This window comes from Actinoallomurus soli (assembly GCF_024055715.1).
Classification (GTDB): domain Bacteria; phylum Actinomycetota; class Actinomycetes; order Streptosporangiales; family Streptosporangiaceae; genus Actinoallomurus; species Actinoallomurus soli.
The window spans coordinates 115,344-156,740 of the sequence record NZ_JAMXMV010000019.1 but is presented as its reverse complement, the minus strand read 5'-3'; the positions used below and the strand labels follow the sequence as shown (position 1 = coordinate 156,740).

The following is a 41,397-nucleotide window of genomic DNA, read 5'->3' as shown; positions in this document are numbered from 1 at the left end:
CGTCGCTGGCCGGCCCGGCGCTGGGGCCGTACCAGCTCCAGGCCGCCATCGCCGCCACGCACGCCGACGCGGCCACGGCCGAGGAGACCGACTGGCGGCAGGTGCACGCCCTCTACCTGATCCTGGAACGGATCGCGCCCAATCCGATGGTCACTCTCAACCGGGCGATCGCGCTCGCCGAGACCGAGGGCCCGTCGGCGGGGTTCGCCCTGCTGGCCACCCTGGACGGTGACGAGCGGATGACCGGTCACCACCGGCTGCTGTCCGTACGAGCGCACCTGCTGGAGAGGACCGGCGACACGGCCGGAGCGTACGAGCACTACCGGCGCGCCGCGAAGGCCACCGCCGGCCTCGCCGAACAGCGCTACCTCGAGTCCCGCGCCGGCCGCCTGCGCTCCTCGCGCCAAAGCGACGCCCCGACGACCCCGGCCACCGCACCATAGGCGGCCCGTCACGCGAGAGACGTTCTGGTGTGCTGCGCCTCTACTGGGCCTGGACCGGAGCGTCGCCCCCGATCCTGGCCGATCAGGCGCAGCACACCACCGGCACGCTACGCCTGACCGGCGTCACCGGCGTCACCGGCGTCACCGGCATCGCCGAAGGAATGCCCTGGGCATCGAACGGCTCACCCGTAGTACTTGAATGTCATTACATCGGGTAAAACGGATGAACGCGCCCATCACTATCGGCGTACACGATGCCCTGCCACTTCCCATTCAGGTACTCATTCCCCCAGCGAGGGAATTCGCTTGCGTCCATCCAGGTAAACCAGCACTCACCCTGGGACAAGTTGGGCGAGTTGATTCCCGGATATTCACCCACCGGCTCAAAAGCGTAGTTTACGGTGCCGCCAATCTCGTTGCACATAGTGACCTGCGTGCTCGCCTGCGCCGTCGCGGGGATCAGTATCGACGCGGCGACGCCCGCAACGGTAAGACCCAGCACGGCCTTCGTTCTTGCCTTGAAGCCCATCTTTCGCCTTTCGACGTGGCCGTCGACCGGAATCGGTCGCTGACTGCCACTGCATTATTGCATGCGGGCAAGGGTGCCGGTATGCCTAGATTCAGTATTTGTGATACGGCATCTATGCCTAGAATCATTGCATCGATATGTGTCGGCGACGTTCCTAGTACGGCAGTCTGATGTTGTGATCCGTTGCTTGTTGCCGGCCGCCACCGCGTCGACGCCCTGGCGGCCGGCCTGCCCGCTTCGGCCCGGCACCGGCGCGGCTGCGGCAACGGCGCCAAAGGCCACCGGCTCCATGACCGGGCACTGATCGCCACTGCGGAGGCGTCCCATCAGGAGCTGATCCGGCGTTCGGTCCACCGGCCGGATGAACTGGCGTTCTTCCTCTGCCACACGACCAGGCCACGAGCGACTCACGCGTCCGCTCATCGTCTTTGATCTCACATAATGAGAGAGCGGTCAGACTACACCGAATTTCACACGCGAGGCTGTCGTGGTGAGGCCGTACTGCCATTGCCCGTTGACCAGAACGTAGACTTCTACCTGTCGGGGGAGGCCGGACACCCAGGTCGTCCAGCATTCACCCGGGCCCGTGGAGGGCGAGTCGATGCCCGGATATTGATTCATCTGACCGACCATGCTAGGTCTCACCGTTGCGGGCGTCGCCGCGTCGGTGATGATCTTCGACGTGACCGTCAGTCAGAATCGGTTTCTGATGACCGTTACATCCTTACATGCGGGCAGCGTCATCGGTATGCCTAATTTTTTGTTTCAGACACGGTACCGATGCCTAGAATCTTCGTTTCTAGGCATCGGTATCTGTCGATGACATGCCTGATGCGGCGGTCCGAAGTCGTGATCAGCGCAGGTGGGCGGGGTCGTGAACGTGGCGCAGCCGCCCGTGACCGCGAGCACGTTCCCCCGCGTGAGTGGGAAGCAGCGTCTCATCGGTCACACGGGGCTACACCTCTGGCCGGCTGAGGTCCGAGCGATCTGGCCTCATGCGATTCGGGTGAACGTCGCGGTCCTTCCGAGCAGACGACAGGGTCCGCTTGCGTACCCGCCGGCCAGCGCGAACCCATGTTCAGCCGCAGCGTCCAAACCGATCTGGGTCAAGCGGCGGTGGAAGTCGTCCATCAAGCAGCACGGTGGAGGTCGGGGAACCGGCTCTCCCACATCCTGCGGACCCTGGGTGGAAGGACAAGGGCGGCCCATACCTGCCGCAGCAGGCGAACGTTCAGAAGCCGGCGCACATCGTCCACGGTGGGGCTTTCGCGGATGACGCGCATGTACAGGAGCCGGACGTCCGATGGTTCGTCGAGGTCGTAGGTACGGCGAGGGCCCCAGTCGAGATGGCCGGGCAGGGTGATCCGGCCGCTGACCGGGCCGGTCAGCTCCTCTAGCGACACTGGTGTCGCGTACGGGCGGGTGGCCCCGTACCCCAGATGTCCATACGTTGAGTCTCTCACTTTCGCCCAGGACCCGGTCGTCGCCGCCGATATTTCCTGCAGTGCAGGCGGGCTCGGCTAGGGGACCGGCGGTAGAAGGCTTGCGTCGATGACGTCGAAGGTGGCGCGGACGGTCTTGCCAGGTGGGGCCGGGTGGACGGTGACGCGGGCGAGTTCTTCGGCGATCCACAGGCCGAAGTGGCCGACCTCGCCGGGCAGGTCCTGCACGGGCAGGTCCGGTGAGGCGTCGGTGACGTCGATGACGATGGCCGGCTTGACCCCTTTCCGTACGGTGAGGGCGAAGGTGACGGGGGCGGCGCCGTGGGAGATGGCGTTGGTGACCAGTTCGCTGGTGACCAGGACGACGTCCTCGACCAGGTCGGCGTTCCAGCCGAGCAGGACGGCGGTGGCCAGGGAGCGGGCGGTCACCACGGCGTAGGGGGCGCCGTCCAGGCGGCAGGACCACTGCTGCTCGCGCGATGGGTCGGCGGTGCACTCGGGGGACATGCCGGGGGCCTCCAGAAGGTGTGGGTGACCGCGGCGGCCGGGCATCGGGAGAAGATCCCGGCCGCCGCGGTGGCTCGTTCAGGGTTCGGGGCGGCCGAGGACCTGGGCGATGCGGGCGGCGGCGATGTCGAGGTTGTCGACGTGGGCGATCCGGTCGCCGAACGACCAGCAGAACCACCACAGCCCCGCCTGGTCCCGCCGCAGCGAAAGGTCGTCGTTCAGCGGCGGCGCGAGCGGGTTCACCCGCAGTAAGGCCGCCTGCCCCTCGGAGACGATGACCCGCGCGTACCACCCCTCCTCCCGAAGCCGTTCCGCGAGGGCTTCGAGATGCGCGGCGATCGATTCCCTGATCTGGATCGTGTTGCCGGATTCGGACGTCGGGAGGCCGTCTTCGACCATTTCTCACCTATCCGTAACTGACTCGTGACAGCATGTGTTCGCCGTCACGGTAGACGACCGACTCAGAGATAACAAGGTGGTAGGTAAGAAAATGAGCGCTTCCCTTGTACTGCGGAGGAGGCTCGCCGGAGAACTGCGAGCCTTGCGGCTTAAGGCCGGAATGTCGCAGGAGGATGTCGCTACCCACCTGGAGGTCTCGAGCAACAAGATCGTCCGGATCGAGAACGCCCAAAGCTCGGTGAGCATCAGCGACCTGCGCCAACTGCTGGCACTTTTCCGGGTCGACGCCCAGACCGCTGAACAGCTACTCGACCTCGGCCGCAACGCGCGCAAACGAGGCGGTTGGTGGTCGTCCTACCGCGACCTGCTACCCGGCCCGTACATCCAACTGGAGGCCGAAGCGACACTGGTTCGCAACTACCAGCCGAGCAAGGTGCCGGGACTGCTCCAGACGCCGGACTATGCCCGCGCGGTGGTTCGCGCCTCCAGTCTGACCGTTCCGGCCGAAGAGGTCGAACGACGGATCGCCGTACGGCTCAAACGCCAAGAACGGCTACAAGGTGACAATCCGCTCGAACTGCATGCGCTCCTCGACGAGGCCGTGCTACATCGGCAAGCTGGAGGAGCGGAGGTCATGCGCAGTCAGTTGGAGAGATTGATCGAGGCGGCGGAACTGCCCAATGTCAGCCTGCGGGTCCTGCCGTACGACGCCGGTCTGTATCCAGCGGCCGGTAACCCGTTCGTGATTCTCACCTTCGCCGGATCGGTCGATCCCGATGTGGTCCTCTGTGAGAATCGCGTCGGCGAGCGTTACTTCCATGATGCCGATGAGGTCGCTGGGTTCCACGCCGACTTCCGACAAATGATCGAGGACTCCCTGGACGAGACAACCTCGGTTACGCTCATCAAAAAGGCGATCATGGAGATGAGCGGATGAACTCGGACGCATCTGCTGTGGACTGGCGAAAGAGCAGCAGGTCGGATACGGAAGGCAACCAGTGCGTCGAGGTCGCCGTGGTGGGCGGATAGCCGGTGCCGCGGAGGTGGTCATGATGGCCGGAGGGGCTCTGCGGGTGCGGCGTTCGACTCTCCCCTAGGGGGAGGGTCCACGATGATGCCGTGCAGGACGAACCTCCGGGAGAGCGCGGCATGGCCATGGTGATCGACCTCGATGCCCGAGGGACGCAGCACTGCGAGACGTCGGCTCTGGGGGTGCTGCTGAGGCACCAGGGGCTCGATCTGTCCGAGCCCATGCTCTTCGGCCTCGGCTCCGGTCTGTCCTTCGTCTACTGGGACGGTAAGAACATGGGCTTCCCGTTCCTCGGGGGACGGGTCAAGCCCTTCGAGCTCACCAGGAACCTGGCCGCCCGGCTCGGGCTGGAGCTTCTGGTCCGGGAGACCACGTCTCCCCGTAGGGCCTGGGAGCACGTGGTGACCCACATCGATGCGGGCCGCCCGGTCGGGCTGCAGCTCGACAGCTACCACCTGGACTACTTCACCTCGAAGGTGCACTTCGGCGGGCACGTCGTCGCCATGTACGGCTACGACGACCACGACGCCTACCTGGTGGACACCGACCAGCAGGGCGGAGCGGTGTCCACGAGCCTGACCGGCCTCGCCCGGGCCAGGGCCGCGCGCGGCCCGATGACGGCCAGGCACCGATCCTTCACCCTCACCGCCCCGAGCGACCCGCCGTCCCCGCAGGACCGGATCATTCCCGCCATCACCGCCTGCGCCGAGGCCTTCCTCAACCCTCCCATCGCCAACCTCGGCCACCGCGGCATCGAGAAGGCCGGCACGCTGGTGCGCACCTGGCTTCAGCGCACCGGCGACCCGCAGCGGGACCTACCGCAGGCCGGTCTCCTGATGGAGAAGGCCGGTACCGGCGGCGCCCTGTTCCGTAACCTCTACCGCGACTTCCTCGCCGAATGTGCCCTGCTGCTCGACAGCGGCCGGCTGCGTACGGGCCACAGGCTGTACACCGAGGCGGCGATCCTGTGGATGGAGGTCGCGGCACTGATCACGAAGGCCGGTGAATCGGGTGATGCGCGGTGCCTCGTCCAGGCGGGCACCATCCTCTGCGATCTTTCACGCATGGAGCGGGAGGCCATGCAGGCGCTGAGCGGCCTGGGGGACTGACCGAGCCGCCGGGGCGGCACCGCCGGAACGGCGCCGTCCTTCCCGCGCCGGCGGGAAGGACGGCGCCGACGAGAGATCAGTAGGTCGGCTGGACCCAGAGCTCGTACTGGCCGCCGCCGAGCGGGTCGCAGTGCCAGCCGACCCAGCGGCCCTGCGGGAAGCCCGCGTTGCCCGCGTCCGCGCACGCCTGGAGCGAGGGGTAGACCCCACCGGGTACGAAGGTCGCGGCGGAGGCCGAGCCGGTGGAGAAAAGGACACCGCCGGCAACGCCGGCGGCGAGGCCCAGCGGCAGCAAGACCTTGCGGATCATGCGTGAATCCCTTCTGACGATGACAAGCCGGTCGATGGCCCTCAAGCCCTCCAGCCCGGGATGGAGGGCTTGGAAGGTCATCTACTTCGGCATACGGCCCTGACAGAAGACCGGTTCATGTCGTCAGAAAAGAAGTCGATCTAGAGCCAGCCCTGGCGCTGGGCGGCGCGGACGGCCTCGATGCGGTTGCGGGCGCCGGTCTTGCGGATGGCCGCGGACAGGTAGTTGCGGACCGTCCCCTCCGACAGGTGCAGCTTGCGCGCCACGTCGCCGATGGTCGAGCCGTCGGCCGCCGCGGCGAGCGCCTCGCGTTCGCGGGGGGACAGCGGGTTCGGGCCGGCGCTCAGCGCGGCGGCGGCGAGGGCCGGGTCGATGACGCGTTCGCCGGCCAGCACGCGCCGGATCGCGGCCGCCAGTTCGCGTGCCGGGCTGTCCTTGACGAGGAAGGCCGACGCGCCCGCCTCCATGGCGCTGCGCAGGTACCCCGGACGGCCGAACGTCGTCAAGATGATCACTCGGCAGTCGGGCAGGGCCGTGCGGAGCGCGGCGGCCGTGTCGATGCCGTTCCGGCCGGGCATCTCGATGTCGAGCAGCGCGATGTCGGGGCGCGTCCGCTCGGCGACGACCAGGGCCTCGTCGCCGTCGGCGGCCTCGCCGACCACCTCGATGTCCTCTTCGAGGCCGAGCAGGGTGGCGAGCGCGCCGCGGACCATGCCCTGATCCTCGGCCAGAAGTACCCGAATCATCCGTGTTCCTCTTCGACGAACGATGAGCTGTTCACGCGGCCGGCGTCGGCGTGTCCAGCGGAGCGCGCACGATCAGCCGGAAACCGCCGTCCGGGCCCGGACCGGACTCGACCGACCCGCCGACCTGCGCGACCCGTTCCCCGAGCCCCGTCAGGCCGTTGCCGCCGACGCCCGGGGAGTTGCCGTTCGCCGCCGGACCCGCCCCGTCGTCGGTGATCTCGAGGACGGCGCCCGCGCCGAGGCGGCTGACCGAGATGCCGGCCGTACGGGCGCGGGAGTGCCGGACGATGTTGGTGACGCCCTCGCGGACGGCCCAGGCGAACAGGTCGTCGACCCCGTCCGGCAGGGGAGTTCCGGAGGTGCTGATCGACGGCTCGATGTCGGCGGCGACCAGCACCCCGCGGGCGTTGTCGAGCTCTTCGGAGAGGTCGCGCCGCCGGTAGCCGCTGACCGTCGCGCGGACGTCCGTCAGCGCCTGCCGGGCGACGGTCTCGATGTCCTTCATCTCGCCCAGGCTCTTGGCCGGGTCGCGGTCGGCGATGCGGACCGCGACCTCGCTCTTCAGGACGATCAGCGACAGTGTGTGGCCGAGCAGGTCGTGCAGGTCGCGCGCGATGCGCAGCCGCTCCTCGTTCGCCGCGAGCCGGGCGACCTCACTGCGCGCCTCCTGCAGTTGCGCGATCAGGATCCGGCTGCCGCGGAAGCTCAACATGATCAGGCTGATGGTGAAGGTCTGGAAGGTCAGCAGGAACACCGTGCCGCCGGAGACGTGGGCGATCTCGCACAGCGCGAAGGTCAGCGCCGTGGCGGCGAGGACTCCGCGCATCGCCCAGGCGGGCGGCAGCGTCATCGCGTACCCGACGCCCAGGTAGATCGGCATGCCCACCCACTCCTGACCGAACAGGAGCGGGTAGGCGACGGCCATGGCCGTGACGATCCCGAGGAGGACATAGGTGCGGCGCGTCGTGGTCCCGGACCAGATCCGGTTGCTGATGGCCAGCGTGAGGAAGGCCGCCACGAAGCTCAGGAGCGCGAGGACCGACAGCACGATGCGGGTCGTGGAGCGTTCGTGGCTCACGTCGGCCAGCGGCCAGATCAACAGGTAGACCATGCCGACCGAGATCCCGACGAGACGGCGCCAACGGGACGGATTCGTCCCGCCGGCGCCTTCGGGGAAGAAAGGGTTCATCGAGATCGAACGGTAGCGCGGCGGTAGGCCGCGATGGCCAGAATGCCGAGGACCAGCGCCCAGCCGGCGAGGACGAGGCCGTCGGAGGCGGCCGGGGTGTGCCCGCCGGCGGCGCTCCAGCCAAGCTGGGCGAACCGGTTGGACGGCAGCCAGTGGGAGACCTGGCGCAGGGCCTTGGGCAGCGAGTCGACCGGCATCCACAGGCCGCCGAGGATCGACAGGCCGAAGTAGCAGGCCAGCGTGACCGGGTGGGCGGCGTCGGCGCCGACCAGCGAGCCGATCAGGGTGCCGAGCGCGGCGAACGGCAGCGTGCCGAGCCACATCAGGCCGATCATCGCGGCCCACTCGCCGGGCGACAGGTGGACGTGCTGCGTCAGCGCGGCGGCGAGCCCGACCAGGACGATCGCGGGCAGGGCCAGGAACATCGACGCGAGCGTCTTGACGACGATGACCGCCCAGGGGCGCAGCGGGGTCACCTGGAGCTGCTGCAGCCAGCCGCTCTGCCGTTCGCCGGCGAGCCGGGCCCCCGTCGTGGTCAGCGCGGCCCCGACCGCACCGAAGGAGGCCATCGACACGAGCAGGTACGTCTTGGCGTCCAGGCCGGTGTGGCCGACCGTGCCGGGGCCCTTGCCGAAGGTGTTGGACCACAGGAGGTAGAACACGACGGGGATGGCCATGGTGAAGAAGACGAAGCGCCGGTCACGGAACATGCGCCGGATCTCCAGGCCCAGGTAGCGAAGCATCGTTTGCGTCCTTTCAGCCGAAGCCGGGAGTCAGCGGTCGTGGGTGAGGGAGAGGAAGGCGTCTTCCAGGTCGGCGCCCTTGACCTCCAGGTCGGTGACCCGCAGGCCCGTGGCGTACAGCGCCTGGACGGTCGCGTCCGGGTCGGTGGTGTGCAGCCGCGCGACCGGCCCCCGGACGTCGACCGCGCTGACGCCCGGAAGCGCGTCCAGGCCGGCCGTGGGCTGGTCGCCGATCGTGAACCGGACGGTCCCGGCCCCGGCCGTCGCCTTGATCTCCTGGGGCGTGCCGTCCGCGACGACCCGGCCCCGGGCGATGACGATGACCCGGTCGGCGTTCTCGTCCGCCTCCTCCAGGTAGTGGGTGGCGAACAGGATGGTCCGGCCGGCGGCGGCGTACTCCCGCATGCTCGCCCAGAACGACCGGCGGGACTCGACGTCCATCGCCGCGGTGGGCTCGTCCAGCACGAGGAGCCGGGGCGCCCCGGCGATGGCGATCGCGAACCGGACCCGCTGCGCCTGCCCGCCGGAGAGCCGGTCGACCCGGCGGCGGGCGAGGTCGGTCAGGTTCGCCAGCGCGAGGATCTCCTCCAGCGGCATCGGGTCGGGGTACAGGCCGCGGACGAAGGAGACGACCTCGCGGACGGTCAGCCCGGGGATGAGGTCGCCGTCCTGCAGCATCGCGCCGACCGCGCCGTGCTTGACCGCGGCGTCGGGGGTGTCGCCGAAGACGCTGATCTCGCCCGCCGAAGGCCGGACGAGACCGAGCAGCATGCCGATCGAGGTGGACTTGCCGGCTCCGTTCGGGCCGAGCAGCGCGACGGTGCTGCCGTCCTCGATGGTGAGGTCCAGCCCCTCGACGGCGCGGACGGCTCCGTAGCTCTTGGCGACCCCGGTGAAGGCGATGGCGTTCATGGAAAGAACGTTAGATTCGCGCCGGTCAGCGCCCTAGTGTGCCCGATCCTGGGTTCGCGATGACATTTGTCATCGCCGATCCAGGGCCGTTGATCAGGGCCGGGGCCGTACGAGCCCCTGGTCGTAGGCGAAGATCACCAGCTGCACCCGGTCGCGGGCGTGCAGCTTCGTCATGATCCGGTGGACGTAGGTCTTGGCGGTGGCGGGGCTGAGGTGCAGCTTGGCGGCGATCTCCTCGTTGGTGAGACCGTACGCGATCTGCAGCAGGACCTCGCGTTCCCGTTCGCTGAGCACCTCGAGGTCCTTGCCGCCGGGCTCCGGGTGCTCCGGCTGGGCGACGAGCTCCTTGATCACCCGGCGGGTCAGGCCGCGGCCCAGCAGGGCCTCTCCCGAGGCGACCACCCGGATCGCCTCGAGGAGGTCGTCCGGGTCGGTGTCCTTCAGCAGGAACCCGGCGGCTCCCGCCCGCAGCGCGCCGAAGATGTACTCGTCGTGCTCGAACGTCGTGAGGATCAGGACGTGCACGTCGGGCAGCGCCGGGTCGGAGGTGATCCGGCGGGTGGCCTCGATGCCGTCCATGCCCGGCATGCGGATGTCCATGAGGACGACGTCCGGCACGACGGCGCGGGCCATCTCGACGGCACGGACGCCGTTGCCCGCCTCGGCCACGACGTGCATGTCCTCGGTCGAGTCGATGAGCATACGGAACCCGGCCCGTACGGTCGTCTGGTCGTCTGCCAGCAGGACGCGGATCGTCATGCGGATGTCTCCTTCAGCGGCAGACGGGCGTGGACGCGGAAGCCGCCACCGGGAAGCGCCGTGGTGTCCAGGCGGCCGCCGATCGCGGTGACGCGCTCGCGCATTCCCTGGATGCCGATTCCGCCGCCCTCGCTGGGAGCGGCCGGAGCACCGTCGTTGACGACGGAGACGTCCAGGTGGTCGTTCGCGCAGGCGATCGCGACGACGATCTTGGTGACGTCCTTCGCGTGCCGGCAGACGTTCGTCAGGCTCTCCTGGACGATCCGGTACACCGTGAACCCGACGATCGCCGGGACCTTCTGGTCGTCGAGGTAGGACTTGAACGTCACCGGCAGGCCGCCGAGCCGAACCTGCTCGATCAGCGCGGGCAGGTCCTCGATCCCGCGTTCGGGGTTCTTGAGCGGTGCGGCACCCTCGCGGAGCAGGCTCAGCGTGCTGCGGATCTCCCGGAGGGCCGAGTTGCTGACCCCTTTGATCTGGCCCATCGCGTCCCGGCACGCCTCCGGATTGCGCTCGACGATCCGGGAGCTCACCGACGCCAGCACGTTGATCGACATCAGTGCGTGCCCGACGATGTCGTGCAGTTCCCGTGCGATGCGCACCCGCTCCTCCGCGACTCGGCGCAGCGCCTCCTCGTCACGTTCCCGCTCGGCGCGTTCGGCCCGCTCCTCGACGTCGCGGACGTAGACCGACTGGGTCTGCACCCAGGCGCCCGCGAGGACGGCGAAGACCACCCAGCCCAGGTCACGGACGTTGTGGAGGGTGTAGGAGGGGATGCGTTGGATCAGCTCGGAGACGGTGAAGCCGATGATCATCGTGCCGACCGCCGCGGCCAGTGCCGTGGCGCGGCTGCAATAGCGCCCGACCGCGTACAGGGCGACGAAGGTCGCCGGGGTCATCGGGTACGACCACCGCAGATGCACCGCGAGTATCGCGGTGCACAGCAGACAGCCGGCGAGTGTCACCAGGGGGAGGCGCTTCTTCGCCAGCAGCAGGGCCGCGCTGGCCCCGCTCAGCGGTATCTCGAGCCTCAGATCCTTCTTTCCGTAAATGAACAGAATGGACACGGCGAAGACCCCGGCCGACAGGATCATGTCGGCCGGAGTGACGGGCCTCCCGGCCCGCGCCGTGGATCCCCTCACAGCCACATTCCGATCATCGGTCGTTACCTGTCTCGCCAACCCCAAAACACGGCAAAGCCGCAGGTCAACCGGGGGTGTACGGAGAAGTGTCAACCAGGGGTGGACGGAATGCCCTGTGCGTCTCACATAGCGTAGCTAATGCAAGACCACGGACCACCTTGTACGGCCGGACCGTCGTGATGAATTGGGGGATTCAACGGGGGACACGACGAAACGGCCGGATCCGCAGGCCTTGGATCTGTACCCGTCCAGGCTGCGAAGGTGAACGCCCGCGAGCTGTGCTTCTTTGGGGGAAGGGGCCGGTCGCGGGCGTTCACATGTCCGGGGTCGGGCACACTCCCCGGCGGACCCGTCAGACGGCCGCCAGCACCTCGTACCGCACCGGGATCACCCCGGAGAGGACCCCGCCGATCGCCCGCATCGCCGCCGCGGACAGGTCCAGGCACCGGCCCGGGACGAACGGGCCGCGGTCGTTGATCCGGACGACGACGGAGCGGGCGTTGCTCAGGTTGATCACCCGGACCCGCGACCCCATCGGCAGCGTGCGGTGCGCCGCCGTGAGCGCCTCCGGGTCGTACGGCGCGCCGCTCGCGGTCGCCGGGCCGGCCGCGTAGAACGACGCCTCGCAGCTGCCGCCGCCCAGGATCCTCGTCTTCGGTGACCGGCGGGCCGGCCTCCGGGCCTCCCGCCGCCGCACGGGCCGGGTGCGGAGCGGGACGCGGCGGAGCGCACGAGCCGCCCGTCCGGGAAGGTGCGGCGGGACCGCGGGGACGACCGCCGCCCCGACGTCCGCCCGTGGCGCGGACCGCCCGGACCCGATCAGGGTCGCGACCGTCGCGGCGAGCGTCGCGGCGGCGAGCCCGGCGGCGGTCAGCAGACCGGTACGGAGACGTGCGGATCGGTGAACCTGGCGATGCCGGCCGGAACCACCCACGAAGCGTCCTTCGGTAGGGAACAGGACATCGGGCCCCCGGCCGGAACAACCCGGCCGACGGCCCGATCGGGCGCGGAACACCGAGGCTCCGCGCGCGAGTTCCCGACGATAGGCGGCTACCGACCGTGATCGTGGCTGACTCGCCGTTTTCGGTCGGGGTTACCCCGGAGCTACTCGGCCGCGCCCTCGAGAGCGACGGCACCCTCGTCCTCGGCGGCGCCCTCGGCGATCGCCGCGTGCACCTCCGCGCGGCGTTCGGCCAGCTCCTGTTCGTGCTTGGCCCGGTCGATGTCCTCGGCGATCTGCTCGTCCTGCTTCATGAGCTGGACGAGGTCGCCCTTGGCGGCGTCCAGCACGCCCATGTCCGCGTACGCCTTCTGCACCTTGTCGCCCCACAGGCCGATGTCGCGGACGCACGGGACGATCCGGCTGAACAGCAGCGACTGGTAGAGCTGGTAGACGGGGCCGTTGTCGACGTAGGCCATGCACTCCTTGACCGGCATGCCGAGCGTCTCGAAGATCTCCTTGCCCTTGAAGCGGTCGCGCATCAGGTAGCAGCCCTCGACGACGAACTCCTCGCGCTCGGCGCGCTCCTTCTCGGTGAGCTCGGCGTAGTAGTCCTTCAGCGCGAGCCGGCCGAACGCGACATGCCGCGCCTCGTCCTGCATGACGTACGCGAGGAGCTGCTTGACCAGCGGGTTGGTCGACATGTCGCGGTAGAGGCCGAAGGATGCCAGGGCCAGGCCCTCGATCAGCACCTGCATGCCGAGATAGGGCAGGTCCCAGCGGCCGTCGGTGAGCGACTCCTCCAGCAGCTTGGCCAGGTCCTGGTTGATCGGGTAGTACATGCCGAGCTTCTCGTCGAGGAACTTCTTGTACAGCTCGACGTGGCGGGCCTCGTCCATGACCTGGGTCGCGGCGTAGAACTTCGAGTCCAGGTCGGGCACGGACTCGACGATCCGCGCCGACACGGTGAGCGCGCCCTGTTCACCGTGCAGGAACTGGCTGAACAGCCACGCGCCCTGGTGCCGGCCGAACTCGTCGCGCGCCTCCTGGGGCATGCGGTCCCAGACGTCCGACCCGACCAGCGGGTTGAACTCCTCCGGGAACCCGGCGACGTTGTTGACGTCCACGGGCAGGTCCCAGTCAATGCGCTTCTGGGCGTCCCACTGCTTGTCCTTGCCCTTCTGGTAGAGGGCCAGGAGGCGGTCCCGGCCGTCCTCGTACTCCCAGGTGAACCGTGCCGCACCGGCGGCGGGCACGTCCCAGGTGCCGTCGGGAACGGGGCTCGTGTAGCGGTCGCGCATCGTCATCGGGGGAACCTCCGGAGGGACCCGAGGGATCGGCTTTACATTTGTTGGTAGCACGTAAAGCACGCCCCGTGAAGGTCGTACCCGATATTCACTCCGAATCGGACGCGCGGGCGGCGTAATAGACGGCGGCCATGTCCTCGTCGCCGTGGCCGAGCTCGACGGCCCGTCGCAACTGGTCGCGCACGGCCTCGGCGACCCGGGGCCGCGCACCCGCCGCCCGGCCGGCGGACGCGACCAGACCGGCGTCCTTGGCGGCGCCGACCGTCTTGAAGCTCGCCGGCAACTCCCCGGACAGGATCGCCTTGCCCTTCATCTGGGCGTACTGCGAGTCGAGCGACCCGCCCGCGATCGTCTCGAGGAACAGCCGCGGATCCAGCCCGAACGCCTCCGCCAGGGCGATCGCCTCGCCGGTGGCCGTGGTCAGCGCGAGCACCCAGCTGTTCAGGACGAGCTTCAGCCGGGACGCCTCGGTGCCCTCGCCCACCCGGACCGTACGGGAGCCGATCGCGTCGAAGACCCGATCCGCGCGCTCGTCCCGTGCGCCGGCGGCCAGGACGACGAGCGCCGCGTCCTCGGCGGGCTTGCGGGTGCCGAGCACCGGACAGTCGATGAAGCGGACGTCGCGCTTGCGGGCCAGGTCCGCGAGACGGTCGGCGGCCTCCGCCCCGACCGTGCTCATCTGCGCCCAGACCGCGTCCTCCTCCATCGCCGGGAGCACGCCGGCCATGACGTTCTCGACGGCCTCGCCGTCGTGCAGCATGGTGATGACGACCTCGGCGCCGTCGGCGGCCTCGGCGGGCTCGTCGCACACCCGTGCGCCGTCGGCCGCGAGCGGCTCCGCCTTCGCGCGAGTACGGTTCCACACGCGCACGGCGAATCCGGCGCGCAGCAGGTTGCGGGCGATCGGCTCGCCCATGATCCCGGTTCCGAGTACGGCGACGGTGAGCTCATCCATGGCGACTCCTCTACCCAGGCCGGGACACATGATCCGATATCGACCGGCGTTTCCGATTACAGCCTTTCACCCGGGCCGCGGCCAGCGCCCGGACGGGGTACGGACGGGGGCTCAGGCGGAAGGACGGGTGCTCAGGCTGAAGGACGGGGGCTCAGGCGGAGAGGCGCCGGGCGAGTTGCCCGGCGGCGCGGCGCATGATGGGCACGACGTCCTCGATCACCTCGTTGGTCAGCCGGCCGTGCGGCCCGGAGACCGAGATGGCGGCCAGAGTCGGCGTGTCCGTGATCGGGACGGCGACGCACCGCACCCCGATCTCCTGCTCCTGCTCGTCAAGGGCGTAACCGCGCTGCCGGATGCGCGCCAGCTCCTCCACCAGCGCCGCCGGATCGGTGATCGTGTGCGGCGTGTAGGCGGGCATGCCGGTACGGGCGATGATCTCCCGGACCACCGGCTCGGGCAGCTGCGCCAGCAGGGCCTTGCCCACCCCGGTGCAGTGCGGCAGGACCCGCCGTCCCACCTCGGTGAACATCCGCATCGAGTGCCGTGACGGGACCTGCGCGACGTAGACCGCCTCGTCGCCCTCCAGCAGCGCCATGTTCGCCGTCTCACCGACCTCGTCGACCAGCTGGGCGAGCGCCGGGCGTGCCCACGAGCCGAGCAGGCGCTCCGAGGTCTCCCCGAGCCGGATCAGCCGCGGACCGAGGGCGTACCGCTTGGACGGCCCCTGCCGGACGTACCCGCGGTTCACCAGCGTCCGCATCAGCCGGTAGATGGTCGGCATCGGCAGTCCGGACACCTCGGCGAGCTCGGTCAGGGCCAGTTGGCCCCCCGCGTCCGCCAGATGCTCGAGCAGCTCGAAGGCGCGCTCCAGTGAGCGCACGCCGGACGCGGATCGCTCCACCGGCGCCTCGGCGGGCCGTTCCCCGGCAGGCGGCTCGCCGGCGGGGAGTGCGGTCGGCGGGTGCGCGGACGGCATCCCCGGATCCTCGGTCGCCACGCGGACTCCTCTCGACACCTGACGGAAAGTGTAGAAACAACGTTCGGCTTCGCTGAAACGCTCACCGGCCGTGGTTACGCTCCGCGATCGTGCGGTAGTAGTGGGAACGATCGCCTCACGGGCTCCCGGCCCGTCCCCCCGGAGGCCGACAGCATTCGTGGGGGTACAGCTGTGAAGCCGGTGTCCAGGACGATGCTGGCCGCCGTCGGTACGGCCGCGGTGACCGTTCCGGCGATCGCATGGCGGATCCCGCTTCCGGAGCCGGCGCTGCCCGCGTCCGCGCTGCCCGCGTCCGCGCTGCCCGCGTCCGCGCTGGTCGCGCCCGCGCCGACCGGTGCGGCGGTCATCAGGTCGGCGGCACCGGTACGGGACGTCGGCGTCGACGCCTCGGTCGAGGTCGCCGCGGTGACGCCGGGAGTGGTGGAGTACGCGGTCCGGGTACGGCCGGTCGGCGGCACGGCGACCGGCGTACGGCTGGTGCTGACGACCGAGGGGCCGGCGGCCTGGGAGCCGCCCGCGACGCCCTGCGTGACGAGCGGGTCGACGACCGTTCTCCACTGCGACCTCGGCGACCTGGCCGCGGAGCGGACCCTCCGCGTGCGGATACGGACGAACGGATTCGTCCGCGGCGAGCCGCCCGTCACCGTGGAGGCGAGCGCGACCAACACCTCGCATCGGTCGGTGGCCCTGCTGCGGACCGTCCGGCCTTCGGCCGGCCTCACCCGGCCGGCCCCCGCACCGGCGACTTCCGCACCGGCGGTCCCGGCCGGTGCCGCGCCGGATCCGAGCCTGCACGCCGCCGCCTCACCGGCAGGAGGCGCCTCCGCCGCCACGGTGAATCCGAGGTCACCCGCGTCATCGGAGCCGTCGCCCCCGGCCCCGTCCTCGCGAGTCCCGTCCTCGCAGCTCCCGTCGTCGCAGCTCCCGTCGTCGCAGCTCAAGGCGGGCGACACCCGGTCCGTACGGGCGCCGGCCACGGCATCGCCGTCCACGTCACCACAGGCCGTGTCGTCCGGTTCCCCCTCTCCCGGCTCGGCGTCCGGCTCCGCGGCTCCAGCGGTCATCGGGTCGCCGACGGGACCGGGAGGCGCCGGAACGCTGAGCGGTGCGGCGGGCGGCAGGCCGGGGAGCATCGGGCCGTCGAGCGGTGCGGTGAGCAGCAGGCCGTCGAACGTGCCGGGGAGCGCCGGTCCGGCCGGTGGCCCGGGAACCCGGAGCGCCGCTCCGGCGACGGCGCCACGGCGGACGCCACGCCCGCCGGCCGCGAGCCTCCGAGCCCGACCCCCGGCCCCGGGTACCCGCCGCACGCAGGCTCCGGCGCCGGGTGCTGCCCGGCCTCAGGCTGCGGTCCCGGCTCCTGCCCGGCCTCAGGCGCCCGCCTCGGTGTCCGCCCGGCCTCAGACGTCGGCGCCGGGTGCCGCTCACCCTCAGGCGCCCGCCTCCGTTCCCGCCCGGCCTCGGGTTCCGGGCCGGCCTCAGGGTGGGCCGGCCGCGACCGGGGCGGCGCGGCCGTCTCCGAAGGGCGGTCCGGCCGCCAAGTCCCTCAAGCCCGCGCACGCGCGAACGCCGGCGCCGGCCGGGGCGACGGCTCCACCCGCACCGCTGGTTCCACCGGCCGACCTCGTCGGACCGGTCGGTGGGGCGGGTGCGGATGCGGGCGCCGGAGCCGTGCCCCAGCCCGGTCCGGCCGTTGCCGCCGCTCCCGTCATTCCGGGGACGGGCGCCTCCGGGCGGCCGTCGGCGGGTCCGACCACGCCGGTGCTGCCCAGCGTCGAACTCGGGCCGGCGGCCATGCCGCCCCGCCCCGACGGCACGTCCGAGTTGACCACCGTCACACCGACCGGTGCCCGGGAGGGGAGGAGATCCTGGACGGCCGCCCTCGGAGTCGCCGTGGCCGCCGAGACGCTTCTGCTGTGGCTGGCCAGTCTGGTGATCCTGAGACGGAACCGGGTCGCGGCGCCGTTTCGGCGGCGGATGCGGTCGATCAGGCCCAAAGTGCTGGGCCCCACCCGCTGAGATCTTCCGGAGCCATCATGATCAAATAAGCGGCGAGCCAAAAACGTTCCCTCTTACGGCGATCGTTATTAGTCTTACTGATCGCCGAATTCGTTCACAGGGGAGCCGCAATGGCTGCGACGGGGATGACGTGTCCGAAGTGTTCCGGCGAATGGGACGTTCGGGAACGTAATGGGGTAATGATCGAGGAATGCGTCGGCTGCCACGGCGTCTTCCTCGACCGTGGGGAGCTGGAACGCCTGATCGACGCCGAGAGCGACTACCTGGCCAATCTCGACGCGGACCCCGACGGAGCCGGGTCCTACCACGGCCGCCACCGGCGGGGGATCATGCACCAGATCTTCACTCCCGCGGAATAGCAGGGACGGTGCCCGGGCGGCTTTCCGCCGCCCAGAGATCTTGATAAGGGCCGGGCACTTCCGTGAGGGCGCGGTGGGTGCCGCGCTGGACGATCCGGCCACGGTCGAGTACGACGATCTCGTCGGCCGCCGCGAGGGGCGCGAGCCGGTGGGTGACGAGCACGACCGTGCGCCGGTCGGTGAGCAGGTCCGTGATCAGCCGGTCCGCGGTCGCGAGGTCGAGGCCCTCGGTGGGCTCGTCCAGGACCAGGACCGGCGGATCGGCCAGCAGCGCGCGGGCGAACAGCAGCCGCTGCCGCTGCCCGCCGGACGATCGGGCGTCGCCGGCCAAAGTGTCCCAGCCCTCGGGCAGCGTCTCGATCCAGCCGAGCAGGCCGGCCCGCCGGGCGGCGTCGGCCGCCTCGACGTCGGTGGCGTCGGGCCGGGCCAGCGTCACGTTGGCCCGGATCGAGGCGTTGAAGACGTGCGCGTCCTGGGCGAGTCCGCGCACGGTCGCCCGTACGTCACGCGGCTCGTACGCGCCCAGCGGTGCGTCGCCCAGCAGGACCACCCCCTCGGCGGGCCTGACCTCGCCGGTCAGGACGCCGAGCAGGGTGCTCTTGCCCGCACCGCTGGCACCGACCACGGCGAGTTTGCGTCCGGCGGGGACACACAGGTCGACGCCGTCCAGCGCCGGGACGGAGCCGCCTCCGTCGCGCACGTACGACACGCGGACGCCGCGAAGGTCGAGCGCCGGGCGCAGCACCGGAGCCGGGACGAACACCCGGCGAGGGCGTGGCCGCCCGCCGGCCCGTAGCAGGTCGAGGACCCGGAGGGCGGCGGGCCGGATCTCGGAGAGCCGCCGGGCGGCCTCGGCGACGGGCAGTACCGCGTCCACCGAGGCCAGAGCGGTCAGCGTGAGCACGGTGACCAGGACGCCGTCCGCGCCGCTCCGGCGGGCCGTCCAGAGCACGGCGAGCACGGTGGCGCCCTGGACGGCCGTGCCGAGGGCCGCGACCGCCGCCTCGATCACCCCGGCCCGCCGCTCCAGGCGTGCGAGCCGGCCCGCGGCGGCCTCGGCGCGGGCTGTGAAGCGCCTGGTCGCGCCGAACGCCGCGAGGTCCGCCGCGCCGCGTTCCAGGTCGAGGGCATGGACCGCGAGGTCGGCGCGGGCGTCGGCGGCGCGGCGGGCGTCCGCCCGCGCGGCGAGGGCGGCGAGGGCCGGCAGACCGCCCCCGGCGAGCACGACACCCACGGCCAGGACCGCGCCGGCCGCAGGCAGCAGGACGGCCGTCACCGCGATCGCGGCCAGGCCCGTGAGCCACGCGACCGAGGCGGGCAGCAGGCAGCGCAGCAGGAGGTCCTGAACGGACTCGACGTCGGCGACCATCCGCTGCACCGCGTCCGCGTCCCGTGGTGTTCGCGGCGACGTCTCCTCGGCCGGATCGGCGGCACGACGCAGCGCCTCGTAGACGCGGACGCGCAGGCCGGCGAGGACGCGGAGGGCGGCGTCGTGCCCGACGAGCCGTTCCCCATAGCGCAGGACGCCCCGGAACAATGCGAACGCGCGTACGCCCACGATCGCCAGGGCCAGTGCGGACAACGGCGGATGCTGTCCCGCCCGCGCGATGAGCCAGGCGGCCGTCGCGGTCAGCGCGACCGCGCAGAACTCGGCGCTCGTACCGGCGGCCACCGCCCCGGCCAGGCGGAGCCCTTCCCACCCCTCGACCCGCCGTCTCATCACACGCACACCTCCCGCCCGCTCAGGTGGACGACGCGGTCGGCGATCGACAGCAGCGCCGGGCGGTGCGCGACGAGCAGCCCGGTACGCCCGTCGAGCAGCCGGGCGGCGGCGTCCGCGACCGCCGCCTCGGCGGCCAGGTCGAGCCGCGCCGTCGGCTCGTCCAGCACCACGATCGGCGCGTCCATCAGGTAGGCGCGGGCGATCGCGATGCGCTGCCGCTGCCCGGTGGACAGGCCGAGCCCGCGCTCGCCGATCGGCGCGTCGTATCCGCCCGGCAGTGCGGTGATGAACGCGTGGGCGGCGGCGGCCTCCGCGGCGGCGCGTACGGCGTCGTCCTCCGCGTCGGGGCGGCCGAGGCGGATGTTGTCCGCCACCGTGCCCGCGAACAGGTGCGGCCGCTGCGGCACGTACGCGACGCGGCGGCGCCACGCGGTCAGATCCAGTTCGGCGAGGTCGTGGCCGTCGACGAGGATCCGGCCGCTCTCGGGGACGACGAAGCCGAGCACCGCCCGAAGCAGGGTCGTCTTGCCGGCACCGCTCGGGCCGGACAGCGCGATCCGTTCGCCCGGCTCGACGGTCAGCGACAGGTCGTCGAGGGCCGGCGCGCCGGCGCCGGGGTAGCGGACGACCAGGTCCGTGACCTCGATCCGCGCCGCCCGCCGCTCGCTCACCGCCGGAGCCGGCTCGACCGCCTTCGAGGTCCGCTCGGCCGCCGCCAGGGCCCGCTCCCCAGCCGCCGGAGTCCGCTCCCTCGCCACGCGCCGCTCCCTCGCCACGCGCCGCTTGCTCGCCGCCGGAGCCCGCTCCTTCGCCGCCGAAGCCCGCTCGCTCACGGCGGGCGGGCGCGGATCCCCCGGCTCCCGCCGCTCCGCCGCGAGCCCGGCCCGCTCCTCCGCCCCGACGAGTTCACGCGGAGCGTCGGGCTCGGCGAGGACCTCCGCCACCTGGTCGAGGACGGCGCGCCCTTCGGCGGCGGCGTGGAACCGGGTCCCCAGGAGCCGCAGCGGCAGGTACGCCTCCGGCGCCAGGAGGAGCACCAGCAGGGCCGTCCGCAGGCCGATCGAGCCGTCCAGCAGGCGGAGCCCGGCGGGCACCGCCACCAGCGCGACCGACAGCGTGCCGATGACTTCCAGCACGAACGACGACAGGAAGGCGATGCGGAGCGTGCGCACGGTCGCCCGCCGGTGGCCGTCGGCCATGGCACGGACCACCTCCGTCTGCGCCTCGTCCCGGCCGTAGGCGCGGAGCGTCGGCAGCCCGGTGACCACGTCGAGGAAGTGACCGCCCAGCCGGTGCAGCAGCCCCCACTGCCGCCGGGTCGCCTCCCTGGTCCGCCACCCCACGAGCGCCCCGAACACCGGGATGAGCGGCAGCGTCACGGCGATGACGAGCGCCGACGGCCAGTCCGCCGCCACCAGCCGGATGAGGACCGCGAGAGGGATCACCGCGGCGGCGTACCGCTGCGGGAGGTATCCGGCGTAGAACGGGTCGAGGGCGTCGAGCCCCCGGCCGAGCAGCGTGACGTCCGCGGCCGGGCCGCCGGCCCGGAGGAGCCGGTGGCGCAGCTCCTCCTTGCGCCGGGCCGCCGTCCACCGGAACACGCCGCCCTGTCCCGCGAGGAGGACGGCGCGGCCGGCCAGGACCGCCGCCAGCGGCAGCAGCGGCGCGCCTCCGGCCAGCACGCGGGACAGCAGGTCGGCCTGGGCCACCACGAGCAGGCTCTGCGCGAGCGCGAACAGCAGGTACGCCATCACAGGTACGACGGCCGTTCGACCCGGTCGCGGAAGAGCCACCACACCCACGCCTGCGCCGCGAGCAGGACCGGGACCAGCGGGCCGATGACCGTGAGCGTCAGGGTGGCGTCGTCCGCCGGGGAGACGTGCGGCAGATTCAGCCCGCCGAGGAGCGGCACGACGGTGATGGCGAGCGTGGACGCCGCCAGCGCCCACCCGTTCCGCGCCCACCCGTTGCGCTCCCGGCCGTCCCGCGCCGATCGGTCCCGCGCCGATCCGTCCCGCGCCGATCGGTCCCGCGCCGATCGGTCCCGCGCCGATCCGTCCCGCGCCGATCCGGTCCGCTCCCAGCCGTCCCCGGCCGACCCGTCCCGTGCCCGGCCTTCGGCGCCGCCGGGCCGCGCGAGTGCGATCCACGCGCCGACCAGCACCGCTGCCAGCGCGGCCGCGATGGGCGCCGTCCTGCCGAGATCGTCCGTCCCCGCGCCGACGGCGCAGGGAACGCCGGCGAGGAGGGCGGCCCGGACCACCCACCGCGCCACCGCGCGCGCGGCGTCGGTGCCGAGCCGTACGACGGCGAAGACCGCGCCGTGCAGCGCGAACAGGCCGCACGTCGTTCCGGCGAACAGGAGCCCGCCGCCGCCCATCAGCACGCCGATCGTCACGCCCCAGGACGCGGCGACGCCCCAACTGCCCGCGACGATCGCCCCGTCCCAGACGCGCCGCCAGGTCCGCCCCTCCTGACGGCCGCGCAACCACAGCCCGGTGTCGCGCAGGATCCACGCGGCGACGAGGACGATCAGCGCGCCCCAGGCCCGGCCGAACAGGTCGGCCTCCAGAGCGGGGAACAGGGCGGTCAGCAGGCCGGCGGAGGCGACCAGCCACACCTCGTTGCCGAGGAAGAAGGGGGCGATCGCCGCGAGGGTCAGCCGGCGGTCGTGGCCGAGGAACGGCAGCAGCATGCCCACGCCGATGTCGGCGCCGGCCAACAGGAAATACCCGACGACGAAGAAGCCGAGCAGGGAGAACGCGAAAGTGTCCACGAGTGCGCTCCGGGTCAGAAGGAGGGGACGGGCTCGGGCCGGGCAGGGAGCTCGGACCGGCCGAGCGCTGCGCCATCCGGGCCGAGCCGCGCGTACCGCCGGAGCAGCGCGATGTTCACGACGACGAGGGCCGCGAACAGGACCGCCACGCCGGTGAACGCCGCGAGCATCGCCCCGTGGCCGATCGGGCGTACGGCGTCCTCGGTGCGCAGCACGCCGTAGATCAGCCAGGGCTGGCGCCCGGTCTCGCGGTAGAACCACCCGGCGAGCATGGCCACGTACGGCAGCGGCAGCGTCGCCGTCACGACGCGCAGGAAGATCCGCCCGCGCAGGAGCCAGCCGGTGAACGGCAGCTTCACCAGCGCGATGAGGGCGACGGCGAACATCCACGCCCAGGCCGCCATCATCGTCTCCGCGGCGAGCCCGCTGAGGGGATGGACGCCGGTGGCGTGGGGCGCGTAGGGGAACTGCAGGCCGCCGGACGCCGCCGACGGCAGGATGCCGAGGAGGACGGCGATCAGGCCGATCCGCAGCGACCGGCGGTAGAGCTCCGGCTCGTGCGAGCGCAACAGGTGCCAGGCGCTCATCCCGGCCATGAAGAACCCGGCGGTCAGGAACGCTCCGGAGACGACGTGCGCGAGCGGCAGCAGCGCCGCCGGGTTCGTGAACAGCGCGCCGGCGGAGTCGACGCGCAGCCCGCCGCCGGTCCGTACGTATCCGACGGGATGGTTGAGGAAGCCGTTCGCGACGAGGATGAAGTACGCCGAGGCGTACGCGGTCAGCGTGACGATCCAGATCAGGGCCAGGTGGGCGTGGCGGTTGATCCGGTCCCACCCGAAGATCCACAGCCCGAGGAACGTCGCCTCGACGAAGAAGGCGACCAGGGTCTCCAGGGCGAGCGGCGTCCCGAAGACACCGGGGGCCTGATCCGCCAGACCCGGCCACGCCAGGCCGAACTGGAACTCCATCAGCAGCCCGGTGACGATCCCCACCGCGTAGTTGATGACGTACAACTGCCCCCAGAACCGCACCATCCGCACGTGCACGGCGCCGCCCCCGAACACCGCCCTGGTCTGGATGATCGCGACGAGCGTCGCGAGGCCGAGTGTCAGCGCGACGAACAGGAAATGCGTCCCCGCGGTGAGGGCGAACAACGATCGGGCGAGCGCCAGGGTGCTCAACGGTCCTCCAGGTCCGGTCGCGGTCTTCGTGCGACGGGGCCCGTGGGAGTCCCTCGGGCCGGGCACCCTGGTAGCGAAGCGGATCAGGCGGTGGTACGGCGTCCGGCTACGTGTGACATCTGCCGTACATCCGCTGGTGCAGCGTCCCCTTCGGCCCTACCGCAGGGGCGGTAGGGGATCCTCCGGAAGGAGGAGACCCGGCCCGGGGCTCAGCCGAGCCAGCCGGGGCGGACCAGCCCCGACTCGTACGCCAGGACGACGAGCTGCGCCCGGTCGCGGGCGCGCAGCTTGGTGAGGACCCGGCTCACGTGCGTCTTCGCCGTCGCCGGGCTGACGACGAGCCGCTCGGCGATCTCGTCGTTGGACAGCCCCGCCGCGACGAGTTCGAGGACCTCGCGCTCGCGGTCGGTCAGGGCGTTCAGCTCGACGGACGGCGGCGGTTCCTTGATGCGAGCGGCGAACTCCCCGATCAGGCGGCGGGTCACCGACGGCGCGAGGAGGGCGTCGCCGCGCGCCGCGACCCGTACGGCGTGGATGAGCTCGATCGGCTCGGTGTCCTTGACCATGAAGCCGCTGGCCCCGGCCTTCAGCGCGCTGTAGACGTAGTCGTCCAGGTCGAACGTCGTGAGGATCACGACTTTGACGTCACGGAGGCGTTCGTCGGCGACGATCCGCCGGGTGGCCTCCAGCCCGTCGAGGACGGGCATCCGGATGTCCATCAGGACGACGTCGGGGCGTTCGGCCGCCGCGAGGCGCACCGCCTCGGCTCCGTCGCCGGCCTCGGCGATCACGCTGATGTCGTCCTCGTTGTCGAGGATGGACCGGAACCCGGCCCGTACGAGCGTCTGGTCGTCGGCCAGGACGACCCTGATGGGGGAACGCACGCGCCCCATCATCACATCGACGGGCCGGGCCCCGCGCCGGTCATGCCGCGGGCTTGAGGACGACCTTCGTCCAGCCGTCCTCGCGGCGGTCGAACCGCTCGTACGCCTCCGGCGCCCGCTCCAGCGGCAGCTCGTGGCTGACGACGAAGGACGGCTGCGCCTTACCGGCGGCGATCAGGTCGCGCAGCTGCCGGTTGTAGGCCTTGACGTTGGCCTGGCCGGTGCCCATGCGCAGGCCCTTCTGGAAGAACAGCCCCATGTCGAACGGGAGCTTCCCCTGCTTGGCCAGCTCACCTGGGGCCTTCGGGTCCTCCGGGACGAAGACCCCGACGACGCCGATCGCGCCGGTGGCACGGACGGAGGCGACGAGGTCGTTCATGGTCAGCTCGGGGTGCTCGTCGCCCTGCGGGTCGTGCGCCCTGCCAGCCGACGCACTCACAGCCCTTGTCGGCGCCCTCCCCGCCGGTCAGCTCCATGACCTGCTCGACGGGCGAGCCCTTGCGAGGGTCGACCGGGATGGCGCCGATCTTCTCGGCCAGCGCGAGCCGGTCGCTCTGGTGGTCGACGACCATCACCTTGCTCGCGCCGATGAGCTGCGCGGAGTAGGCCGCCATCAGGCCGACCGGCCCGGCGCCGTACACGACCACGGAGTCCCCGGGCGCGACGCCGGCGAGCTGTGTCGCGTGATGCCCGGTCGGCCAGATGTCGGCCAGCATCACGTAGTCGTTCTCCTTCTCCTCGGCGTCCGGCGGCAGCCGCAGGCAGTTGAAGTCGCCGTACGGCACCCGCAGCAGCTCGGCCTGGCCGCCGGAGTACGGGCCCATGTCCGCGTAGCCGTACGCGCCGCCGGCGAAGCCGGGGTTGACGGACAGGCAGAACGCGGTGAACCCGCGCTCGCAGTTCTTGCAGAACCCGCAGGCGATGTTGAACGGCAGGCAGACCCGGTCGCCGACCTTCACCCGATCCACGGCCGGGCCGACCTCGATCACCTCGCCGAGGTTCTCGTGGCCGAGCACCTTGCCCTCTTCGACGTCCGTCCGCCCTTCGTACATGTGCAGGTCGGAGCCGCAGATGTTCGTCGTGGTGACCCGGACCAGGACGTCGGTCGGCCGTTCGATCCGCGCGTCGGGGACGTCCTCGACCCGTACGTCCTTGGAACCGCGGTAGACCACTGCCTTCACGTGGACGCTCCCTCCATCCGTACCGCTCACACGTGTCTCTCCGTCGCCTACCCGGACATGAATCCCCAAACGTCGCATCGGATACCGGGCGGATCCTGTCCGGTATTCGCTCTACGGTCGTCTTATCGCAGTTCAGAGCACACGGGAGTACACCATGCAGTTCGCCTCGATCCGCGTCATCACCGAGGACGTCGCCCGCCTCGCCGGCTTCTACGAGAAGGCCACCGGCCAGGCGGCGAAGTGGTCCACGGACGACTTTGCCGAGATCATCACCCCGGCCGGGACGCTCGCCATCGCGAGCACCCGCACCGTTCAGGCGCTCGGCGCGAACGCGCCGCGGCCGGCCGCCAACCAGAGCGTGCTCGTCGAGTTCCGCGTCGAGGACGTCGACGCGGAGTACGAGAACCTCAAGCGCTTCGACGTCGACTTCGTGAACGAGCCGACCACGCAGCCCTGGGGCAACCGGTCGCTGCTGTTCCGCGACCCCGACGGCAACCTGGTCAACTTCTTCGCCCCCGTCACCCCGGAGGCCCTCCAGCGCTACGAGCGATAGAGCGGCGTCCGCACCGCGATTCTTCCGCCGCCGCCAACGGCCCCTGGTCAGGCTACGAGTCGTGCCACCAAATGGCGTTCGTGCTTCGGCAGGTTGGCCACACCTCGACGGACGGTAAGAGCAGCGGTGATCAGGGCGCAGGCCTGTGCCGTCTCAACGGCGACGTGGTCGACTGCACCAAGTCTGGCCTCGTATAGCCAAGTGGACACCTCCGCCCATGAGTAGAGGCTCGCCTTCGGCCGGGCGACCCGGGGGGAAGGGAATCCCCCCGGTCCTCGTTCGCCTGTGACCCAGTAGCGTGCCGAGGCGGCGGTGACCTTCGCTCGCTCAGCGATGTCCTCCGCAGTCACAAGATCTTCGGTGACACCGGTGGCGGTCATCCCGGCTTCCTCGACGTCCTTGACAGCAGAGATGATGGCCTGAATCGCGTCATCGGCCTCTCGGGAGAACATGATCACGCCTCCGTCCTCCCCGGCCTGAACGGTCGCGTCGATGCCATCGGCGGCTGTCAGTACATCTCCTAGCGCCTCGGCGTGCCTGTCGGTGACAGGTCCGGCCACGTTCACGTCGAACCAGTACACGTTCACTAGACCTCCTCGCCGGAGCAGGTGTGCGGGCACCGTGTCAACGTCCGCTTGATCTTCGTGGCTTCATGCTCCGGGACTCTGGGCGTACCGTAGATAATGAGCGGCGCACATCCATCCTGGCCGCCCGGGCAGTACGCCTTGGCATACGCGTGTGCGTGGCCAGAAGCGATGACAACGCGCCATCCAGCGGCCTCTAAGTCGCGGATCGCTGCGAGGATCTCCTTGGCGGGCATGTTGCGTACAGTACAACTACTGTTGTGCCCAGCCGAACATCTTCCATGCATCCGGCCACTCGATCTTCATCGTTGACGCGCCCCCTCACGCAGCCCTGAGGCAGCCGGCCGCTGCTGTTCTGAGGCTTGGGTCAAAACGCATGTCACAACCGTGGATCACGCGGTGTCTTGAGGCCGAATCCCTGAGACGGAGGAGACACCATGGCCGAGAACACCGAGGTCCTCGTGGTCGGCGGCGGGTACGCGGGCGTCATGGCCGCGAATCGCCTGACGCAGCGCGACGACGTGACCGTGACGCTCGTCAACCCGCGCCCGGCGTTCGTGGAGCGGATCCGCCTGCACCAACTGGTGGGCGGATCCGACGACGCGGTCGTCGACTACCGGAAGGTCCTGGCCGACGGCGTGCGGCTGGTGGTCGACACCGTGACCCGGATCGACGCGGCCGGGCTCTGCGTGACCCTGGCGGCCGGCGGCACGGTCGGCTACGACTATCTGGTCTACGCGGTGGGCAGCGACAGCACCGACGCGGAAGTGCCCGGAGTCGCGGAGTTCGCCCATCCGATCGCCACCCTGGAGGAGGCGCAGCGGCTGCGGCCGGTCCTCGACGCCGCGCCCGCGTCGACCGCGGTGACGGTCGTCGGAGCCGGTCCGGCGGGCATCGAGACCGCGGCGGAACTGGCGGAGGAGGGCCGCACGGTGACCCTGGTCTGCGGCGGGGAGCTCGGCCCGTACCTGCATCCCCGGGGCCGGCGCTCGGTCGCCCGGCGGCTGGCCCGGCTCGGCGTGACCGTGCTCGACGGCCCCGGCACGAACGTGACCGCCGTGACCCACGATGGGGTGCGGCTCGGCGACGGTCGCGAACTGCCGAGCGGTCCGACCATCTGGACCGCCGGGTTCGGCGTGCCGGACCTGGCCGCGCGCAGCGGGCTGCGCACCGACGCGTTGGGCCGCCTGCTCACCGACGAGACGCTGACGAGCGTGGACGACGTGCGGATCATCGCGGCCGGGGACTCGGCGGCGCCGTCGGGCCTGCCGTTCCGGATGGGCTGCCAGTCCGCGGTCCAGCTGGGCCCGCAGGCCGCCGAGACGGTGCTCAGCCGGATCGCGGGTGAGCGGCCGACGCCCGTCAGCGTCGGGTTCGCCGGGCAGTGCATCAGCCTGGGGCGCCGCTTCGGCGTCTTCCAATTCTCCCACCGGAACGACACCGCGACGAGGTTCCACCTCGGCGGCCGCGTGGGCGCGAAGGCCAAGGAGTTCGTGTGCCGGAGCACCGTCTGGCAGCTGGGGTACGAGGCGCGCAGGCCCGGCGTGCGAACCTGGTGGGCCAAGGACGCCGAGCGCCGGCGGCTGCTGGAGGCACGGGGCGGCGAGGCGCCGATCACCACCGAACGGGCGGCCCAGGCATGAGCGACCACACCACCGACCCCGCGACCGAGGCCTTCGTCGCCCACCGCAACCTGCTCTTCACCGTCGCGTACGAGATGCTCGGATCGGCGGCCGACGCCGAGGACGTCCTTCAGGAGACCTGGCTGCGCTGGGTCAGGACCGACCTCGACCAGGTGCGCGACGAACGCGCCTACCTGGTCCGGATCACGACGCGGCAGTCGCTCAACCGGCTGCGCACGATGAAGCGCCGCAAGGAGGCGTACGTCGGCCCCTGGCTGCCCGAGCCCCTCCTCACCGCGCCGGACGTCGCCGAGGACGTCGAACTCGCCGAGAGCATGTCGATGGCGCTCATGCTCGTCCTCGAGACGCTGGGCCCGACCGAGCGCGCCGTCTTCGTGCTGCGCGAGGCCTTCGACGTCGGCTACGACGAGATCGCGGCCGCCGTCGGCAAGAGCCCCGCGGCCGTCCGCCAGATCGCCCACCGCGCCCGCAAGCACGTCGATGCCCGGCGTCCCCGCGAGGCGGTTCCGCCGAGCCAGGCCCGGGCGGCCCTGGAGTCGTTCCGGCGCGCGCTCGAGACCGGGAACCCGCAGGCCCTCCTCGACGTGCTCGCCCCCGACGTCGTCCTGGTGAGCGACGGCGGCGGCGTCAAGCAGGCCGCGCTGCGGCCGATCACCGGTGCCGAGAAGATCGTCCGCTACATGCTCGGCGGCATCGGCAAGACCAAGGCCGCGATCACCGCCGAACCCACCGTGGTCAACGGCGGCCCGGCGCTCCTCATCCGGGTGGACGGCGAGATCGACGGCGCCATGGCGATCCGCGTCGAGAACGCCCGCATCACCGGCCTGTACTACGTCCGCAACCCGGAGAAACTGACCCACGTCGATTCCGAGACCCCGCTCACCCTCCGATGACCACCGCGGGCGGAAGCGCCGCTGATCACGGTACCCCGGCCCGGCGAACCGCCCCGACGGCTGCTTCTCAGTGACGTCGCGGTTCAGCGCAATGCTTTCGCGAGTGCGCGATTGATCCGGGTGTCGCGGTCTCGGTAAGAGGCGATCGACTCATAGCCGACCCCGGAGGCGACGTGCGCATAGGGAGCAGCAGGCGCCAGGGATCATGAGCAGGGCCGGCGCGGCGAGCGGGGCCACGGAGAGGGGCAAGGCGCCGGTCAGGCCTTGCGGCTCAGTTCCTCCACGAAGTCGGCCAGCTCGACGGCGGCGTCATGCGCCTCATCACCGGCCGGCACTTCTGTGGCGGCACGGAACTTGCGCACGAGCCGGTCGAGCGTCTCGCGAGCGTCTCCGCTGATCGGCTCCAAGAACATCTCGGTCCCGGTGCTGATCTCGACAGGCTCGCGGTCGTCGTAGGCCGCGACCAGGTACGCGCGGCCGCGCGGGGAGATTTCCGCCACGCGATAGACGGTGTCGGGGGCGATCTCGCCGCTGTACTCCACCTCCAGAGGCTCTATCTCCGGTGCTCAGAGCGGGGTGGCCTCGATGATCGAGAACGGGGACGGCCGGGGGACGATTCGGTCGAGGTGGAAGCCGCCGGCGGTCAGCAGGTCGGTGAACTCGTCGGCGGTGCGTTCCCGGCCGGCCGTGCCGCCCAGCATGGTCAGGTCGACCAGCTTCATGGGGTGCGGCGTGTCGTCGGCCGGCATCACACCTTCGACGACCAGTAGCCGGGAATCGGGCGCGGCGGACCGGCGGATCGTCTGGAGGATGCGGACCGCGTCGTCGTCGTTCCAGTCGTGCAGGACGAAGCTGAGCAGGTAGACGTCGGCGGCGGGCACCTCGGTGAAGAAGTCGCCGGCGACCGCCTCCACCCGGTCGGCCAGGCCGCGTGTGATCATCGTCTCGGCCGCGATCGGCGCGACGGCGGGCTTGTCGAAGACGATGCCGTGCCGGTCCGGGTGGCTGGTGAAGAGCTCGGCGAGCAGGCTGCCGTCGGCGCCGCCGATGTCGGCCACCACTTTGCCCGGGGGCAGATCGTAGCCGTCGAACAGGCCTGTGCGCATGGTGCCGGTGACGTCGGCCATGGCACGGGCGAACAGGGCGGCGCGTTCCGGGTCGGCGGAGATCCAGTCGAAGGGCGGCTGGCCGAGGTAGTGCTCAGTGGCCGGTTCGCCGGTGCGTACGGTGTGCAGGAGGTCGCTGAACGGCAGGTACTGCTGTTCCATCCACATCTCGGCGACGTTGGCCTGCGTCTGCGGGTGGTTGTGGGACAGCGTCGCGCCCAGCGGCGTGGTCTCCACGCGGCCGTCCTCGGTGGTGCGGAACAGCCCGAGCATGCCCAGCGTGCGGATCACCCGGCCGAGCGGCTGAGGCGACGCGCCACTGCGTTGCGCCAGGTCGGCCATGCTGAGCGGCCCGTCGTCGAGCATGGTGCAGATGCCCAGCTTGGCCACCACGTACAGGGCCTGGGAGACCTGAAAGCCGGCCAGCAGCTGGGTCATCACGGCGCTGGGGGGTGGTTGTTCATTCATGAGACGAGGTCCTTCCGAGTTTCGGCGTCGGAGACCATTCTCGGAAGGCGCGCGTCTACGAATCGTGGACGCGGCGTAGACGATCTTTCAGCTGAGCGACGAGCGCGGGGGCACGCGGATCGTCGGCGTCCGCGAGCAGGACCAAGGCCTCCCGGTACGTATCCCCGGCACGCCCGGCGTCGAGCGTCTCAGCGAGCGAGCGCAACGAGTCCGCCGCCCGGAACACCGCTCCCCGCTCGCGGTAGATCTTCACCGCCTGCCGGTAGCTCGCCTCGGCCGCGGCCCGGGCGCCCGTGCCGGCCTGGACGTACCCGAGGGTGTCGTAGGTGTCGGCCAGCGCGTACGGTCCGAGGCTGCTGCCGAGGGTGATGGCTTCACGGGCGTACGCGAGCGCCGCCTCGAACCGTCCGAGAACGGCGTTGTCCCAGCTCACCGCGTTCAGTGCGGCGGCGCGCCGCCCTGGGTCGGCGCCGGGCGGATAGAGGTCGAGCACCCGCAGCGCCTCGGCCAGCGACGCCTCCAAGTCGCCCTCTAGCTCCAGCACGTATGCGATCTGGCGCCGGCAGTCGGCGATGGCCTCGCGATCGCCGTCGGCCGTGAAGATGGCGAGCGCGAACCGCAACCGGTCCGTCGCGGCTCGAAAGCGGCCCATGTTGGTGTCGGCGTGCGCGATTCCGCGCAGGCTGTGCGCGATGGCGAGCGGATCGCCGGTACGTTCGGCGGCGGCCAGCCCGATCTCCTGGGCCGACTGCAGGTGATGCCAGAGCCCGTGCCGGTTCAGGTAGTCGCGCAGCACCCACGCCAGCTGCCAGGCGTGCCGGTCGAACCCGAGCCGGGCGGCGTGGTCGAGCGCGCTCAGCAGCACCGGGTGCTCGGCGTCGAACCAGGTCGCGTCCGGTTCCGGGCATACGACGCCGGCCGCCGGTGGGTCGATCGGCACGCGGTAGCGGGCCGGGAAGGCGGAGATCGCCGCCGCGTACGACATGTGCAGGTAATAGTCGAGCATGCGGTGCACCGCGGCGCGGTCCGGCTCCGATCCGGCCCTCTCCCGGGCGAACTCGCGGACCAGGCCGTGCATCGTGTACCGGCCGGGCCGATGCTCGTCGAGCAGGTGCACCGAGGCGAGCTCGGCCAGGGCGCCGCCGACCGGCCGGCCCAGGAGGGCGGCGGCCGCGCCGCCGGTGAGGTCGGGGCCGGGATGCGCGGCGAGCAGCCGGAACACGTCGGCCGCGTGCTCGCCGAGTGCGTCGTAGGACCAGGACAGGGCCGCTCGGACGTCGACGGTCGCGTCCGGCGTGCGCAACGCGTCCAGCGCGCTCCGGGACTCGCGCAACTCGCCGGCGATCGCGGCCAGCGGCAGGTGCTCGTGCGTGACCGCCCGCGCGGCCACCACCGCCAGGGCCAGCGGCAGGCGGCCGCAGAGTTCGACGATGTCACGTACCGCGGCCGGTTCCGCCGCGGCCCGTTCGGCCCCGAGACGTCCGGCCACCAGGGCGACGGCCTCGTCCACGTCCGGCGGCCGCACCCGGATCAGCCGGGCGCCGGTACGCGCGATCAGGCCGGACAGCGTACTGCGGCTGGTCACCAGCACGACCGAGTCACCGTCGCCGGGCAGCAGATCCTGGACCTGTTCGGCGCTTCCGGCGTCGTCCAGCACGATCAGCATCCGCCGGCCGGCCAGTGCGGTCCGGAACCGGCCCGCCCGTGCGGCAGGGTCGGCCGGGATGTCGGCGGCCGGGACGCCGAGCGTCAGCAGGAACCCGTGCAGCACGTCGGCCGGTTCCGCCGGGGCACGGCCGGGGGCGTATCCGCGCAGGTCGGCGTAGAGCTGGCCATCGTCGAAGCGGGCCGCGTGCCGGTGCGCCCAGCGCAGCGCCAGCGTGGTCTTGCCGACTCCGGCCAGCCCCGCGATCACCAGGATCCGGGCCGGACCCGGGTCCTGTCGCAGCTCGTGCTCGCGGCCGACGAAGACCGCCGGGACGGCCGGCAGCTGGGCCGGGCGGGGACGGTCGCCCGTACTCATCAGCTCGGGGTCGGCCCGCAGCATGCGGGTGTAGAGGTCCTGCAGTTCGGGCCCGGGATCGACGCCCAGCTCGGTGTCGAGCAGCCGACGGCACTCGTGGTAGGCGGCGATCGCGTCGGCCTGGCGCCCGAGCCGGTAGAGGACGGTCATCAGCAGCCGGCGCAGATACTCATCCAGCGGGTGGGCGGCGACCAGCGCGTACAGCTCGGGCTCGAGCGGCCGGAGCAGCCCAAGCTCCAGATCGATCTCGAGCCGGGCGACGAGCGCGGCCCGGTGCTGCTTTTCCAGGGCGACCCGTCGACGGTCGGCGCCGGGACCGACGACGCCGGCGAGCGCCGGACCACGCCACAAGTCCAGCCCTTCGCGCAGCAGCGCGGCGGCCGTCGACCGGTCACCGGCCGCCCGGGTGTGATCCGCCTCGGCCACCAGTGCCTCGAAGCGATCGAGGTCGAGCGTCGCACCGGCGCTGTACCCATGCGGCGACGAGGTGACGGCCAGCCCTGACCGCCGCAGCCGGTGCACGTAGGTCCGGATGATCGCGGCGGCGCTGACCGGCGCATCCCCGTCCCAGAGCTCGTCGATCAGGTCGGCGGTGGTGGCCGGTGCGCCCCGGCGCAGCACCAGCGCGACGAGGAGTGCCTGTTGCTGCGGCGACCCTGTCGGTACCTCCCCGGCCTCGCCGCGTACGACGAGCGGCCCCAACACGTTGGCCCGCATGCGCTCACCCCCCTCGCGCCTCGTGATTCTGCCATGCCGGCAGTTCCCAACCCGCTTTCCGTGCGATGGCACCGACGAGTTCGATCTTTACTTCCGGAGCTTCCTGCTCGGGGTGCCATTCCCTGACGTCGACCAGTCCAGGTTCGACGAGATCGAAGCCTTCGAAGAACTGGAGGACTTCTTCGCTCGAACATGCCGGTCGTCTCGGGCAGCACACAAAGGGTGGTCACGTACATGAGGCGGCGGTAGCCGAGAGCCGCGAAGTTGGCCCAGATCGCGCTGAGATCACGCTCGGTGATCCGCGACCGGTCGGGGTCGCACGCGGGCGCCGGATGCACCTGCCCCATGAAGTCCCCGTCGATGATCGCACGAGAGACCTCGGCAGCCCGCAACCGCGCCGAGACCTCCCACCCCACCGTGGTCTTGCCGACGCCGGAGCGTCCTCCCATGAGCAGTGCCTGCGCCTGATCCATGAACGCAGAATGGCGGTCCTCGGCCTCCTCCCGCGATCGATATTCTCCGCCGCGTCCACGCGAGCCGCGGACGGCGCGCCTCCTCCGCCGCCCAGGATGGCGAGTCCCGCCGCTCACCCGCATTGATGCGCGCCTGCGCGACTATCCGGGTAGTGCCGCGGCGATCTGTGGGGTGAGCAGGTCCCGCACTTCGGAGTACGCCAGGGTGATCCCGTAGTAGGGACATTCGCTTCCCGCATGCGACCAGCTGAGGATGGTCGCGCTGTGCAGCACGGTGGCGGCCTTGCGGGCAGCGTCTTCTCCGGCGTCGGTGATGACGTCGAAGGTGGTGACCGCGATGCGGTCGTGTCAGGGCGGGGCCAGGGGGAGCGTGGCGTGGATCAGGAAGCCGCCGCCGGGGCGGCCGGTCGCGGTGAGGGTGCCGCCGACGGCGGTGGCGCGTTCGCGCATGCCGCGGATGCCGTTGCCCTCGCCGGCGGCGGGGCCGCGCCCGTCGTCGGTGATCTCCACGGTCACCCGGTCCGGGTCGTACCGGACCAGGACGGTCGCGGTCGCCGGGCCGGCGTGCCGTACGGCGTTGGTGAGCGCCTCCTGGACGATGCGGTAGGCGGCCAGGTCGACCGGTGACGGCAGGGGCGCGCGCTCGCCGGAGACGGTGAGGTCGACGGGCAGTCCGGCCTTCCTTGTCTGGGCGATCAGGTCTTCCAGGTGGTCGAGCGACGGCGCGGGGGCCAGCGGCTGGGCCTCGTCGACCTGGCGGAGGACGCCGAGGGTCGTGCGCAGTTCCCGCAGCGTCTCCTTGCTCGCGTCCTTGATCGCGCTGAGCGCGGCGTACGCCTGTTCGGGGTCGCGCCGGTGCAGGGCGGCGCCCGCCTGCACGTTGATCAGTGAGATCTTGTGCGCGAGGACGTCGTGCAGTTCGCGGGCGATGCGCAGGCGTTCCTCGGTGGCGCGCCGCAGGGCCTCCTCCTCGCGGGTGCGCTCCGCCTCGGCGAGCCGTCGCCGTGCCTCGCTCAGGTACGCCCGGTGGTAGCGCGTCACCTCGCCCGCGATGACGACGACGAGCACCCAGGCGAGGACGCCGAGGAACCGCGCGGGGCGGCCCGGCCCGATCGCGAACTCGGCCCATCCGAACACCGAGAGCCCTGCCGCGGTTCCGACGTACGCGGCGATCCGCTGCCCCTGTGCCGCCGCGAGGTACGAGGCGACGGCGAACGTGAGCATCTCCGCGCCGTCCGGGAACGGGCCGATGTAGTAGTACGCCGTCGAGACCCCGACGACGGTGACGGCGAGGACCGGCGCCCGGCGGCGGACGGCGAGCGCGGCGACGCCGACGGCCATCATGGCGTACGCGCGGGCGTGGACGGGGCGGAAACCTCCCGCGTGCCACACGGTGCTGAGGGCCACGAGCACCCCGACGACCGCGGCCAGCAGGATGTCGGCGCGCTGTCCGCGCGGCAGCCGGGGCATTCTCACGTCTTGCACCGTAATGCAGCGCTTCCGGGTGTCCTCGGGGTGACCGGTAGGGGAAATGTTATGCCTCGTTACTCAGCGCTGATTCATCATTTAGACCGTTTTGACACACTTGTCCCAGGCGCTACAGTTCCGCGTCGTATCACCGACAGTCGAAATGAGGACAGTCGTGCGCGGAAACCGCCGCAAGAGACCTGGTCGTGGCGGTATGTCGGAGTACGTGACCTTCGAGGAGTCGACATCGGCCGACGGTGAGGCCCCTCGCGACGGTGACACGCCCCCCGCACCGCCCGCGGACGGGTCCGAAGCGGCGAGCGGCGACGACGCGCCTCCGCGCGACCGGCGGAACGAGCCGTACGATGAGGCGCCCACGGGCGGACCTCGCGGACCGCGCGGCGAAGGGCCCGCCGGATGGCTTCCGTACGCCCCGGCGACTCCTCCGTATCCCGCTGAGGACGACGACGGCGGGCCCGCCGAGGCGCCGTCGGAGGTGACGCGCCCCGACCTGTTCGGGCACGACACCGCCGCCGGCGGTGAGCGCTCTGCCACCGGACCCCGCCAGACCATACGGCCCCGGGAGACGACAGGGCCTCACACCACCGCAGGATCCCGCGAGAGCACCGGGCCCCGGGAGCGGCCGGCGGTCTCCGCCGGGTTGGGCACGGCCGGTGCCGGGATCCGCCCTCCGGATCCCTGGGATCTCGGTCCCGGCGGCATGGAGCACGAGCGGGCCGCGCGGCGCCGTAGGATCCGTGCGCTGACCGGTCTGGTCGCGGGGGTCACCGTCGTGGTGCTCCTGGTCGGGGTGGCCGTGTACGCGCTGTCCGGCAAGCCGGAGTGCGGCGGCAGCCCGATCGCGCTGAACGTCGCCGCGGCGCCGGAGGTCGCGCCGGCCATCGTCGAGATCACCCGGACGTTCAACAAGGAACACCACTCCATCGACGGCAGGTGCGTCCAGGCCGGCGTGCAGGCGGCGGATCCGGCCGGAGTGGCCCGAACGCTCTCCGGCGCGGTGCCGGCACCGGGGACGGCCAGGCCGGATGTCTGGATCCCCGACTCCTCCATCTGGCTCGCCATGGCGCACGTCTCCTCGGGCGCGGCCGAGGGCGGTCCGGCTCCGCTCTCCGTGGCCAGGACCCCGGTCGTCGTCGCGACGACGCGCTCGCTCGCCACCGCGATGGCCGCGCAGAAGGTTCCGCTGAGCTGGGACACGCTGCTCAGGTCGGTGGCGTCGCCCTCCTCCGGCACCGGTGGGAAGGCCGGGATCTCGGCGAAGTCCGTCCGGCTGCAGATCCTCGATCCGGCGAGTCAGGCGGCCGGCATCGGCACGGTCGTCATGACCCGGGTCCTGCTGCAGCGCGACCCGAACGCGCTGTCGGTCTTCGGCCGGCTCGTCCAGGACGTGCGGAAGAACGTCTCGCCGACCACCCAGGCGTTGCTCGCCGGGATGGCACGGAACCAGGACGGCAGGGCGCCCGTGCTGATCGCTCCGGAGCAGGCGGTGTGGAAGTACAACCACGCCACGACCGCCCCGGCGGCCGTGCTCTATCCCCGCGAGGGCGTGCTCAGCCTCGACTACCCGTTCGCGGTGACCACCGGCGACCGTACCCGCGCCGGCGCCACGACCCTGCTGGCGCAGGCGATGAACACCGGACAGGCGCGGGCCGCCGTCCAGGCACTCGGTTTCCGCACCCCGGACGGCCGTCCCGGCCGGGACTTCGCCGCCGGTGGGCTGAACACCCAGGTCCCGCGGGCGCTGCCGACCCCGTCGGCCGACGACGTGACCCAGGCGATGCAGGTCTGGAGCAAGCTGTCGCTGACCGCCCGGGCGCTGTGCGTTCTCGACGTGTCGGGGTCGATGGCCGAGCCGGTCCGCGGCGGGGTGAGCCGCCTGCAGGCGACCGCGAAGATAGGAACGAGCGCACTGGCGACCCTGCCCGACGACACCGACGTCGGCCTGTGGACGTTCTCCACCAGACTGGACGGCAGCCGGGACTATCGCGTGGACGTGCCGATCGGGCCACTCTCGACCCGGTCGGGATCGGGCACGCGCCGTCAGGCGATCAACCACGTGCTCGGCCGGATCCGCCCGAAGCCGGACGGCGACACCGGTCTGTACGACACCGTGCTCGCGGCGGTCCGCTCGCTGCGCACCACCTACAAGCAGGGCTACTACAACAACGTCCTCCTGCTCACCGACGGCAGGAACGACGATCCCTCCGGCATCTCCCTCAAGGAGCTGCGGCGCACGCTCGCGAAGGAGAACGACCCCGACAAGCCGGTCCCGGTCCTGGCCATCGGCTTCGGCCCGTCCGTCGACATGAGGACGATGCAGAGCATCGCCGAGGAGACCAACGGCGCCGCGTACCACGCCATGGACTCGTCGGACGTGCAGCGGATCCTGCAGGAGATCATCGACCAGCGCATCTGCTCCACCCGGAAGTGCCGCTGAGCCCTGCGGCTCTTCCGCTTGTCACCGGCGTGACAAGGACGGTGCGGCGAATGTGGGCTCGGGGGCAAGTGGCGGCTTCGCGTACTGCGATAGCTTCACGCGGTCACGATGATCACGGGTGGTGTCGGCCTTGCGGCCGTGGCGAGGCAGGGAGTGCGGACGTGGCACTGAGTGGTCGGCCTCTGGAGCCCGGAGCCCTGGACGAACCGCTCATCGCGGCGGTGGCCCGCAGGGCGGCCGAGATGCCGTCCGCGCCGGCCCTGACCTTCGTCGACTACGCCGCCGACCCGGCGGGCGAGCGGCAGGAGCTCACCTGGGGGCAGATGCACCGGCGGGCGCGCGCGATCGCCGCCCGGCTGCGCGAGGTCGCCGAACCCGGTGAGCGCGTCGCGCTGCTCATGCCGCAGAGCCTGGAGTACCTCACCACGATGATCGGGGCGATGTACGCCCGGCTCATCGCCGTGCCGCTGTTCTCCCCGGACCTGCCGGGCCACGGCGACCGGCTGATCCGCTCGTACGGCGACGCGGACCCGTCCGTGGTGGTGACCGTGACGTCCGCGCTCCCGCAGGTGGAGCGCTTCCTGGACGAGCAGAGCGCGCCCCGGCCCAAGGACATCGTGCTGGCCGACACGGTGAACGTCTCGCTCGCCGCCTCCTGGCCGGGCGAGGAGATCGCCCTGGACGACGTGGCGTACCTGCAGTACACCTCCGGGTCGACCCGCGCGCCGGCCGGCGTGCAGATCACCCACCGGAACATCACCGCCAACGCGCTGCAGGTGTGGGCCGCGTACGAGGCGCGGCCGCGGGTGACGGTCGGCGTGAGCTGGCTGCCGCTGTTCCACGACATGGGGCTGATCCTGGCGCTGGCCCTGCCGCTGGTGCACGGCAACCACCTCGTCCTGACCGACCCGGTGGCGTTCGTGATGGAGCCGCTGCGCTGGCTGGAGCTGCTGTCCGAGCACGACGACGTGATCACGGCGGGGCCGAACTTCGCGTACGAGTACTGCGCCTCACGGGTCACCGAGGAGGAGAAGGCCCGGCTGCGGCTCGACGGCCTGTGGGTCGCGCTGAACGGCGCGGAGCCGATCCGGCCGGACACCGTGCGGATGTTCGCCGAGGCCTTCGCCTCGGCGGGGCTGCGGCCCGCCGCGCAGTCGCCGGGGTACGGCCTGGCCGAGGCGACGGTGTACGTCTCCAGCAAGACGCGGGGCGAGCCGCGGTTCACCGCGTTCGACCGGGTGGCGCTGGCCGGGGGCGAGGCGCGGCCCGGCGGCGACACCGTCCTGGTGTCCTGCGGCACGCCGACCGGCCAGCACGTGGCCGTCGTCGACCCGGAGTCGCGGATCGAACTGCCGGACGGCCGGGTCGGCGAGATCTGGGTGAACGGCCCGAACGTCTCACCCGGCTACTGGCGCAACCCCGGCAGGACCGCCGAGGTGTTCGGCGCCGTCCTGGATGACCCGGCCGGCGGGCTGCCCGCCGAGGGCTGGCTGCGCACCGGCGACCTCGGCGTCGTCCACGACGGCGAGCTGTACGTCACCGGCCGGATCAAGGACCTCATCATCGTCGACGGCCGCAACCACTATCCCCAGGATGTGGAGGTCAGCACGCAGGAGGCGCACGAGGGGATCCGGCGCGACCACGTGGCGGCGTTCGCGCTCGCCGGCGAGGACGGCGAACGGGTCGTCGTCGTCGCCGAACGCGCTCGGGGCGGCGAGGGCGTCCCCGTGGAGGACATCGCCCGCGCCGTACGGAGCGCCGTGAGCGCCGCCCACGAACTGCGGCTCGACGACTTCGTGCTCGTGGAGCCGGGCGGAGTTCCGCGCACGTCCAGCGGAAAGATCGCGCGCAGTGCCTGCCGGGAGCGGTACCTCGCCGGGACGCTGCCCGTGATCCGGTAGACGAAGGGCAGCGATGTTCGCCGGTCTGGGACGCCTCGTCCATCGACGACGGCTGAGCTGTCTCGCCCTGTGCCTGGCGTTCGCGGTCCTGTCCGGCATGTGGGGGTCGGGCGCGGTCGCGCGGCTGAAGAGCGGCGGCTTCGACGACCCGCACTCCTCGTCCTCGCTCGTGGCCAAGCTGTCCGCGCAGTACTTCAGCAACTCCACGCCCGACGTCTTCGTCATCTACCGCAGCGACCGGCTGACCATCGACGACCCGCGCTTCCGCGGCGCCGTCACCACGACCCTCGCCCGCCTGCCCCAGGACCGGATCCGGGGCGTCCTGACGTACTGGAGCCAGACGCCGCGCGTCGCCGAGCTGGCGTCCAAGGACCGGCACGCGACGTTCGCCGCCGTGCAGCTCGCCGGCGACGACTCGGCCAAGGCCGCCTCGTACGACGCCATCAAGGACCGGTTCGGCGCGCCGGGCCTGAGCGTACGGGTCGGCGGGGGCGTGCCGCTGGCCAAGGAGTTCAACACCCAGACGCAGGGCGACCTGGCCCGCGCGGAGACGATCTCCTTCCCGGTGCTGCTGGTCCTGATGCTGCTGGTGTTCGGCAGCCTCGGGTCGTTCTGGCTGCCGCTCGTCGTCGGCGCGTTCTCCATCGTCGGGGCGTTCACCGTCCTGCGGCTGCTGACGATGGTCACCGACGTCTCGTCCTTCAGCGCCGAGGTCATCACGATGATGGGCCTCGGCCTGGCGATCGACTACTCGCTGTTCATCGTCAACCGGTTCCGGGAGGAGCTGGCGCGCGGCGCCGACCGGCCGACGGCCCTGGCGAACACGATGGCGACGGCGGGCCGCACGATCGCGTTCTCCGGCATCACGGTGACGACGGCGCTCAGCGGCCTGCTGCTGTTCCCGCAGATGTTCCTGCGCTCGGTCGGCCTCGGCGGCATGGCGGTCGTCGCCGTCGCGATCGTCGGCGCGCTGGTCCTGCTGCCCGCGCTGCTCGCCCTCCTCGGCCCCCGCGTGGAGTTCGGCCGGATGCCCTGGCGCCGCCGGGCCCGCGAGGTCCGGCGCGACAGCGGCCCGTGGTACCGCCTGGCGACCAGCGTCATGCGCCACCCGATCCTGTACTTCGTCGGCGTCATGGTGGTCCTCGGCGCGGCGACCACGCCGTTCCTGCACGTGCGGTTCGGCACGACCGACGTGCGCGTGCTGCCCACGAGCAGCCCGAACCGCCGGCTGTACGAGGCGTTCCAGCGGGAGTTCCCGACCGGCTCGAAGGACCCGATCGACGTCGTCCTGTCCGGCGACCTCATCCCGAAGAACTTCGTGCCGTCGAAGAAGCGGCCGGTGCCGTCCTTCATCACCGACTACGAGGACCGGCTGCGGCACCTGCCCGGCGTCACCAGCGTGGAGATCACCGGATACGCCGACAAGTACGCCGCGGTGCGCATCTCCGTCCGCCACCGGTACGCCGCGATGAGCGACCAGGCCCGCGACCTCGTCCGCCGCATCCGCGCCGTCCCGCCGCAGCGCGAGGCCC

41 protein-coding genes and 1 pseudogene (1 of these 42 cut by a window edge) are annotated in these 41,397 nt (G+C 71.4%); 13 read left to right on the top strand and 29 right to left on the bottom strand.

Annotation, left to right across the window (positions count from 1 at the left end; translation table 11 throughout):
* Positions 1-443 (top strand): annotated as a pseudogene (locus NDW01_RS34130) (RNA polymerase sigma factor); the annotation flags it as partial.
* A 29-nt stretch (positions 444-472) separates the two neighbouring features.
* The gene (locus tag NDW01_RS34125; RefSeq protein WP_252828468.1) at positions 473-661 is read left to right on the top strand and encodes a hypothetical protein; all 189 of its coding nucleotides are present in this window, start codon (positions 473-475) and stop codon (positions 659-661) included.
* Here NDW01_RS34125 and NDW01_RS34120 read toward each other — a convergent pair.
* From NDW01_RS34120 to NDW01_RS34105, 4 genes are all read right to left on the bottom strand, one after another.
* Positions 649-972, bottom strand: a complete 324-nt coding sequence (locus NDW01_RS34120) for a hypothetical protein (RefSeq protein ID WP_252828467.1) — start codon at positions 970-972, stop codon at positions 649-651. The two genes, NDW01_RS34125 and NDW01_RS34120, sit on opposite strands and share 13 nt — an antisense overlap.
* Before the next feature lie 1,130 nt (positions 973-2,102).
* A complete protein-coding gene (locus NDW01_RS34115) occupies positions 2,103-2,375 on the bottom strand; it encodes a hypothetical protein (RefSeq protein WP_252828466.1) in 273 nt (90 codons plus the stop codon).
* Between the two features lie 117 nt (positions 2,376-2,492).
* Positions 2,493-2,921 (bottom strand): ATP-binding protein, encoded by a 429-nt coding sequence (locus NDW01_RS34110; protein ID WP_252828465.1) that lies wholly within the window; start codon positions 2,919-2,921, stop codon positions 2,493-2,495.
* Between the two features lie 78 nt (positions 2,922-2,999).
* Complete coding sequence (locus NDW01_RS34105) at positions 3,000-3,320, bottom strand: hypothetical protein (RefSeq protein ID WP_252828464.1); 321 nt, start codon at positions 3,318-3,320, stop codon at positions 3,000-3,002.
* 91 nt (positions 3,321-3,411) lie between these two features.
* On the opposite strand from NDW01_RS34105, the gene NDW01_RS34100 reads away from it, so the two are divergent.
* From NDW01_RS34100 to NDW01_RS34095, 3 genes are all read left to right on the top strand, one after another.
* On the top strand, positions 3,412-4,257 hold the full coding sequence (locus NDW01_RS34100) for a helix-turn-helix domain-containing protein (RefSeq protein WP_252828463.1): 846 nt from the start codon (positions 3,412-3,414) through the stop codon (positions 4,255-4,257).
* A complete protein-coding gene (locus NDW01_RS44530) occupies positions 4,254-4,349 on the top strand; it encodes a DUF397 domain-containing protein (protein ID WP_406567785.1) in 96 nt (31 codons plus the stop codon). The genes NDW01_RS34100 and NDW01_RS44530 overlap by 4 nt, the downstream gene beginning before the upstream one ends.
* 90 nt (positions 4,350-4,439) lie before the next feature.
* Positions 4,440-5,459 carry a BtrH N-terminal domain-containing protein gene (locus NDW01_RS34095; protein WP_252828462.1) on the top strand — a complete coding sequence of 340 codons (1,020 nt, stop codon included), beginning with the start codon at positions 4,440-4,442 and terminating at the stop codon, positions 5,457-5,459.
* Between the two features lie 76 nt (positions 5,460-5,535).
* On the opposite strand, the gene NDW01_RS34090 is transcribed toward NDW01_RS34095, so the two are convergent.
* The 12 genes from NDW01_RS34090 to NDW01_RS34035 all read right to left on the bottom strand — a co-directional run bounded on the left by NDW01_RS34090 (position 5,536) and on the right by NDW01_RS34035 (position 16,766).
* Entirely contained in the window at positions 5,536-5,769 is a 234-nt protein-coding gene (locus NDW01_RS34090) for a hypothetical protein (RefSeq protein WP_252828461.1), read from the bottom strand.
* 140 nt (positions 5,770-5,909) lie between these two features.
* Positions 5,910-6,515: a response regulator transcription factor gene (locus NDW01_RS34085; protein WP_252828460.1), complete on the bottom strand. Its 606-nt coding sequence runs from the start codon at positions 6,513-6,515 to the stop codon at positions 5,910-5,912.
* A 31-nt stretch (positions 6,516-6,546) separates the two neighbouring features.
* Positions 6,547-7,704: a sensor histidine kinase gene (locus NDW01_RS34080; protein ID WP_252828459.1), complete on the bottom strand. Its 1,158-nt coding sequence runs from the start codon at positions 7,702-7,704 to the stop codon at positions 6,547-6,549.
* Positions 7,701-8,447: an ABC transporter permease gene (locus NDW01_RS34075; RefSeq protein WP_252781086.1), complete on the bottom strand. Its 747-nt coding sequence runs from the start codon at positions 8,445-8,447 to the stop codon at positions 7,701-7,703. The genes NDW01_RS34080 and NDW01_RS34075 overlap by 4 nt, the downstream gene beginning before the upstream one ends.
* 30 nt (positions 8,448-8,477) lie before the next feature.
* Entirely contained in the window at positions 8,478-9,359 is an 882-nt protein-coding gene (locus NDW01_RS34070; protein ID WP_252828458.1) for an ABC transporter ATP-binding protein, read from the bottom strand.
* Positions 9,360-9,452: 93 nt separating this feature from the next.
* Positions 9,453-10,118 carry a response regulator transcription factor gene (locus NDW01_RS34065; protein WP_252781084.1) on the bottom strand — a complete coding sequence of 222 codons (666 nt, stop codon included), beginning with the start codon at positions 10,116-10,118 and terminating at the stop codon, positions 9,453-9,455.
* Positions 10,115-11,266: a sensor histidine kinase gene (locus tag NDW01_RS34060; RefSeq protein ID WP_252828457.1), complete on the bottom strand. Its 1,152-nt coding sequence runs from the start codon at positions 11,264-11,266 to the stop codon at positions 10,115-10,117. Before NDW01_RS34060 ends, NDW01_RS34065 begins: the two co-directional genes overlap by 4 nt.
* Positions 11,267-11,612: 346 nt before the next feature.
* On the bottom strand, positions 11,613-12,194 hold the full coding sequence (locus tag NDW01_RS34055; protein WP_252828456.1) for a septal ring lytic transglycosylase RlpA family protein: 582 nt from the start codon (positions 12,192-12,194) through the stop codon (positions 11,613-11,615).
* A gap of 170 nt (positions 12,195-12,364) precedes the next feature.
* Positions 12,365-13,507, bottom strand: a complete 1,143-nt coding sequence (locus tag NDW01_RS34050) for a ferritin-like domain-containing protein (RefSeq protein ID WP_252828455.1) — start codon at positions 13,505-13,507, stop codon at positions 12,365-12,367.
* A gap of 88 nt (positions 13,508-13,595) precedes the next feature.
* Positions 13,596-14,462, bottom strand: coding sequence for an NAD(P)-dependent oxidoreductase (locus NDW01_RS34045; protein ID WP_252828454.1), 867 nt, complete (start codon positions 14,460-14,462; stop codon positions 13,596-13,598).
* 151 nt (positions 14,463-14,613) lie between these two features.
* Positions 14,614-15,342, bottom strand: coding sequence for an IclR family transcriptional regulator (locus NDW01_RS34040; protein ID WP_252828472.1), 729 nt, complete (start codon positions 15,340-15,342; stop codon positions 14,614-14,616).
* 191 nt (positions 15,343-15,533) lie between these two features.
* On the bottom strand, positions 15,534-16,766 hold the full coding sequence (locus NDW01_RS34035) for a hypothetical protein (RefSeq protein ID WP_252828453.1): 1,233 nt from the start codon (positions 16,764-16,766) through the stop codon (positions 15,534-15,536).
* A 451-nt stretch (positions 16,767-17,217) separates the two neighbouring features.
* Between NDW01_RS34035 and NDW01_RS34030 the strand changes: the two genes are divergently transcribed.
* Complete coding sequence (locus NDW01_RS34030; RefSeq protein WP_252828452.1) at positions 17,218-17,475, top strand: hypothetical protein; 258 nt, start codon at positions 17,218-17,220, stop codon at positions 17,473-17,475.
* Between the two features lie 110 nt (positions 17,476-17,585).
* Positions 17,586-17,834 (top strand): TFIIB-type zinc ribbon-containing protein, encoded by a 249-nt coding sequence (locus NDW01_RS34025; protein WP_308211838.1) that lies wholly within the window; start codon positions 17,586-17,588, stop codon positions 17,832-17,834.
* Here the strand turns inward: NDW01_RS34025 and cydC are convergent.
* The 7 genes from cydC to NDW01_RS33990 form a co-directional block, all read right to left on the bottom strand.
* A complete protein-coding gene (cydC, locus tag NDW01_RS34020) occupies positions 17,818-19,554 on the bottom strand; it encodes a thiol reductant ABC exporter subunit CydC (RefSeq protein WP_252828450.1) in 1,737 nt (578 codons plus the stop codon). The genes NDW01_RS34025 and cydC overlap by 17 nt on opposite strands.
* Positions 19,554-21,308, bottom strand: a complete 1,755-nt coding sequence (locus NDW01_RS34015; protein WP_252828449.1) for an ABC transporter ATP-binding protein/permease — start codon at positions 21,306-21,308, stop codon at positions 19,554-19,556. Before NDW01_RS34015 ends, cydC begins: the two co-directional genes overlap by 1 nt.
* Positions 21,308-22,333, bottom strand: coding sequence for a cytochrome d ubiquinol oxidase subunit II (locus NDW01_RS34010; RefSeq protein WP_252828448.1), 1,026 nt, complete (start codon positions 22,331-22,333; stop codon positions 21,308-21,310). Before NDW01_RS34010 ends, NDW01_RS34015 begins: the two co-directional genes overlap by 1 nt.
* A 14-nt stretch (positions 22,334-22,347) precedes the next feature.
* On the bottom strand, positions 22,348-23,514 hold the full coding sequence (locus tag NDW01_RS34005; protein WP_252828447.1) for a cytochrome ubiquinol oxidase subunit I: 1,167 nt from the start codon (positions 23,512-23,514) through the stop codon (positions 22,348-22,350).
* Between the two features lie 209 nt (positions 23,515-23,723).
* Positions 23,724-24,398 (bottom strand): response regulator, encoded by a 675-nt coding sequence (locus tag NDW01_RS34000; RefSeq protein WP_252828446.1) that lies wholly within the window; start codon positions 24,396-24,398, stop codon positions 23,724-23,726.
* 40 nt (positions 24,399-24,438) lie between these two features.
* Positions 24,439-24,777: an MDR/zinc-dependent alcohol dehydrogenase-like family protein gene (locus tag NDW01_RS33995; protein WP_252828445.1), complete on the bottom strand. Its 339-nt coding sequence runs from the start codon at positions 24,775-24,777 to the stop codon at positions 24,439-24,441.
* The gene (locus NDW01_RS33990; protein WP_252828444.1) at positions 24,689-25,579 is read right to left on the bottom strand and encodes an alcohol dehydrogenase catalytic domain-containing protein; all 891 of its coding nucleotides are present in this window, start codon (positions 25,577-25,579) and stop codon (positions 24,689-24,691) included. Before NDW01_RS33990 ends, NDW01_RS33995 begins: the two co-directional genes overlap by 89 nt.
* 154 nt (positions 25,580-25,733) lie before the next feature.
* Here NDW01_RS33990 and NDW01_RS33985 point away from each other — a divergent pair, with 154 nt between their 5' ends.
* The gene (locus NDW01_RS33985; protein WP_252828443.1) at positions 25,734-26,132 is read left to right on the top strand and encodes a VOC family protein; all 399 of its coding nucleotides are present in this window, start codon (positions 25,734-25,736) and stop codon (positions 26,130-26,132) included.
* A 47-nt stretch (positions 26,133-26,179) separates the two neighbouring features.
* Here the strand turns inward: NDW01_RS33985 and NDW01_RS33980 are convergent, their stop codons facing one another.
* A complete protein-coding gene (locus NDW01_RS33980; RefSeq protein ID WP_252828442.1) occupies positions 26,180-26,719 on the bottom strand; it encodes a hypothetical protein in 540 nt (179 codons plus the stop codon).
* Between the two features lie 434 nt (positions 26,720-27,153).
* Here NDW01_RS33980 and NDW01_RS33975 point away from each other — a divergent pair, with 434 nt between their 5' ends.
* Positions 27,154-28,359, top strand: a complete 1,206-nt coding sequence (locus NDW01_RS33975; protein WP_252828441.1) for an NAD(P)/FAD-dependent oxidoreductase — start codon at positions 27,154-27,156, stop codon at positions 28,357-28,359.
* Positions 28,356-29,252: an RNA polymerase sigma-70 factor gene (locus NDW01_RS33970; protein ID WP_252828440.1), complete on the top strand. Its 897-nt coding sequence runs from the start codon at positions 28,356-28,358 to the stop codon at positions 29,250-29,252. The genes NDW01_RS33975 and NDW01_RS33970 overlap by 4 nt, the downstream gene beginning before the upstream one ends.
* Before the next feature lie 257 nt (positions 29,253-29,509).
* Here the strand turns inward: NDW01_RS33970 and NDW01_RS33965 are convergent, their stop codons facing one another.
* The 5 genes from NDW01_RS33965 to NDW01_RS33950 all read right to left on the bottom strand — a co-directional run bounded on the left by NDW01_RS33965 (position 29,510) and on the right by NDW01_RS33950 (position 35,509).
* Positions 29,510-29,794: a hypothetical protein gene (locus NDW01_RS33965; protein WP_252828439.1), complete on the bottom strand. Its 285-nt coding sequence runs from the start codon at positions 29,792-29,794 to the stop codon at positions 29,510-29,512.
* Positions 29,795-29,818: 24 nt separating this feature from the next.
* Entirely contained in the window at positions 29,819-30,826 is a 1,008-nt protein-coding gene (locus tag NDW01_RS33960) for an acetylserotonin O-methyltransferase (RefSeq protein ID WP_252828438.1), read from the bottom strand.
* 55 nt (positions 30,827-30,881) lie between these two features.
* Positions 30,882-33,566: an AfsR/SARP family transcriptional regulator gene (locus NDW01_RS33955; protein ID WP_252828437.1), complete on the bottom strand. Its 2,685-nt coding sequence runs from the start codon at positions 33,564-33,566 to the stop codon at positions 30,882-30,884.
* A gap of 4 nt (positions 33,567-33,570) precedes the next feature.
* Positions 33,571-33,783: an SAM-dependent methyltransferase gene (locus NDW01_RS44525; protein WP_406567784.1), complete on the bottom strand. Its 213-nt coding sequence runs from the start codon at positions 33,781-33,783 to the stop codon at positions 33,571-33,573.
* 604 nt (positions 33,784-34,387) lie between these two features.
* On the bottom strand, positions 34,388-35,509 hold the full coding sequence (locus tag NDW01_RS33950; protein WP_252828471.1) for a sensor histidine kinase: 1,122 nt from the start codon (positions 35,507-35,509) through the stop codon (positions 34,388-34,390).
* Between the two features lie 718 nt (positions 35,510-36,227).
* On the opposite strand from NDW01_RS33950, the gene NDW01_RS33945 reads away from it, so the two are divergent.
* The 3 genes from NDW01_RS33945 to NDW01_RS33935 all read left to right on the top strand — a co-directional run.
* On the top strand, positions 36,228-37,964 hold the full coding sequence (locus tag NDW01_RS33945; protein WP_252828436.1) for a substrate-binding domain-containing protein: 1,737 nt from the start codon (positions 36,228-36,230) through the stop codon (positions 37,962-37,964).
* Positions 37,965-38,125: 161 nt separating this feature from the next.
* Positions 38,126-39,865 carry a fatty acyl-AMP ligase gene (locus tag NDW01_RS33940; protein ID WP_308211837.1) on the top strand — a complete coding sequence of 580 codons (1,740 nt, stop codon included), beginning with the start codon at positions 38,126-38,128 and terminating at the stop codon, positions 39,863-39,865.
* A gap of 13 nt (positions 39,866-39,878) precedes the next feature.
* Positions 39,879-41,397: the 5' portion of an MMPL family transporter gene (locus tag NDW01_RS33935; RefSeq protein WP_252828435.1), read on the top strand. 1,214 nt of this gene lie beyond the right edge of the window; 1,519 of the gene's 2,733 nt are visible here — the first part of the coding sequence; the start codon lies at positions 39,879-39,881; the stop codon falls past the right edge of the window.

Excerpts from the sequence above, each read along its gene's own strand:
- NDW01_RS34120 (WP_252828467.1), bottom strand. The coding sequence starts at position 972 with ATGGGCTTCAAGGCAAGAACGAAGGCCGTGCTGGGTCTTACCGTTGCG.
- NDW01_RS34110 (WP_252828465.1), bottom strand. The coding sequence starts at position 2,921 with ATGTCCCCCGAGTGCACCGCCGACCCATCGCGCGAGCAGCAGTGGTCC.
- NDW01_RS34105 (WP_252828464.1), bottom strand. The coding sequence starts at position 3,320 with ATGGTCGAAGACGGCCTCCCGACGTCCGAATCCGGCAACACGATCCAG.
- NDW01_RS34100 (WP_252828463.1), top strand. The coding sequence starts at position 3,412 with ATGAGCGCTTCCCTTGTACTGCGGAGGAGGCTCGCCGGAGAACTGCGA.
- NDW01_RS44530 (WP_406567785.1), top strand. The coding sequence starts at position 4,254 with ATGAACTCGGACGCATCTGCTGTGGACTGGCGAAAGAGCAGCAGGTCG.
- NDW01_RS34090 (WP_252828461.1), bottom strand. The coding sequence starts at position 5,769 with ATGATCCGCAAGGTCTTGCTGCCGCTGGGCCTCGCCGCCGGCGTTGCC.
- NDW01_RS34085 (WP_252828460.1), bottom strand. The coding sequence starts at position 6,515 with ATGATTCGGGTACTTCTGGCCGAGGATCAGGGCATGGTCCGCGGCGCG.
- NDW01_RS34080 (WP_252828459.1), bottom strand. The coding sequence starts at position 7,704 with ATGAACCCTTTCTTCCCCGAAGGCGCCGGCGGGACGAATCCGTCCCGT.
- NDW01_RS34075 (WP_252781086.1), bottom strand. The coding sequence starts at position 8,447 with ATGCTTCGCTACCTGGGCCTGGAGATCCGGCGCATGTTCCGTGACCGG.
- NDW01_RS34070 (WP_252828458.1), bottom strand. The coding sequence starts at position 9,359 with ATGAACGCCATCGCCTTCACCGGGGTCGCCAAGAGCTACGGAGCCGTC.
- NDW01_RS34065 (WP_252781084.1), bottom strand. The coding sequence starts at position 10,118 with ATGACGATCCGCGTCCTGCTGGCAGACGACCAGACGACCGTACGGGCC.
- NDW01_RS34050 (WP_252828455.1), bottom strand. The coding sequence starts at position 13,507 with ATGACGATGCGCGACCGCTACACGAGCCCCGTTCCCGACGGCACCTGG.
- NDW01_RS34045 (WP_252828454.1), bottom strand. The coding sequence starts at position 14,462 with ATGGATGAGCTCACCGTCGCCGTACTCGGAACCGGGATCATGGGCGAG.
- NDW01_RS34025 (WP_308211838.1), top strand. The coding sequence starts at position 17,586 with ATGGCTGCGACGGGGATGACGTGTCCGAAGTGTTCCGGCGAATGGGAC.
- cydC (WP_252828450.1), bottom strand. The coding sequence starts at position 19,554 with ATGAGACGGCGGGTCGAGGGGTGGGAAGGGCTCCGCCTGGCCGGGGCG.
- NDW01_RS34015 (WP_252828449.1), bottom strand. The coding sequence starts at position 21,308 with ATGGCGTACCTGCTGTTCGCGCTCGCGCAGAGCCTGCTCGTGGTGGCC.
- NDW01_RS33995 (WP_252828445.1), bottom strand. The coding sequence starts at position 24,777 with ATGAACGACCTCGTCGCCTCCGTCCGTGCCACCGGCGCGATCGGCGTC.
- NDW01_RS33985 (WP_252828443.1), top strand. The coding sequence starts at position 25,734 with ATGCAGTTCGCCTCGATCCGCGTCATCACCGAGGACGTCGCCCGCCTC.
- NDW01_RS33975 (WP_252828441.1), top strand. The coding sequence starts at position 27,154 with ATGGCCGAGAACACCGAGGTCCTCGTGGTCGGCGGCGGGTACGCGGGC.
- NDW01_RS33970 (WP_252828440.1), top strand. The coding sequence starts at position 28,356 with ATGAGCGACCACACCACCGACCCCGCGACCGAGGCCTTCGTCGCCCAC.
- NDW01_RS33960 (WP_252828438.1), bottom strand. The coding sequence starts at position 30,826 with ATGAATGAACAACCACCCCCCAGCGCCGTGATGACCCAGCTGCTGGCC.
- NDW01_RS33955 (WP_252828437.1), bottom strand. The coding sequence starts at position 33,566 with ATGCGGGCCAACGTGTTGGGGCCGCTCGTCGTACGCGGCGAGGCCGGG.
- NDW01_RS33950 (WP_252828471.1), bottom strand. The coding sequence starts at position 35,509 with ATGCCCCGGCTGCCGCGCGGACAGCGCGCCGACATCCTGCTGGCCGCG.
- NDW01_RS33945 (WP_252828436.1), top strand. The coding sequence starts at position 36,228 with ATGGAGCACGAGCGGGCCGCGCGGCGCCGTAGGATCCGTGCGCTGACC.